41 protein-coding genes and 1 tRNA gene (2 of these 42 running past the window's edge) are annotated in these 57,671 nt (G+C 64.2%); 31 read left to right on the forward strand and 11 right to left on the reverse strand.

Annotated elements, in window-relative coordinates; genetic code table 11:
• Positions 1-554, forward strand: partial view of a response regulator transcription factor gene (locus IHE49_RS15175; RefSeq protein WP_192159411.1) — the 3' portion only. The gene continues 163 nt to the left of window position 1, outside the view; only the last 554 of its 717 coding nucleotides appear in the window; its start codon lies beyond the left edge, outside the window; the stop codon is at positions 552-554.
• Positions 555-613: 59 nt separating this feature from the next.
• Here IHE49_RS15175 and IHE49_RS15180 read toward each other — a convergent pair whose 3' ends face one another.
• Positions 614-2,449, reverse strand: coding sequence for an ATP-binding protein (locus IHE49_RS15180; RefSeq protein ID WP_192159413.1), 1,836 nt, complete (start codon positions 2,447-2,449; stop codon positions 614-616).
• 315 nt (positions 2,450-2,764) lie between these two features.
• On the opposite strand from IHE49_RS15180, the gene IHE49_RS15185 reads away from it, so the two are divergent.
• Positions 2,765-5,947, forward strand: coding sequence for a protease pro-enzyme activation domain-containing protein (locus IHE49_RS15185; protein WP_192159415.1), 3,183 nt, complete (start codon positions 2,765-2,767; stop codon positions 5,945-5,947).
• A gap of 638 nt (positions 5,948-6,585) precedes the next feature.
• On the opposite strand, the gene IHE49_RS15190 is transcribed toward IHE49_RS15185, so the two are convergent.
• Complete coding sequence (locus IHE49_RS15190; RefSeq protein WP_192159417.1) at positions 6,586-7,374, reverse strand: TatD family hydrolase; 789 nt, start codon at positions 7,372-7,374, stop codon at positions 6,586-6,588.
• Between the two features lie 199 nt (positions 7,375-7,573).
• Between IHE49_RS15190 and gspE the strand changes: the two genes are divergently transcribed.
• The 14 genes from gspE (at position 7,574) to IHE49_RS15260 (ending at position 24,601) form a co-directional block, all read left to right on the forward strand.
• A complete protein-coding gene (gspE, locus tag IHE49_RS15195; protein WP_192159419.1) occupies positions 7,574-9,307 on the forward strand; it encodes a type II secretion system ATPase GspE in 1,734 nt (577 codons plus the stop codon).
• Between the two features lie 228 nt (positions 9,308-9,535).
• Positions 9,536-10,753 carry a type II secretion system inner membrane protein GspF gene (gspF, locus tag IHE49_RS15200; protein ID WP_192159422.1) on the forward strand — a complete coding sequence of 406 codons (1,218 nt, stop codon included), beginning with the start codon at positions 9,536-9,538 and terminating at the stop codon, positions 10,751-10,753.
• 42 nt (positions 10,754-10,795) lie between these two features.
• Positions 10,796-11,221 (forward strand): type II secretion system major pseudopilin GspG, encoded by a 426-nt coding sequence (gene gspG, locus IHE49_RS15205; protein ID WP_192159515.1) that lies wholly within the window; start codon positions 10,796-10,798, stop codon positions 11,219-11,221.
• Between the two features lie 9 nt (positions 11,222-11,230).
• Positions 11,231-11,743, forward strand: a complete 513-nt coding sequence (locus IHE49_RS15210; protein WP_192159424.1) for a GspH/FimT family pseudopilin — start codon at positions 11,231-11,233, stop codon at positions 11,741-11,743.
• Between the two features lie 5 nt (positions 11,744-11,748).
• Positions 11,749-12,153 (forward strand): type II secretion system protein, encoded by a 405-nt coding sequence (locus tag IHE49_RS15215; protein ID WP_192159426.1) that lies wholly within the window; start codon positions 11,749-11,751, stop codon positions 12,151-12,153.
• Entirely contained in the window at positions 12,150-12,818 is a 669-nt protein-coding gene (locus tag IHE49_RS15220; protein ID WP_192159428.1) for a prepilin-type N-terminal cleavage/methylation domain-containing protein, read from the forward strand. Before IHE49_RS15215 ends, IHE49_RS15220 begins: the two co-directional genes overlap by 4 nt.
• Positions 12,815-13,675 carry a type II secretion system protein GspK gene (locus IHE49_RS15225; RefSeq protein WP_192159433.1) on the forward strand — a complete coding sequence of 287 codons (861 nt, stop codon included), beginning with the start codon at positions 12,815-12,817 and terminating at the stop codon, positions 13,673-13,675. Before IHE49_RS15220 ends, IHE49_RS15225 begins: the two co-directional genes overlap by 4 nt.
• A 49-nt stretch (positions 13,676-13,724) precedes the next feature.
• A complete protein-coding gene (locus IHE49_RS15230) occupies positions 13,725-14,873 on the forward strand; it encodes a PilN domain-containing protein (protein ID WP_343227587.1) in 1,149 nt (382 codons plus the stop codon).
• Entirely contained in the window at positions 14,870-15,517 is a 648-nt protein-coding gene (gene gspM, locus IHE49_RS15235; RefSeq protein WP_192159435.1) for a type II secretion system protein GspM, read from the forward strand. The genes IHE49_RS15230 and gspM overlap by 4 nt, the downstream gene beginning before the upstream one ends.
• Positions 15,514-16,203 carry a general secretion pathway protein GspN gene (locus IHE49_RS15240; protein ID WP_192159437.1) on the forward strand — a complete coding sequence of 230 codons (690 nt, stop codon included), beginning with the start codon at positions 15,514-15,516 and terminating at the stop codon, positions 16,201-16,203. The genes gspM and IHE49_RS15240 overlap by 4 nt, the downstream gene beginning before the upstream one ends.
• Positions 16,204-16,253: 50 nt before the next feature.
• Positions 16,254-18,644 carry a type II secretion system secretin GspD gene (gene gspD / locus IHE49_RS15245; RefSeq protein ID WP_225578482.1) on the forward strand — a complete coding sequence of 797 codons (2,391 nt, stop codon included), beginning with the start codon at positions 16,254-16,256 and terminating at the stop codon, positions 18,642-18,644.
• A 118-nt stretch (positions 18,645-18,762) separates the two neighbouring features.
• Positions 18,763-19,257: a hypothetical protein gene (locus IHE49_RS15250; protein ID WP_192159439.1), complete on the forward strand. Its 495-nt coding sequence runs from the start codon at positions 18,763-18,765 to the stop codon at positions 19,255-19,257.
• 61 nt (positions 19,258-19,318) lie between these two features.
• Positions 19,319-21,829 carry an ATP-dependent helicase HrpB gene (hrpB, locus tag IHE49_RS15255; protein WP_192159441.1) on the forward strand — a complete coding sequence of 837 codons (2,511 nt, stop codon included), beginning with the start codon at positions 19,319-19,321 and terminating at the stop codon, positions 21,827-21,829.
• Between the two features lie 132 nt (positions 21,830-21,961).
• Entirely contained in the window at positions 21,962-24,601 is a 2,640-nt protein-coding gene (locus tag IHE49_RS15260; protein WP_192159443.1) for an EAL domain-containing protein, read from the forward strand.
• Positions 24,602-24,715: 114 nt separating this feature from the next.
• Here the strand turns inward: IHE49_RS15260 and IHE49_RS15265 are convergent, their stop codons facing one another.
• Entirely contained in the window at positions 24,716-25,648 is a 933-nt protein-coding gene (locus IHE49_RS15265; protein WP_192159445.1) for a DUF2167 domain-containing protein, read from the reverse strand.
• Positions 25,649-26,444: 796 nt separating this feature from the next.
• On the opposite strand from IHE49_RS15265, the gene IHE49_RS15270 reads away from it, so the two are divergent.
• The 3 genes from IHE49_RS15270 (at position 26,445) to IHE49_RS15280 (ending at position 31,529) form a co-directional block, all read left to right on the forward strand.
• The gene (locus tag IHE49_RS15270) at positions 26,445-28,832 is read left to right on the forward strand and encodes a protease pro-enzyme activation domain-containing protein (protein ID WP_192159446.1); all 2,388 of its coding nucleotides are present in this window, start codon (positions 26,445-26,447) and stop codon (positions 28,830-28,832) included.
• Between the two features lie 193 nt (positions 28,833-29,025).
• Positions 29,026-30,075 carry a hypothetical protein gene (locus IHE49_RS15275; protein ID WP_192159447.1) on the forward strand — a complete coding sequence of 350 codons (1,050 nt, stop codon included), beginning with the start codon at positions 29,026-29,028 and terminating at the stop codon, positions 30,073-30,075.
• A gap of 191 nt (positions 30,076-30,266) precedes the next feature.
• Positions 30,267-31,529 carry a TIGR03862 family flavoprotein gene (locus IHE49_RS15280; RefSeq protein ID WP_192159449.1) on the forward strand — a complete coding sequence of 421 codons (1,263 nt, stop codon included), beginning with the start codon at positions 30,267-30,269 and terminating at the stop codon, positions 31,527-31,529.
• Positions 31,530-31,552: 23 nt separating this feature from the next.
• Here IHE49_RS15280 and IHE49_RS15285 read toward each other — a convergent pair whose 3' ends face one another.
• The 3 genes from IHE49_RS15285 to IHE49_RS15295 are packed head-to-tail and all read right to left on the reverse strand — an operon-like array spanning position 31,553 to position 35,226.
• A complete protein-coding gene (locus IHE49_RS15285) occupies positions 31,553-33,361 on the reverse strand; it encodes a tetratricopeptide repeat-containing sulfotransferase family protein (RefSeq protein WP_192159451.1) in 1,809 nt (602 codons plus the stop codon).
• Between the two features lie 27 nt (positions 33,362-33,388).
• Complete coding sequence (gene dbpA / locus IHE49_RS15290) at positions 33,389-34,780, reverse strand: ATP-dependent RNA helicase DbpA (RefSeq protein WP_192159453.1); 1,392 nt, start codon at positions 34,778-34,780, stop codon at positions 33,389-33,391.
• 35 nt (positions 34,781-34,815) lie between these two features.
• Entirely contained in the window at positions 34,816-35,226 is a 411-nt protein-coding gene (locus IHE49_RS15295) for an OsmC family protein (RefSeq protein ID WP_192159455.1), read from the reverse strand.
• Between the two features lie 117 nt (positions 35,227-35,343).
• On the opposite strand from IHE49_RS15295, the gene folB reads away from it, so the two are divergent.
• The 9 genes from folB to IHE49_RS15340 all read left to right on the forward strand — a co-directional run bounded on the left by folB (position 35,344) and on the right by IHE49_RS15340 (position 45,596).
• Complete coding sequence (gene folB, locus IHE49_RS15300; protein WP_192159458.1) at positions 35,344-35,703, forward strand: dihydroneopterin aldolase; 360 nt, start codon at positions 35,344-35,346, stop codon at positions 35,701-35,703.
• Between the two features lie 2 nt (positions 35,704-35,705).
• Positions 35,706-36,188, forward strand: a complete 483-nt coding sequence (gene folK / locus IHE49_RS15305) for a 2-amino-4-hydroxy-6-hydroxymethyldihydropteridine diphosphokinase (RefSeq protein WP_192159460.1) — start codon at positions 35,706-35,708, stop codon at positions 36,186-36,188.
• Between the two features lie 86 nt (positions 36,189-36,274).
• Positions 36,275-36,724 carry a hypothetical protein gene (locus tag IHE49_RS15310; RefSeq protein ID WP_192159463.1) on the forward strand — a complete coding sequence of 150 codons (450 nt, stop codon included), beginning with the start codon at positions 36,275-36,277 and terminating at the stop codon, positions 36,722-36,724.
• Positions 36,609-37,955 carry a site-specific integrase gene (locus tag IHE49_RS15315; RefSeq protein ID WP_192159465.1) on the forward strand — a complete coding sequence of 449 codons (1,347 nt, stop codon included), beginning with the start codon at positions 36,609-36,611 and terminating at the stop codon, positions 37,953-37,955. Before IHE49_RS15310 ends, IHE49_RS15315 begins: the two co-directional genes overlap by 116 nt.
• Positions 37,956-37,997: 42 nt before the next feature.
• Complete coding sequence (locus IHE49_RS15320; protein ID WP_192159467.1) at positions 37,998-40,007, forward strand: hypothetical protein; 2,010 nt, start codon at positions 37,998-38,000, stop codon at positions 40,005-40,007.
• A 1,320-nt stretch (positions 40,008-41,327) separates the two neighbouring features.
• On the forward strand, positions 41,328-42,104 hold the full coding sequence (locus IHE49_RS15325; protein ID WP_192159469.1) for a hypothetical protein: 777 nt from the start codon (positions 41,328-41,330) through the stop codon (positions 42,102-42,104).
• Positions 42,101-42,604, forward strand: coding sequence for a hypothetical protein (locus IHE49_RS15330; RefSeq protein WP_192159471.1), 504 nt, complete (start codon positions 42,101-42,103; stop codon positions 42,602-42,604). The genes IHE49_RS15325 and IHE49_RS15330 overlap by 4 nt, the downstream gene beginning before the upstream one ends.
• Positions 42,605-43,317: 713 nt before the next feature.
• Entirely contained in the window at positions 43,318-44,652 is a 1,335-nt protein-coding gene (locus tag IHE49_RS15335) for a hypothetical protein (RefSeq protein ID WP_192159473.1), read from the forward strand.
• A 656-nt stretch (positions 44,653-45,308) separates the two neighbouring features.
• On the forward strand, positions 45,309-45,596 hold the full coding sequence (locus tag IHE49_RS15340) for a LysR substrate-binding domain-containing protein (RefSeq protein WP_225578483.1): 288 nt from the start codon (positions 45,309-45,311) through the stop codon (positions 45,594-45,596).
• A 210-nt stretch (positions 45,597-45,806) separates the two neighbouring features.
• Here the strand turns inward: IHE49_RS15340 and IHE49_RS15345 are convergent, their stop codons facing one another.
• On the reverse strand, positions 45,807-46,145 hold the full coding sequence (locus IHE49_RS15345) for a hypothetical protein (RefSeq protein WP_192159475.1): 339 nt from the start codon (positions 46,143-46,145) through the stop codon (positions 45,807-45,809).
• Positions 46,146-46,272: 127 nt separating this feature from the next.
• Here IHE49_RS15345 and IHE49_RS15350 point away from each other — a divergent pair, with 127 nt between their 5' ends.
• The 3 genes from IHE49_RS15350 to IHE49_RS15360 all read left to right on the forward strand — a co-directional run bounded on the left by IHE49_RS15350 (position 46,273) and on the right by IHE49_RS15360 (position 47,503).
• The gene (locus tag IHE49_RS15350; RefSeq protein WP_192159477.1) at positions 46,273-46,593 is read left to right on the forward strand and encodes a helix-turn-helix transcriptional regulator; all 321 of its coding nucleotides are present in this window, start codon (positions 46,273-46,275) and stop codon (positions 46,591-46,593) included.
• A 406-nt stretch (positions 46,594-46,999) separates the two neighbouring features.
• Positions 47,000-47,098 (forward strand) — tRNA-Ile (locus tag IHE49_RS15355).
• 15 nt (positions 47,099-47,113) lie between these two features.
• Positions 47,114-47,503, forward strand: coding sequence for a hypothetical protein (locus IHE49_RS15360; RefSeq protein ID WP_192159479.1), 390 nt, complete (start codon positions 47,114-47,116; stop codon positions 47,501-47,503).
• An 87-nt stretch (positions 47,504-47,590) separates the two neighbouring features.
• On the opposite strand, the gene IHE49_RS15365 is transcribed toward IHE49_RS15360, so the two are convergent.
• The 4 genes in view from IHE49_RS15365 to IHE49_RS15385 are tightly spaced (at most 9 nt apart) and all read right to left on the reverse strand, a layout consistent with a single transcriptional unit that may run on beyond the window.
• Entirely contained in the window at positions 47,591-49,576 is a 1,986-nt protein-coding gene (locus tag IHE49_RS15365) for a hypothetical protein (protein ID WP_192159481.1), read from the reverse strand.
• Between the two features lie 9 nt (positions 49,577-49,585).
• Positions 49,586-54,571, reverse strand: a complete 4,986-nt coding sequence (locus IHE49_RS15375; RefSeq protein ID WP_225578484.1) for an N-6 DNA methylase — start codon at positions 54,569-54,571, stop codon at positions 49,586-49,588.
• A gap of 4 nt (positions 54,572-54,575) precedes the next feature.
• A complete protein-coding gene (locus tag IHE49_RS15380; protein ID WP_192159483.1) occupies positions 54,576-57,422 on the reverse strand; it encodes a helicase-related protein in 2,847 nt (948 codons plus the stop codon).
• Positions 57,422-57,671, reverse strand: the 3' end of a protein-coding gene (locus tag IHE49_RS15385; protein ID WP_192159485.1) for an alpha/beta fold hydrolase. The gene runs 6,074 nt beyond the window's last position; only the last 250 of its 6,324 coding nucleotides appear in the window; its start codon lies off the right edge, out of view; the stop codon is at positions 57,422-57,424. The genes IHE49_RS15380 and IHE49_RS15385 overlap by 1 nt, the downstream gene beginning before the upstream one ends.

Raw genomic sequence — 57,671 nt, forward strand, 5'->3', positions numbered from 1 at the left:
TCATAGGGAAAATGCTGCCCGACATTGTCCTTTTGGACATCGGCTTGCCAGACGGCGATGGTTTCGAGGTGGCGCGCGGCTTGCGTGCGCGAAGCCCGGGGATGGGGATAGTGATGTTGACGGGACGGTCCGAAAGCGTCGACCGCATCCGGGGGCTGACCGAGGGTGCCGATGCCTACCTCGCCAAGCCCGTCGAGATTGATGTCCTGGTGGCGACGCTGCATAGCGTCGCGCGGAGACTGAAGCCGCATGCTCCGGATATCGCTGGTATGTGGCACCTGAGCTCGGATAATTGGATCCTGGTTTCCCCGCTGGGGGGGAGGGTGACCCTTACCAAGACCGAGCGACTGCTGCTGGAGGAGTTCATGCGGCATCTCAACCAGGTCGTATCAAGGGAGATACTGATTGGGGTGCTGGCCGACGATGTGCTGGCGTTCGACCCCCACCGCTTGGATTCCATGATTCACCGCTTGAGACGAAAGGTATTGGCGACGCTGGGTATCCCGTTGCCACTGGATGCAGTACACGGTGCCGGCTATCTCCTCGCGGCATGAGCGAGGGGTTGCCCCATCATCCGACGCGTGGCAACGCGCAGTGTGACGGGCGATGGGCGTCAGTTGCGCAATGTCTTCGCCGCGCTTGAAGCATGCCGCCCGAGCGATGCTGCGATGCTGGCGACGAGGGCGTCCGGCGAGAATGGTTTCGGCAGACGCTTGATGTTGGGCTCTTCGTCCCGTGCAGGCAGCCCATCGGTATCGAGATGGGCGGAGATGAGGATGGCGGGTATCTCATGAAACCGGTCGCGCAGCTTGCGCAGCACCTGGGTTCCGTCCGCGCCGGGCATGTGATGGTCGCATACGATGACATCAGGGGCGCGCTGCATGCGTTGCGCGAGATATTCGGCATTCGCGCCATCGCAGGCCTCCGTGACCTCGTAGCCCTTTTTCTTGAGTGCCTTGGCAAGAACGGCTCGCAGCTCCTGGTCGTCATCGACAAGAAAGACGTGGTGGCGCCTTTCTGTCACACCGGACGACCAGGCGGCATTAGGTGACGGTGTCATGGGGAACTCGATGCGAAAGGTAGAGCCCTTGTCGGGTGCACTGTCCACACTTATCTCACCGCCTGCGCGCTGGATCAGGCCGTAAACGACACTGAGCCCCAGCCCTGTGCCGCTGCCCACCGGCTTGGTGGTGAAGAAGGGTTCGAAGATTTTTTCCTTTATATGTTCCGGGATGCCGGTTCCGGTGTCCTGGACGGACAAGGTGGCGTGGGTTTGCCCGGGTTCGAGGGTGAGCGTGCAGACGCCACCCGATGGCATGGCGTCGCGGGCATTGGACATGAGGTTGATGATGGCGAGCTCGAACTGGCTGCGATCGAAGCGGATGGGTGTCTCCCGATCCGGGATGTGTGCGTGAAAGCGGATGGAGGGAGGCAGAATCTGACGTATCAGCGGTTGGAGTTCGCGCAATGCCACCGCCATGTCGAAGGTTTCCAGCTGGGTAACGTCGCGCCGGCTGAAATTGAGCAATTTCCGGCAGACGGAAGCTCCCCGGCGTGCAGCCAGCTCGATACCTTCCATGGCGTCTTCGATGGAGTGAACCTCTTCCCTCAGTCCGGCATCTTTTTCGGTCAACTCGGCCAATCGATCCCGTTCCGTGGAAAATCCGAGGATGATGCCGAAGACGTTGTTTATGTCATGGGCTATGCCGCTGGCGAGCTTGCCGATGGCATCCATTTTCTGAGCATGCAGCAGCTGTTCGTGGGTGCGTTCACGCTCGGCTATTTCCCTGCTCAACAACTGCCGCTGGTGGTTCGATTCCACCAGGCTGTCGCGCAGTGCATGGATGCTTCGATCCAGGATGATCGCTATCAGCAGATAACTCAGCAGCGTTTGCAACGGCAGATGGCCGTATGTATCTATAAGAACGCTGGGAGGCATGAGCGCGTGGCCGATGCTTATAGGGGCCGCGCTGACCGTCAGGATCGCGACCTCGGAAGCATAGGCGATCCACAAGGCCTTGCGCCCAAGCATCATGCCGCTGAGGGCCAGCAGCATGATCATGGTCAGATTGTCGTTGATGATCAGATAGCCGAACGCTATGTAGGCAAGAGCCGCCGAACCCAGCATGACCTCTAGAAAGAGCGCTACGGCTGCCCGGAACTTTCCTTTGCGGATAAGGTAAATGCCCGTCCATGCCGACAAGGTCATGGCCAGATCGGTTCCCATGTCTATGGCGATGGCCGCATGCATGCCTAAGCGGGCCTTGCCGTAGAAGTGCTCCACCATGTAGGGCCAATGGAGCGAAATCAGGTAGATCTTGTTCAGTGGCGTGCGCAGCCCTTCGAACAGCAGCAGCCATTGCATGAAGACGGCATTGCGGAGGTCGACGGGATCATCGATGGGAACCCGTCTAACCCATGACAGGAGTCGCAAAAGCATGCGATTCATGCGGCGCGCACCGCCCTGCTCGGCGGAACAAGGGGGCCGCGTCTTGTCTCGCTAGAGCGTTGCGGCATCACGTGCATCGTGCGAAGGCGGGCGCGGTGAGAATTCAGTGAGTTTAAGGCCATAACGTCGTGTGTGACTAACAAAAAACACGACGCTAACCTGCGGCGGCTCGACAAAGGCGCCTGGTGCATGCCGCCAAAGCCTGTCGGAGTGCATTCGCCGGAATTTGGGGGCCGGCGCAGTCATCAACGATGCAACATCGTTTGGGGGAACACCTCTATGTCAATCGATAGATACCGGCCATGGCTTGCGGGCATGGCCGTGGTGCTTGCGGGTAGCTTGGGGCAAGGTGCTCATGCCGCCACAAACACCCAGTTGAATGGAGCAACGTCGGCGAAGCCGTTGCTGGACGCATCGAAGATCAACGCCAGTCAGCTGACGACGCTGAAGGGCACCGTATCGTTGCGTGCCATTACCAGCACGGATCTGGGCCCGATGGCCCAGACGAAGGTGATCCCGTCGATGACGCTATTGCTCAAGCGTGGCGCGGAGCAGCAGAAGCATTTCGATGCGTACCTGGCTTCACTGAACGTTCCGTCTTCGCCGAACTTCCACAAATGGCTGACAGCCAAGCAAGTGGGCGAACAATTCGGACCGAGCGACCAGGACGTGGCGACGGTGGAGAAGTGGCTGGAGTCGCAGGGCCTGAGCGTGAAACTGGTGACGCCGGACAAGATGATGATCCGGTTTTCGGGTCCGGTGACGGCGCTGCAGCGTGCGTTCTCGACGTCGATCCATCAGTACATGGGCGATGACGGCAGGGTGCGTTTCGCCAATGCGACGGAGCAGAAGCTGCCGGCGGCGCTAACGCCGGTGGTGGCAGGTGTGGCATCGATGACGAACTTCTTCCCGACGCCGCAGGTGAAAAATATCCACGCTGTGAAGCGGGACAGCAAGGGTCATTGGGTGACGGTGGACGGGAAGTCGTCGGACTTCAACTTCCAGTTCAATGGTCAAGTGGACTATGACGTGGTGCCGGCGGATTTCGACACGATCTACAACGTGAATTCACTGTGGGCCCAGGATACGCCGGTCCGCGGTAGCGGCCAGACGGTGGCTGTGCTGGAGCGAACGGACGTGCAGGACGCGGATGTGGCGACGTTCCGCCAAACGTTCCTGCCAGCGGATGCGCAGGGCGTGTTCGCACAAGTGCATCCTGCGTTGTACGTGGGTGACACCAGCTGTGCGGATCCGGGAACGAACGGAGACGAGGATGAAGCGGCCCTGGATGCGGAGTGGGCCGGCGCGGCTGCACCGGATGCCAACGTGGTGCTGGCGTCATGCGCGGATACCGGCAGCGACTTCGGCCCGTTCCTGGCAGCGCAGAACCTGATATTCCAATCCACGCCGCCCGCGATCTTGAGCCTGAGCTACGGCGAGTGCGAGCTGATCAGTGCGGCTGTGGGCGACAAGGATGAAGTTCAGCGCCTATGGTCGACCGCGGCGGCGGAAGGCGTGACGGTGTTCGTGTCTTCAGGAGATGCGGGCTCGGCGGGTTGCGACCAGAACCAGCCGGCAGCGAGCTTCGGCATCGCGGTGAACGGCATGGGCAGCACGCCGTACAACGTGTCGGTGGGTGGCACGGACTTCGACGATCTGGGCAATCAGTCCAAGTATTGGGCTCCGGGCAACGGAAATATGGGCGCGAGCGCGATGAGCTACATCCCGGAGCAGCCGTGGAACAGCTCGTGCGCTAGCAGCAAGTTGTATCCGCTGCTGGGTTATTCGGATCCGATCACGGCATGCAACACGAGTCCCGGGAACAATCTCCTGAACACGGCGGCCGGCAGCGGCGGTCCGAGCTATTCGTGGCCCCAGCCGAGCTGGCAGATGGGCGTGGCGGGCATGCCGCAAACGCAGACGCGCATGGTTCCGGACGTTTCGCTGTTCGCCGCGAGCGGCATCTACGGGCATGCGCTGATCTTTTGCATGTCGGATGAGTCGGAAGGTGGCACAGCCTGCAATTACCTGAATCCCACGGATGCGGTCTACAACAGCGCGGGCGGCACGTCTTTCGCCGCACCGGCGATGGCGGGCATCCAGGCGCTGATCAATCAGAAGTCGGGAGTGAGTCAAGGCAATATGGCACCGGTGCTGTATGACCTGGGGCGGAAGCAGTATGGCAGTGTGGGGTCGCCGACGGGCACGTGCGGCAATGACGGCTCGGGTGTGAACTGCGTGTTCCACGACATCACAGTGGGTGACATCGATGTGCCGTGCTATGCGGAAACAGCCGATTGCTACTCCACGGGGAACGACAGCTACGGCGCGCTGAGCAACGGCGGGGCAATGACGTTGGCGCCGGCGTGGAAGGCGGGCTACGGTTACGACTACGCGACGGGCCTGGGCTCGGTTAACGTGGAACACCTCGTCAATGCTGTCGCCACGCTCGATGCGCGTGGGCAGGCCGTGCCGACCTGGAACTTCATGGGGCTGGACGACAGCGGCAATACGGATGGGTTCAGCGGCCGCAGCAACATCGTCCTGATCGATAGCGCCAATGGCAACTCGACCATCCTGGCGATGAACGGTGGCACCGTCGTCGTCAGCGTCGCCAGCGGCAGTCCGGTTTTTACTCCAGGCGACCAGTTGGGGGGGGTGCCGTTGGATATTGGCAGGCTCGCAATGGCAGGCCAGCCCGTGCTTGAGACTGACAACGCCACGACGAATACGGCCACCCTCGAAATTTATGGAGGGACAGGCTGGCAAACGTTCAAATTCCCGCATCCGGCCGGTTGGACCCTGGTGGGCTCAGGGGTGGTGGACGCGACGAACGTGTCAAAGGAGATCTGGCGCAACAACAGCACTGGCCAGCTGGGCTTCTGGCAGGCGAGCTGCGGCGGGTTCTACATCCTTGGTCATAAGCATGCCTTTTGTGGCAGGACCATCGATCCGACGATCGATGCGGCGCCTGGTTATACGCCACGCTTGGCGGACCTTAACGGCGATGGTTACATCGATATCGTGTGGACCGGCCCGAACAACGACATCTACTACTGGATCAACGACGGCCAGGGCAACTTCACGAAGACCTATGGCGGCACCTATGCCGCCGGTTGGGAGCTGGAAGGTGCAGGCCAAATCGCGGGAAGCGGCAAGACGGATCTGATTTGGTTCAACCCGTCGACGAGCCAGTTGGGCTGGTGGGTCATGAATGGCGTACAGGTGCAGGATCGCGAGACGCGCAACGTAACGAACGGTTACACGATTGCGTCGATCGAGGATTTCGACGGAGACGGCCTGGCGGACATCCTGTGGACCAACGGCCAGGGTGATGCCTATGTATGGCAGGGTACGGGAGGCGCGTTTGTGCCGCAGCACCTGGCGGACGGCCTTGGCAATGTGTACACGGTCCCGGCGGGCTATGTCGTGCAGAAGAGCCGACTGCAGGGTGTGAAGGCAATGCCGGCGCAAACGACGGGTCCAACCATTCTGTAAGTTCGGGAACAGGGAAAGGCCAGGGACGGCCGCTTGGTTTCGATGGATGCAAATGAAGCCGGGCGTTACTAGTCAAAGATCCCCTCGAGGAACCCGGTATTGTCGAGCGCATTGATGTCCTTTGTAGGAAGGATGCCAATCGCAGCAAGCTATTTCGCGGCGAAGTCGGCAGATACCCTTGGGTCGATCTGGTTCCTCTCGCCGCCCGGCGACCGGATGGCGACCCCGTCCCCATGGCTGGTCATGAGGACAGGTTCATGCATTGGCCGTTCCGCTCGAATCAAGAGGGCGCCTGCGCCGGGCCGATCGCCCCCTTTCCGCGGTGCAACTGCGCCACGTCTATTGCCCGCTCCTGTCCGGTATGGACAGGAGTAGGCGCTCCATCGACAGCAGGAGGATCCCTCGTCTTGCTGAAAACGACTGGCAACGCGGCTTGTCCGTGTTCAGCCGCGAGCGCATATCGATGATTTGGCTGGAGCGATGAACATAGATCTTGCCGGCTTGTCCATGGCATGTCTGCAGTGGCCGTGCCGACCATTCATCCTTCGTGACCGCAAGACAGCCGGGCATTGAACTCCGGTCCAGCGACATCGCCAGTGCGTCGCACTTGGCGTCCACGCCCCGGTCACGGGATTTCCCTAGTCCAGCCCGAAGAACGCCATTGCCGTCGCCGTGCTGCACGCTGCGGTGGCCTCAACTGCCTCGCCACGGTCGTGGGCGATTTCCTTGCAGATGTGCATCAGGTACATCGGCTCGTTGCGGCGGTGGCTGGGCTGCGGGCGCACGGTGCGCGGCAGCAGGTAGGGTGCGTCGGTTTCTATCATCAGGCGGTCGGCGGGAATCTCGCGCACCAGTTCGCGCAGATGGGTGCCGCGCCGCTCGTCGCAGATCCATCCGGTGATGCCGATGTGGCAGTCCAACGCAAGGTAGTCGTGCAATGCCTCGCGGCCGTCGGTGAAGCAGTGCACCACGGCGGCCGGCACGCGGTCGCGCCAGCGCCTGAGCAGGACGATGAAATCCTCGTGCGCATCGCGCTGGTGCAGGAACAAGGGCTTGCCCAGCTCCGCCGCGATCGCCAGCTGGCGTTCGAACACGTGCAGTTGCACGCCGCGCGGCGAGTAGTTGCGGTTGTAGTCCAGGCCGGTCTCGCCCACCGCGCGCACCGCAGGATCCTGCGCCAGTTCGCGCAGGCGCGCATCGGTGGCGTCGTCGTAGTCGATCGCGTGGTGCGGGTGCACGCCGGCCGTGGCCCACAGCCGGCCGGGATGCGCGTGCGCCAGTGCCAAAGCGTGCTCGCTACCTTCGCGCGAAGCGCCGGTGACGATCATCCTTTCCACGCCATGTTCTTGCGCACGCTGCAGCACGGCATCGAAGTCGTGATGGAAGGATTCGTGGCCGAGATTGGCGCCGATGTCGACGAGCTGCATGGGGAACCCGGTGAAAAGCGCCATTGTCACAGACTGGCGCGGGGCGGCAAGAGCAGCGGATCGGCGCGGACTTGTGGCGCCGCGCTCGCCAGTCGCTCCGTCGATGTGTTACCTATGTGCGTTCGCCGTGCGGCTTCGGGGGAGGGGCACGGTCGAAAGGCATTTACTTGGCAGTCGCGATTCGCGGGCGGGGTGACGTATGTCGGCAGTAGTGCAGCCGGCGCGGGATGAGGAAGCGGCAACGGTGGACGGGCGCGAGGCGGCGGTGTGTGCGCTGCTGGTGGCGCGCGGCCGCCTGAAGGACGGCGATCTGGTGCGGGCCCGACGGCTGCACGAGGAGGCCACCGAAGGCACGCTCACCGCATTGCTGGCGCGTCTGGGTCTGGTCAACGAGCGCGAGCTGGCCGAAGCATGGAGCGAATTGCTCGCCGTGCCGCTCTTGTCCGCCCGTGATGCGCCCGAGCTGGCACCGCCCGATCTCGAACTCTCGTTGCGCTTCCTCAAGCAGCAGCACGTGGTGCCGGTGAGCGACGGCGAGCACGGGCTGGCGCTGGTGATGGCCGATCCCGCCGACCCGTATCCGCTGCAGGCGGTACGGCTGGCGGCGGCCAGGCCGGTGGCGCTGCGCATCGGTCTGCGTTCGGAGATCGACGACCTGATCGAGCGTTATTACGGCAGCGGCCGTTCGGCGATGGGCACCATCGTGGAGAACATCGACGGCGGCACGTCGGAAGTGGACGACGTAGAGCACCTGCGCGACCTCGCCAGCGAAGCGCCGGTGATCCGCCTGGTCAACCTGATCCTGCAACGCGCCGTTGAACAACGTGCCTCCGACGTGCACATCGAGCCGTTCGAGAATCGACTCAAGGTGCGTTACCGCATCGACGGCGTGTTGCACGAGGTGGAGGCGCCGCCGTCCAGCTCGACCGCGGCAGTGATTTCGCGCGTGAAGATCATGGCCAAGCTCAACATCGCCGAGCGCCGCCTGCCGCAGGATGGCCGCATCCAGTTGCGGGTGCAGGGCAAGGAGCTGGACCTGCGCGTATCCACCGTACCGACCAGCTTCGGCGAGTCGGTGGTGATGCGCATCCTCGACCGCGAGTCGGTGGTGTTCGACTTCTCAACATTGGGCTTCACCGACAGCTTCCAGTCGCGCTTCGTCGAGGTGCTCGAGCGCCCGCACGGCATCCTGCTGGTCACCGGCCCCACCGGCTCGGGCAAGACCACCACGCTGTACACCGCGCTGTCGAAGATCAACACGCCGGACGTGAAGATCATCACCGTCGAGGATCCGGTCGAATACCAGATCGAGGGCATCAACCAGATCCAGGCCAAGCCGCAGATCGGGCTGGATTTCGCCGCGGCGCTGCGCTCCATCGTGCGCCAGGATCCGGACGTCATCATGATCGGCGAGATGCGCGACCTGGAAACCTGCCGCATCGCGATCCAGTCGGCGCTCACCGGCCATCTCGTGCTCTCCACTTTGCACACCAACAGCGCGTCCGGCGGCATCACGCGCCTGCTGGACATGGGCGTCGAGGATTACCTGCTCGGTTCCACCGTCAACGGCATCCTCGCCCAGCGCCTGGTGCGCAGGCTCGACCCGGAAACGGCGATTCCCTACGAGCCTTCGCCCGAGGTGATCCGCCAGTTCGAGCTGGAGAAATACGCTGGCGGCAAGCCGATCCGCCTGTGGCGGGCCGGCTCCAGTGCGGCCAATCCCAGCGGCTATCGCGGCCGGCAGGCGATCATGGAATTCCTGGTGATGAGCGAGCCGCTGCGTCGCCTGGTAATGCAGAAGGCCGACGCCGGCGAGATCGAGAAGCAGGCGCGCGCCGAAGGCATGCGCACCATGTACGAGGACGGCATCGCCAAATCCCTCGCCGGTGTCACCACGCTGGAGGAGGTGCTGCGTGTCACGCAGGAGGGCTGATGCGCTTGCTCCCTTGTCACGGGGGATGACTCCTTCCCTCCTCTGGAGAGAGGGCTGGGGTGAGGGGCGGGTGCTTGCCATGAAGCAAGTCCAGGGCGTGCTTCGAAGCAGGCGTGCCGCAAGATTGGCCCCTCACCCCAACCCTCTCCCCCGAGGGGAAAGGGTGCAAACGTGCCGTGCGGGTTCGCTGCCGTTCGAGCGTGCCGGTGCTGGGGAGCGGCGGACTCCATGAGCCAGTTCCAGTACAAGGCCATCAGCGAAGCCGGCGAATTGCTGCAAGGGCAGATGGAGGCCGGCAGCGTCGACGAAGTGGTGGCGCGGTTGCAGGACCAGGGCCATACACCGCTGGAGGCACAGGCGGCCGATGCGATGGGTGGCGGGTCCGGTCTTGCGGCGCTGTTCAAGCGCGGCCCGTTCAACGGCGACCAGCTCGCGCAGTTCACGCACCAGCTGGCGACCTTGCTTGGCGCGGGCCAGCCGCTGGATCGCGCACTGGGCATCCTGCTCGACCTGCCCGAGGGCGAGCGCGCGCAGAAGCTGATCGAACGGGTGCGCGACCGCGTGCGCGGCGGCATGCCGCTGTCGCAGGCGCTGGACGAGGAACACGGCGTGTTCCCCAAGCTCTACATCGCGCTGGTGCGCGCAGGCGAGGCAGGCGGCTCGCTGGAAGATACGCTGCGTCGGCTGGCCGACTATCTCGAGCGCTCGCAGGCCCTGCGCGGCAGCATCATCAATTCGTTGATCTACCCGGCCTTCCTGCTGGTGGGCGTGCTGGGCTCGTTGGTGTTGCTGCTGGCCTACGTGGTGCCGCAGTTCGTGCCGATCTTCGAAGACATGCAGGTGCCGCTGCCGTGGATCACCAAGGCGGTACTGGCGTTGGGGCAGACCTTGCAGTCGTGGTGGTGGCTGATCGCCCTGCTGCTGGCCGGCGGCGTGTCCTACCTGCGCGTACGCCTGCGCGACCCGGCCGCGCGACTGGCCTGGGATGCGCGCCTGCTGCGCATGCGTGTGGCCGGCCCGCTGCTGCTGAAGGTGCAGACCGCGCGCATCGCACGCACGCTGGGCACGCTGCTGAAGAACGGCGTGCCGATGCTGGGCGCGCTCGCCATAGCGCGGCAGGTCGCCGCCAACCGCGCGCTGGACGCGGCGCTCGCACAAGCACACGAGCAGGTGAAGGAAGGCTCAGGCCTGGGTTTCGCGCTGGGGCAGGCCAAGGTATTCCCGCGGCTCGCCCTGCAGATGGTGCAGGTGGGCGAGGAAGCCGGCGAACTCGACACCATGCTGCTCAAGGTGGCCGATACCTTCGAGCTGGAAAGCCGCCGCTCCATCGACCGCCTGCTCGCCGCGCTGGTGCCCGCGCTCACCGTGGTGATGACCGTATTGGTGGGCCTGATCATGGCGGCGATCCTGCTGCCGCTGCTCAGCCTCACCAGCAATATCCAATAGCCATCGCACATCGTTCCGGAGTTCGACATGACGAGGTCTTGCATGCAGTACAAACGCATCCGCTCCATCCGCCGCGCCGCCGGCTTCACCCTGCTCGAAATGCTCGCGGTGATCGTGCTGATCGGCGTGGTCGGTGCCGTGGTGGTGACCCAGGTCGGCAAGAACATGGACAAGGGCAAGTACGGTGCGGGCAAGGCGCAACTGGTGACGCTCGGCCAGAAGGTCGAAAACTACGCGCTGGACAACGGCGCACCGCCGCAGCAACTGGAAGACCTGGTCGCCAAGCCCGCGAATGCGCCGAACTGGCAAGGTCCCTATGCGAAAGAATCCGAACTGAAGGATCCGTGGGGCCACGCCTTCGGCTACAAGGCGCCCGGCGAACACGGCAACTTCGACCTGATCTTCTACGGCCGCGACGGCAAGCCCGGCGGCGACGGCTACGACAAGGACGTGGGCAACTGGCAGTAGGCCCGTCGCATGCGTCGCGCAGTGCGTCACGATCCGTCGTCCGTCTCCCTGCATCCCGGGAGAAGGGCGCGTCGTGGCCAGTACGGCTTCACCCTGCTGGAAATGCTGGTGGTGATCCTGCTGATCGGCATCGCGGCGGCGGCGGTGTCGGTGTCGGTGACGCAGGGGCTGGCCAGCGCACGCATCAATGCAGCCAGCGGCGAGATCGCCGCCGCGCTGCGCGCCACCCGTGCGCAGGCCATCGTGCAGGGCAAGCAGCAGTATTTCGACGTGGACCTTCGCAACGACACATACAGCGATGCGAAGCGCAAGGACGTGCGCCTGCCAGCGGGCCTCAAGCTCTCCATCACCAGCGCACTGGAAGATCGCCCGAACGACTACACCGGACGCATCCGTTTCTTCCCCGACGGCAGTTCCACCGGCGGCCACATCATCCTGACCAGCGGTCGTCGACAGTGGCGCATCAACGTGTCGTGGCTCACCGGGCAGGTTGCGGTGGTGGACCAGGTGGCGCAACGGTGAAACACATGTCCCGCCAGCGCGGCTTCAGCCTGCTCGAAGTCATCGCCGCGATGCTGCTGCTGGCGATTACCTTCGCGGCGCTGATGAAGGTGGCGGGAGGCGCGATCCGGCTTTCACACAACGCGGCTGCGCATGACGAAGCGGCGCTGCATGCGCGCAGCCTGCTCGATAGCGCCTTCGTCACCGAGCCGCTGGCGCCGGGCAGCAGCAACGGCAGTTTCGACGACCACTATCGATGGACGCTGGACGTGACGCCGTGGCAGGCGCCTGGCGCGTCGCCCGGAGGCAGCCTGCAGCTGTATCGGCTGGACCTGACGGTGCAATGGGGCAGTACCGCGCATCCGCAGGTCGCGCATTTCGCCACCTTGCGCCTCGGCAGGCCGCAGGCGCCGTCGGGTGGCGGCCCATGAAACGGCAGCGCGGCTTTACCCTGCTGGAGGTGCTGGGTGCGTTGGCCCTGCTGGCCTTGCTGCTGGTGGCGGTGTACGGCGGTGTGCGCAGTGCGGTCCATGCCGTGCATTCCGGCGGCGCGGCGATCGGCCGCGTCGACGAGATCGGTTCGGCGCAGCGCTTCCTGCGCAGCGAACTGTCGCAGGCGCTGGCGCAACCCATAGCCCACACCGACAGCGGCCGGCCGATCTATTTCAGCGGCAGCGAACACGAGATGCGTTACGTCGCGCCGTTGCCCGGCTACCTGGGCAAGCTGGGGCCGCAGTTGCAGGTGTTGCGGCTGGTGGATGGCAGCAAGGGCGAACAACGGCTGGAGCTGCAACTGTCGTTGCTGCCGCCGGACGGCCAGCCGCCCAAGCCGCTGGGCGAACCGCAGGTGCTGCTCGACCACATCGTGAAAGGCGGCTTCGATTACCGCGGGCGCGACGTACAGAACCAGCTGATGCCGTGGGGCAGCGACTGGGCCGACGGTACGCGCATGCCGCAACTGGTGCGCATCCGCCTGCAGACGTGGGGCGGCTATGACTGGCCCGAGTTGAGCGTGCCGCTGCGTGTGGATGCCGCTGCCGCAGGCGGCCACGTCGGCTTGCTGCCGGGCAGCATCCCCTTCGGAGGCGCGCGATGAAGCAGCCGGCCGGTCAACGCGGCGTGGCCCTGCTGCTGGTGCTGTGGGCCTGCACCCTGCTGGCGATCCTGCTGGGTGGCTATGCCGTGCTCGCACACACCGAGGCGTTGCAGACGCGCTACCAGTTTGCGGAGGCGCGCGCGCACTATGCCGCCGAGGCAGGGGTGATGCGCGCGCTGGTCGCCTTGCAGGACCCCGATCTCAAGCGGCGCTGGGTGGCCGATGGTCGCGCCTATCCGTTTCCGTTCGATGACGCCACGGTGCAGGTGTCGATGATCGACGAAGGCGGCAAGGTCGATCTCAATGCCGCCTCGCCCGAGGTGCTGCAGGGGCTGTTCCGCGCCGCCGGTCTGGATGCGGCGGCTGCCGGCAAGCTCGCCGCCAACGTGGTGGACTGGCGCAGTTTCGTCGCCGAGGCGGGTCAGGCGGACAGCGCGCGTGCCGCCTATGCCGCCGCCGGGCGCGACTATGGTCCGCGCCACGGTCCGTTCGCCACGCTGCAGGAATTGCAGCTGGTGCTGGGCATGACGCCGGAGCTCTACCAGCACCTGGAACCGGCGATCACGATCTGGTCCGGACGCGCCATCCCCGATCCGACCACCGCGCCTCCCCTGGTGCTGGCCGCGATTCCCGGGGTGGATCCGCAGCAGGTGCAGGCCCTGTTGGCCGCACGGCAGCAAAACGGCGGTAGCGGCACCTCGCCCATCGGCGGCGGGATCACGCATAGTATTCGTTCGCAGGCCGAGCTGGCCGACGGCACGCGCGCGGTGATCCGCGCCACGATCCGTCTGCAGCAGAGCAGGATGGGATCGCAGCCGTATACGGTGCTGCGCTGGCAGGAGGGTGACGGGGAATGAATACTGCAACGACATCGCTGCGGTTATGGGAGCCATGAGAAGGTTCCCTATGGAGCGCTTGCGCCATGGCTGGCGCGCTTCGCCCTTGCCGGGCTTTTTCGCGTGGTGGGGCGGCGAGCTCGTCCCGTTGCTGCCGGCGCGCTGGCGCGACGCGCTGGCCGGTGGCACCGGTTGGCACCTGCTGCAACAGGCCGATGGCGACTGGCGCTTGCGCCGGGCCGGCCACGCCGAGCCGTTGGCGCGCTGGAGCGACGCCCTCGATGCCACCGCGCAACAGGCCGCCTTGGCCGACGCATGGCGAGGCACCGACCCCGAGGATCGCCGGCTTGCCCTGCTGCTGCCTGCCGACGCGGTGCTGCGCCGTGTGCTGCAACTGCCGCTGGCCGCGCGCGGCAAGCTGCACCAAGTCGCCGGTTACGAAATGGACCGGCAGACACCGTTCCACGCGACGCAGGTGTATTACGCGGTGCGTGAGCTCGCGCAGCCTGCCGCCGCCGGTCGTTGCGCGGTGGAGCTGCTGGTGATCCGCCGCGATACGCTCGATCCGCTGCTGGCCCGGCTCAAGACGCTGGGCATCGCCGTGGATGCGGTGGATCTGCCCCAGGGCGCCGGCCGCCTGGGCATCGATTTGCTGCCGCCGGAGCATGCTTCGCACCGCACCCGTCCGCGCCTGCGCCTGAACATCGCGCTGGCCGCCGCCGCCGTCGTGCTGTTGCTGCTGGCGATGGGCAGTTGGCTGCACAACCGCGAGGATGCGTTGGCACAGATGCAGGCGCAGGTCGATACGTTGCGCGGCGGCGCGCAGCAGGTGGCCGCGCTGCGCAAGCAACTGCAGGATGACGCCGGCGCGGCGGGCTTCCTGGCGCAGCGCAAGGCGCAGCGCCCCACCGTGCTCGGCGTGCTGCTCGACCTCACCAACCGCCTGCCGTCTACCGCATGGATGGAGCGCTTCAGCCTCGACGACAGCGGGCAGATGGGCTTCCAGGGCCAGAGCCCGCAGGCGGCGAAGCTGCTCGACGCGCTCAAGGGCTCGACCCTGCTCGACAACGCGAATTTCCAAGGCAGCATCCAATCCGATCCCGCCACCGGCAAGGAGCGTTTCTACATGGTGGCGCAGCTGCACAAGCCCACGCCGGAGCGGGCTGCTGGCGGGAAGGGCGATGCCTCCCAGCCGGCCGACAGCGGGAGCACGCCATGAAGGCGCTGAAGCTCACTCCGCGCGACAGCCGCATCGCAGCCGTCGGCCTGCTGCTGCTGGCCTTGTTGCTGGCTTACTTCCTGCTGCTGCACTGGTGGTTCGTGGCACCGTTGCGCGACATCGATGCACAGATGGACGACCTGCGCGACACGCAGAGCCGCTACGCCGCCGCCATCGCCGAAAAACCGTTGCTGGAAAAAAGCCTGGCCGCGCTGGGCGCGGGCCAGGCTGCCAGCGACGCCTATCTGCCCGACGACGATCCGAACACCGCCGCCGCCGATCTGATGCAGCGCGTGGTGGATGCCGTGGCCGGGCATACCGAAGGCGGCAGCTGCAAGGTGACGCAGAAGATGCCGGTGACCAATCCGCAGTCCGCGCCGGATGAGCCGTACCGCAAGGCCGCGGCCAGCATCAACCTGAGTTGCGACATCCAGCCCCTGGTGGCCGTGCTGCAATCGCTGGAGCAGGGCACACCCTACCTGTTCGTGGACAACCTCAACATCTACCGCAACCCGATTGCCGTGCAAGGCAACGGGTTGCCGCTGGAAGTGCAGTTCACCGTCTCCGGCTACGTGCGTCCTGGCAACGGCGGTGCGACCGCGCCGTCGTCGCCCGCGGCAGGGCAGCCTGGAGAGTCGCCATGAATGCTGCCAGCCAACGCCGGCTGACGGCCGTACTCGCGACGCTCGTGCTGTTGCTGGGCGTGCTGTGGTTGACGCTGCTGTTCGGCTTCGGTCGCGGCGTGCGCTGGGACGCACCGCGCGCCGCGCCTCCTCCTTCCGCGGCCGGCCCGCACACCGGCCTGCCGGCACCGGTGCCGCTGGCGGTGTTTGCGCCGGTGTGGCAGCAGTCGCTGTTCAGCCCGGATCGCAAGCCTGAAGTGCATGCCGCCAGCGGCGGCAGCAGCCTGGGTGACCTCCAGCTCACCGGCATCATCCTCACTCCGCAGCTGCGCATGGCGCTGCTGCACGACAACAACGGCAACCGGGAGCTGCGCCTGCGCGAAGGGCAGTCGCTGCCCGACGGCAGCGTCAGCGTGATCGAGGTGAAGCAGCGCTCGGTGATCCTCGATTCCCCGCAAGGCCGCACCGAACTGAAGCTGCCGCCGGGCGCGACGATCGATGTCGCGAAGCCGGTCGCCGGCGCTCCGCCACCACCACCGCCCTCGCCACCGCCGGGTGTCGAGATGATGACGCCGGTGCCGCATCTGCCCGGCCAGATGCCGCCCCAAGCCAACCCGCAACAGCTCGAACGCCTGCGCCAGCTCAGGGCTGCCGTACTCCAGCACCGCGCGGCCAATCAGGCCGCGAATCCCGAAGGAGCTCACTGATGTACCGCCAGTCCACTTCCATGCGTTTGCGGCAGCGCCTCCGGATCAACATGTCGCATGTCGCCGTGCTGGCCGTGTTCGCAGCGCTGTCCGGTTGCGCCAGCCAGCCGCCCAAGCTCGACGACTCTTCGCTGCAACGCGAGGCGATGGCCGGCACGCATGCGCCGGTGCCAGCGCCGCTGCCGCTCGACAACGACCAGGACACCACCACGAACTCCACGGCGCTGCCGCAGATCAGTCGCGGCAGCGGCCAGTTCGTGCATGCCACGGGGCTGGCTACGCCGCGCCCGTCGCCTGCCGGCCCGAACGGCGTCACCTTCAACTTCGAAAACCAGCCGGTGCAGGCGGTGGTGAAGGCGATCCTGGGCGACCTGCTCAAGAAGAACTACACCATCGTGCCCGGCGTGCAGGGCAACATCTCCTTCTCCACTTCCGAACCGGTGGACGCCAACCAGGCGCTGCCGATCCTGGAGACCCTGCTGTCGTGGACGAACAACGCACTGGTCGAGCGCGGTGGCAGCTACGTAGTGTTGCCGGAGAAGGACGCGGTGGGCGGCAACCTGGTGCCCAGCCTCGGCGCAACGGCACCGGCCGGCGGCTTGCAGGCGCGTCTGTTTCCGCTGCACTACATCGCCGCCGGCGAGATGGAGAAGCTGATCAAGCCGTTCGCGCGGCCCGACGCGGTGCTGCTGGTCGATTCCGCGCGCAACGTGATCGTGATGTCGGGCACGCCGGATGACCTGGCCAATTACCAGCGCACCGTGAGCACCTTCGACGTGGACTGGCTGCGCGGCATGTCGGTGGGCGTGTTCAACCTGCAGAACGCCGACGTGGATCAACTGATGCCCAAGCTGGACGAGATGTTCGGTTCCAAGGGCGACACGCCGCTGGCCGGCATGGTGCGTTTCATCCCGATCAAGCGCACCAACGCGCTGGTGGTGATCAGCACGCAGCCGACCTACGTGGACGAGGTGGGCGATTGGATCGCGCGCATCGACCAGGGCGGCGGCAACCAGCCGCAGCTCTTCGTGTACAACGTGCGCAACATGAAAGCTTCGGACCTGGCCAAGTATCTGGGGCAGCTCTACGGCAGCAGTTCGGGTGGCGGTTCCGGTGGCGGCGAAGTCGGACCTGGCCTCACCTCCGGTACCTTGGGCAGCAGCGACAACGCACGCGGCTCGGCCAGCGGCATGGGGAGCACCGCAGGCAGCTTCGGCAGCAGCAATACCGCGATGGGCGGCCAGAGTGGACTGAACAGCGGCGGTCTCGGCAACACCGGTGGCGGTTTCGGCAGCACGGGCAGCGCAGGCGGTTTCGGCGGCAGCGGCGCCGGCAACGGCATGACTGGCGGCGCCGCATCCTCCGGCAGCTTCGGCACCGCCAACGCCGGCAACCAGGACCAGCAGTACACCTCGCAGGACGGCAGCATCCACATCGGTTCGGTGGATTCCAACAATCAGCTGCTGGTGCGCGCGCGGCCCTCGCAGTGGAGCGAGATCGAGACCGCGATCAAGCGGCTGGACAACGTGCCGCTGCAGGTGCAGATCGAGACCAGGATCCTCGAGGTCGACCTCACCGGCCAGTTCCAGTTCGGCGTGCAGTGGTACCTGCAGGGTCTGGCCAACAGCACGCCCACCGGCACCGGCTTCAACGACAACGGTGCCACCAGCATCTATCCGGGTGCGCATCGCCAGATCGCCCTGGGCCAGGGCACCAATGCGTACGGTGGCCAGCCGTTCTTCTATTCCTTCCTCAGCAGCAACGGCAAGTTCCAGGTGGCGCTCAGCGCGCTGGAGCAGAGCGGTAACACCAAGACGCTGTCGGCACCGTCGCTGGTGGTACTCAACAACCAGGTGGCGCACATCCAGGTGGGCAACCAGATTCCGGTCAACCAGACCTCCATCGTCGCGGGCCTGACCACCGGCACGGGCAGCACCACCACCGCCAGCAACGTCACCTACCTGCCCACCGGCGTGATCCTCAACGTGCAACCGCGGGTCAATCCGGGCGGACTCGTCTACCTCAACATCGACCAGCAGGTCAGCTCCACCCAGGGCGCCGCGAACTCGCAGGGCAACTACACCATCGCGCAGCGCGAGATCGGTACCCAGGTGGCCGTGCAGAGCGGCCAGACCGTGCTGCTCGGCGGCCTGATCCAGGACGAGCAGGACAACACCGACACCGGCATCCCGGGGCTCAACCGCATCCCGGTGCTGGGGCGCCTGTTCGGCAGCACCAGTCACACCCGCAACCGCACTGAACTGATCGTGCTGATCACCCCGCGGGTGATCCGCGACAGCGAGGAGGCGCGCCAAATCACCGACGACTACCAGCAAGGCTTCGAATCGTTGAGGCCGCTGTATGCCACGCCGGCAACGAGGGCGGCGACGACTCCGCCGGGACCGGCGGCTTCAACGCAGACGGTGCCGTTGCAGCATTGATGCGGCACCTTCAAGGAGACGATCGTGATGTGCACCTGCCGCTTGTCGTTGTTATCTGTCGTCTCCCTGTCGATTGCGGCACGTTTACAATCTGTTGACTCATTTAACAGGAGGGAGAGTGCGTAAATTACTTATAGTTTGCAGTTTGCTTGCTATGAATGGATGTGCCTCTATTTTGCAAAGACCAGCAACCGGCCCGTTATATTCGGATGCTGTTCATACGCTTGGGCCAGCGGGCACGGCGTGGATCACTTTTCTTCGGCCTGTACCCGGCATTGTCTATGCGGGAGAGCCGGCTCAAATTGAAGTAGACGGGACGTCTAAGGGATCGGTAGCGTATCTAGGATTTATGAACCTGGATGTGGCCGGCGGAAAACACGAGCTTACGGTTGCTTTCAATGGCAGTTGCAAGGTTGATGTTGAGCTGAAAGAGGGGCAGCACTACTACTTTGAAATCGATGTTCGTTCCTCAGCAGCGTCTGCCACCTTGGTGGGAGGCTATATCGGTTCCGCATTGGAATCAGCCGGAAAACCATGTGGTGGTGCGTTTAGCGTCAACCCAGTTCCGGAAGCCGTCGCACTCAGCAAACTATCAAATTTGAGGCAGTCGTAACCGTCGCGTAGATTTTGGTAAGGGCCACGAGCACTGATGCAAGCCGATATTATCGCCTTGCATGAATTCGACCCCATCCAGCTTCCCTATCACGCCACTGCTCTCAGACATCCGCGCGTCGCTTGCCGCGACGCCGCGGCTGGTACTGGAAGCGCCGCCAGGCGCGGGCAAGACCACCCAGGTACCGCTGGCACTGCTTGACGCGCCGTGGCTGGACGGCCGGAAGATCGTGATGCTGGAGCCCCGCCGCATCGCCGCGCGCGCCGCCGCGCAGTTCATGGCGCGGCAGTTGAACGAGGAGGTGGGGCAGACCGTCGGCTATCGCATCCGCTTCGAGTCGAAGACCAGTGCGGCCACGCGCATCGAGGTCGTCACCGAAGGCATTCTCACGCGGCTGATCCAGGATGATCCCGAGCTTGCGGGTATTGCAGCGATCCTGTTCGACGAATTCCACGAACGCCATCTCGCGGGCGACCTGGGCGCTGCCTTGGCGTTGGACGTGCAGGCCACGCTGAGGCCCGACCTCCGGCTGGTGGTGATGTCCGCCACGCTGGACGGCGAGCGTATCGCGCGCTGGCTGGAGGCGCCGCGACTCAGCAGTCCCGGTCGCAGTTTTCCGGTGCGCATCGAGCATCCCCCGGCGCGCACGCAGGAAAGCCTGGAACATCACCTCGCGCGCGTGGCGAAGCAGGCGTTGTCGGAGAACGACGGCGACGTGCTGGCCTTTTTGCCGGGGCGGCGCGAAATCGCCCGGGTGCAGGCGTTGCTGGAAGAAACTCTTTCCCGTCGGGAGGGGGAAGAAAACCTCGAAGTCGTGCCGCTGCACGGCGAGTTGTCGCTGGCCGAGCAGCAGTGGGCGCTGTCGCCCGCCGAAGCGGGCATGCGGCGCGTCGTGCTGGCCACCAACGTGGCCGAGTCCAGCGTCACCTTGCCCGGTATTCGCGCGGTGATCGACAGTGGCCTTGCGCGCGAGCCGCGCTTCGATCCGAATTCCGGCTTCACGCGGCTGGAGACGGTGGGCATTTCGCAGGCTTCCGCCGACCAGCGCGCAGGTCGCGCAGGGCGTGTCGCGGAAGGCGCCGCCTATCGTCTGTGGCCGCAAAGCAAACGGCTGGATCCCGCGCGCACGGCGGAGATCGCGCAAGCGGAACTCTCCGGCCTTGCGCTGGAACTCGCCGCATGGGGCAGCACCGCATTGCCATGGCTGGATGCGCCGCCCGTCGGCGCGTTGGCGCAGGCGCGCGAATTGCTGGCGGATCTTGGTGCGCTGGATGACGACGGCCGCATCGCCGCGCTGGGTCGGCGCATGCTGACACTGGGTGCCACCCCGCGTCTGGGCGCGGCCGCGCTGCGCGCGCCGGACACGTTGCGTGCACTGGTCGCCGACCTGCTTGCGCTGATGGAGGCGCGTTCGCCGCTGCGCGGCGAACAGGCGCGCAGCGACGACTTCCGCCTGCGCGTGGCTGCACTGCATGCGTGGCGCGACCGTCGTGGCCATGGCGCGGACGCCGGCGCGCTGGCTGCCATCGAACAGGCTGCCAAGGGCTGGCGCAGGCGTCTGGACGTACGTACGCCTGCCAGCGGCACGCCCGACAGCCATGCCGTGGGCGACCTGCTGCTGCATGCTTTCCCCGACCGCATCGCGCGCCGCGACGAGGCCAATCCGTTGCGCTACACCTTGTCCAACGGCCGTGGCGCACGCCTGCATGACAACACCGCCTTGCTGGGCGAGCCGTGGCTGGTGGCGCTCGACCTGCGCTTCGATGCGCGCGACAGCCTGATCCTCGCTGCCGCGCCGTTCGATCCGCGCGTGCTGGAGCGCGACTATCCGCAGCGCTTCGTGCGCGAACGCACGCTGCGCTGGAACGAGACCCGTGGTGCGGCGGAAGCGTTCGAGGAATACCGCTACGCCGCCATCGTGCTGGAACGCCGCAGCGTACCAGTGCAGCCGGAAGACGCCTTGCCCGCCATGCTTGCCGCGATCCGCGGCAAGGGACTGGACGCGCTGCCGTGGAGCGAACACGCACGACGCCTGCGACTGCGCGTGCAGGCCTTGCGCGAATGGATGCCGGAGCTGGGCCTGCCCGACGTTTCCGACAAGTGGCTGCTCGCAACGCTGGACGACTGGCTGGCACCGTATCTCGGTGGCAAGCGCAGGCTGGATGCGCTGGAGGCGGAGGAGCTTTCGCAGGCGCTGTCGTCCCTGCTCGACCATGCGCAACGGCAGGCGCTGGATGCCCACGCACCCGATGCGCTGCTGGTGCCCAGCGGCCAGACGCGCCGACTGGAATACGCGCCCGATGCGCCGCCGGTGCTGGCGGTGAAGCTGCAGGAGCTGTTCGGCCTCGCCGACACCCCGCGTGTGGGCGGTGGCCGCGTGGCCGTGACGCTGCACCTACAGTCTCCCGCCGGCCGACCGATACAGGTCACGCAAGATTTGCGCAGCTTCTGGGAGCGCACCTACCCGGAGGTAAGGAAGGAGCTGAAGGGTCGTTACCCGAGGCATCCGTGGCCGGACGATCCCTGGACGGCAACGCCGACGCATCGGGCCAAACCGCGCGAGCGGAACTAGCGACCCGCGGCATGGCGCAAGGCCAGGACGGCCATGCATGTCCCGCCGTTTTCAACACGGCGGTGCAGTGGCGCAGGCATCGGCAGGAAAACGGATTTGTCCACGCAGGGGAAACGCGACAACGCGGACGCGATGCTTGCTGACAAAGCCGGCAACGCCGGACCGGAGCGGCGGCCTTCGCCGCACTGGCGAACCCCGGCACGCCTGTGGAGCCTGCTGGCCTTGCTGCTGGGTCTGGCGCTTTCGCTGCTGGTGCAGAACCAGCAATGGCGGCGCGAGCAGGCGGAGCAGTGGTCGGTGCGCACCGAGCTCGCCAATAAAGTCTATTCGGGCATGCAGGGCCAGTTGCAGTTGCTGGAAACCCTGATGCGCGCCACGCAGTCGCTGTACCTTGCTTCCGATTTGGTGACACCCGACGAGTTTGCGGATTTCTACTTCAACATGCGTCCGGGCGAACGTTTCCCGGCCCTGCTGGCATTGGCCTATGCACCACGCACGCAGCGGGCGGACGGTGCGCACTACATCATCCAGCTGACCGAGCCGAAGAAAGGCAATGCGATCCTGATCGGACTGGACGAAGCCGGCCAGAAGGAAAACCTCGCCGGCTTGCTGCAGGCGCGCGACAGCGATCAAGTGACCATGTCGGCACCGTTCCGCCTGGTGCAACCGGGCAAAGGGACCGGCAGCGACATGGGCGTCACCCTGAGCCTGCCGGTATTCAGTCCCGGCGCCATGCCACGGACCATCGAAGAACGGCGCGCGCGCGAACAGGGCACGGTGTCGGCTTCGTTTCGCCTGAGCACCCTGATCGAAGGCACTCTGCCCGAAGGCCTGACCGGCGTACTGCGCCTGCGGGTAAGTGATGTCACCCGGTCGACCCCGCAGCTGGTGTACGACTCTGCACCAGGCAGCGCGACACCCGATGCCGCCGGCCCTCGCTACGGGCGCACGCTGGTGCATGGCGGTCGCAAATGGGACGTGGCGATGTACCCGTTGGCGGCCCGCGTCGACGCCTGGCACTGGGCCACCCTGCAGGCCGGCACGTTGGCCAGCCTGCTGTTGGCCATGCTGGTGTACGCCATCGTGGGCACGCGCCATCGCGCGCTGGAACTGGGCTGGCGCATGAGTCGCCGCTACCGCGAAAGCGAAGAACGTTTCCGCGCGCTCAACGAACGGCTGCCCGCGCTGGTGCTGCTGGCGAGCAGCGACGACGGTCGCATCGTCTACGCCAACCAGGCCGCACGTTCCCGGTTCGGCGCGGGCGTCACCGGGCATCGGCTTGCCGAATTGTTCAAGGACGCGCAACCGGAGGCGCTGGCCGGCGGCGGCGCTGCCGGCGAGCAGGTGGAGGCCGGGCTGATCGACGAAACCGGTGCGCCGTTCTGGGCCAACGTGGCGATCACGCACGTTGCCACTAACGGCAGCGACAAGTTGCTGATGGTGGCCGGCGACATCAGCGAGCAGCGGCGGCTCACCGAGCGGTTGAGCTACCAGGCCAGCCATGACGCGCTGACCGAGCTGTACAACCGCCACGAATTCGAGCACCGCCTGCGCGCCGCGCTGGCCGCTGCCGGGCCGGACATGCAGGCGGTGCTGCTGTACGTAGATCTGGACCAGTTCAAGCTCATCAACGACACCTCCGGCCATCTCGCCGGCGACCAGCTGCTGGTGCAGCTGTCCGCGGTGATGCGTCGCCAGCTGCGCGACAACGACGTGCTGGCGCGCCTGGGTGGCGACGAGTTCGGCATTCTCGCCTTCGGCATGGTCAACCAGTCGACCGCCGAGCAGATGGCGGAGCGTTTGCGACGCAGCATCGACGGGTATGTGTTCACATGGGAGCAACGCAGCTACCTGGTCAGCGCCAGTATCGGTGGCGTGCTGGTCGACTGCCCCAAGGTGCAGGTCAAGGATCTGCTCTCGCAGGCCGATGCCGCCTGTTATCTCGCCAAGGAACGTGGCCGCAACCGCGTGCATTTTCATTCGGAAGGCGATGGCGAGGCGCAGCGCCGGCGGGGCGAAATGGAATGGGCGCAACGCCTGCAATGGGCGGTGGATGAGGGTCTGCTGCTGCTCGCCTACCAGGAGATCAAGCCGGCGAAGCCATCGGCGGACGACGGCGTTTGCGTGGAGTTGCTGCTGCGCTACCGCGACGAAAACGGCGCGCTGCTGCCGCCCGGGGTGTTCCTGCCCGCGGCCGAGCGCTACGGCTTGATGCCGACCATCGACCGCTGGGTGGTGCAGGTCGCGCTGGCCAATTTCGGCCGCCTGCATCCGATCGGTGCGGAGCTGCGCATGGTCTCGATCAATCTCTCCGGCGCCAGCATCGAGGATGCCGCGCTGGCCGATCAGATCGTCGACTGGCTGGGCTTCTACCAAGTGGACCCGAAACGGGTGTGCTTCGAGATCACCGAGACCGTAGCGGTGCGCAATCTCGCCGCGGTGGTGCGCTGCATGGGGCGCCTGCGCGCCGTGGGCTGTCGCATCGCACTGGACGATTTCGGTGCGGGCATGTCCTCCTTCACGTATCTGAAGAACCTGCCTGCCGATGCGATCAAGATCGACGGCAGTTTCGTGCGCGATATGCTCACCGACCCGGTGAGCCGCCTGATGGTGCGCGCCGTCACCGATATCGCCCACCAGCTCGGCCTCACCGTGGTGGCCGAATGGGTCACCGACGAGGCCACCGTGCAGGCGCTGGCGGAGCTGGGCATCAATGCGTTGCAGGGGTATGCCGTGCATCGGCCCGAGTTGACGCTGTTTCACCGTGCTTGATGGCGGATTGCACGCGGCGCAATCGCCGCGCCGTTTCGGGCATGGATCACCCGCTGGCCGCGCACGTCGCGCGGCGGCATGGATACCGCCGCGTGCCGTGTCGTCTACCCTCGATCACTGCTTGCGCTTGAACAGCTTGCGGATCGCGGCGGCCACGGCGGCGACGCCGACGATGACGAACTTCTTCAGCGCCAGCAGCATGATGCCGAGCTTGGCGAACAGACCGGCCTTGGCGGCGATGCCGCCGGCGATCAGCGCGGCGATGCCGTAGGCGGCGAGCTTGTCGGTTTTGGCGTCGTAGTCGGCGTAGCGCTGACCCTCGTTGAAATCGGCCATGGCCAGCACGGCCGGCATGTCGGCGCGCACCTTGTCGAGTTCGTCGATGGGAGCCACCGCATTGAGCGACAGGTAGCCGCGCCGACCCAGCACGCGGATTGCGTAGTTCAGCGTATGGCCGTCCGAACTGCCGTCGGGATTCCTGATTGCCAGGTCGCGCGCCCAGTACAGCTTGTGGCTGGCGGCGTCGTAATGCGGCGGCTCGGCCCAGCCGACCAGCTCGATCGAGGGATAGCCTTGCTTCACGCGCGCCTCGTTCTCATCCTGCGTGGCCTTCTGCATGCTCTTGAGCAGGTCGTCGTAGTCGATCTTGCTGGCATCCTGGTCGGACACGTAGCCGTCGTCGACATAGGTGACCACCACGGCCCAGGCGCGGCCGTCCACCACGGTGGCAGGATCGGTGGAGGGCAGGATCATGCCCAGCACCTTTTCGTCCGGCGGGTTGTTCCACAGCTTGGTGAGCACACGTTGGGCGTCGGCGGCTTGCAGGTAGCCGTAGCCCGGCTTCAGCTGCAAGGTGGCCTGCGCCTCGGGAATGGCAACCTCGCCGGACACCGGGTGCAGGCTTTGCAGGAACGCCTCGACCTTGGCATGGGCATCGGCGGCGCCAGGCGCAGAAGTGGATGAGGACGCGGATGGCGCGTCGGTGGCGCATGCAGGTTCAAGGCATACGAACGCGGCCAGCAGGACCAGCAGCAGTTTGCATTTCATCGCGATGTTTTCCCCTGTGTCGTCCATGGAGGCGCAGCCGTCCGGCTGTGCCGTGGCGCCCTCGTACGAGGCGCCTCGCGACTTTTTACAAGATGGGGCGGAGCCGTGCCAGCGTGGTGCGGACACCGATGCGCCGGAGCGCGCGACCGTCGCAAATCGATAACCGATTCGGGGTTCGTCATGAGAGTGGCGGGATAAGCAGGCCGCTTAAAACGCTTGGATCGAGATAAATCTTTGGCCCGATATTCAGGTGCGTCTAATTTCAAGAACTTTCGTAAAGCGAAATATATTGCTTGGCGCGATTGGCCATTTCATTTTGATTCGCTACATGGGAAAGCGTGATTGTGGCGTGATTTCGGCGCGGTTACGCGTCTTTCAAGCGGCACGCGGATGCCGTGGGCTTTCCATGGAGTCGTATGTAATTGCGTGATACCGGTGTCGTCTTATAGAGCAAATCACTCAAAATGAAATGCGTATGAACAATTAATGTGCTGCAGGTGTGGATTCGCGGTTCCTGATATTGACGGGTGCAAATTTGGTTGCGTAGTTTCGACGAGTTCGCTGCGGGGAGCGCGGCGAATGGTTCCGAACGGTAATCGCGGGGGCGATTACCGTCAGGCAAAGCCTAGGGTCGGCCGCGAGAGGGATTCTCTACAGGGGAACGGCCACCGCAAAAGGGCGCCTGGGGAACCGTCTGGCAAGCAATCCGGAGTCGCACGAGTGCGACATGTTCTTTGCCACGGGGCACATGCGGCCGCGTAAGGCCCGCTTGTCCCGAAATCTTGGGGAGTCATCCATGCATCACGTTCGTTTGAAAGCACTTGCTGCCGCCATCGCCTTGGCAGCGGCTTCTTCTTCCGTCTGCGCCACGGGTGCGGTCAGCACAGCGCAGTTTGCTTCCATTCGCCACGCCACCACCCTGCAAGCGGGTGACAAGGTCGTCGGCGCGCTGGACGTCGCGCACCCGATGCGCGTCGCGGTATCGCTGAAACTACGCAACAAGGCGCAGCTGGATGCGTTCGTTGCCAACCCGCACCACCCCAACCTCACGCCTGCGCAGTTCAATGCGATGTACGCGCCGACGCAGGAGCAGGCGCAGCAGGTTGCCGACTACCTGCGCCAGTCCGGCTTCCGCAACATCACCATCGAGCCGAACCGCCAGCTGGTGACCGCCGAGGGTCGTGCTGACACCGCCGCCTCTGCGTTCCGCACCTCGCTGGTGAGCGTGCACACGCACGATGGGCGCAATGCCTACGGCACCGCCAGCGACGTGCAGATCCCGGCCTCGCTGCAAGGGATCGTGAACGAAGTGCTGGGCCTGCAGACCGTGCATACCTTCCACGTGCTGACTCCCGTGCATCCGAACGCGACCGGCGGCACGGCCAGCGCGCATGCGCCGACCGACTTCGCGACGATCTACAACGCTGGCAGCACGGCGACCGGCTCGACGATCAACGTCGGCGTGATCACCTCCGGCAGCATGACCAACATCAAGACCGACTTCAGCTCCTTCCTCAGCCAGCACCCCAGCCTCGGCAGCATCCCGCTGAACGTGGTCACGGTGGACGGCGGCGGCACCAGCACCAGCGGCGACGGCGAGTGGGATCTGGATACCCAGGACATCGCCGGCATGTCCGGTGGCGTGAAAGCTTTCTACCTCTACGACACCTCCAGCCTCGACACCCAGCCGCTGGTGGATGACTTCAACGCGGCGGTCACCGCCAACGTGGTGCGCATCATCAACGTCTCGATCGGCGGTTGCGAAACCGGCATGGAGACCAATGGTGCAGCCACCGGCGACAGCATCTTCGAACAGGCCGACGCTCAGGGTCAGACCTTCTCGATCTCCTCCGGCGACAGCGGCGCAGACGAGTGCGGCAACGGCGGCATCGTGCCGAGCTGGCCGGCGGATTCGGAATACGTGGTGGCCGTGGGCGGCACCGAGCTCTACACCTCAGGCACCACCTGGACCAACGAAACAGTGTGGAACAACCTCAGCGAGAACGAAGGCGCGACCGGCGGCAGCCCCAGCACCTTCGAACCGCAGCCGAGCTGGCAGAGCGGCGTGGGCCAGAACGCGGGCAGCAAGTACCGCGGCCTGCCCGACGTGGCCTTCGACGCCAGCCCGGACAGCGGCGCCAACGTGATCGTGGACGGATCCACCGAGCAGATTGGTGGCACCAGCCTCGCCTCGCCGCTGTTCGTGGGTACCTGGGCGCGCGTGCTGGCGACCAAGTCCTCGCTGGGCTTCGCTGCGCCGCTGATCTATGCCGACGCCGCGTCCCACTACTCGACCGACTTCCACGATGTGACTTCCGGCAACAACAGCGGCGAAACCGCCGCCGTGGGCTGGGACTACACCACCGGCTTCGGCTCGATCAACATCGCCAACTTCGTGGCCAATGTGGCCGGTAGCGGCGGCGGTACCACCGGTGGTACGCCGGTGGCCAGCTTCACCGACACCACGAGCGGCCTGACGGCGACGTTCACCAACACGTCCACCGACACCGGCGGCACGATCAGCACCTACTCGTGGACCTTCGGCGACGGCGGCACCTCGACCGCGGCCAGCCCGAGCCACACCTATACCGCAGCAGGCACCTACACGGTCAGCCTGACGGTGACCGACAACACCGGTGCCACCAGCACCAAGTCGGGTTCGGTGACGGTCACGTCGAGTGGCGGCGGCACGCCGACCCAGGTGCTCGGCAACACCGGCTTCGAAACCGGCACGGCTTCGCCGTGGACGATGAGCTCGGGCACGCTGTGCACCACCACCACCTCGTCGTCCAGCTACTGCGGTAGCGGCGAGAGCGCACATGCCGGTTCGTGGTTCGCCTGGCTGGATGGCTACGGCACCTCGCATACCGACACGGTGTCGCAGAAGGTGGCCATTCCCAGCGGCCACACCACGGCCACGCTGCAGTACTACCTGCACATCGACACCACCAAGAGCTCGGCGGTCGATACCTTCACGGTGCAGGTGCTGAACAGCTCGGGCTCGGTGCTGGCAACGGTGGGTTCGTTCACCAACGCCAACAAGAACACCGGCTATGCGCTGGAATCCGCCAACCTGTCCGCCTACATCGGCCAGACGGTGACCATCAAGTTCACCGGCAAGGAGACCTCGTCTTCCGGCAACACCGACTTCACGCTCGACGATGTCACGTTGAACGTGCAGTAAGCAAGTAAGGATGCCGTGCGGCCGCCTTTAAGGCGGCCGCACGGATGATCCCGTGGGGAGGCGGGATCGGGGGAATGGACTCGCAGCAAGCGTTTTTGTTGTTCGCTGGTGCATTTGCAGTCGGTAGTGCCTCGACTCCTGGATCGTCCAGGGGCGATATCCATTGTTCATTGCAGCTATGGGGAGACATTCGATGCAAACAACGTTGAAACTTGCATTTCTGGCCGGCCTGGTGAGCGCGGCATGCGTTCCCGCGGCCTTCGCGTCGTCGTTCGGCAATCTTTCCGCGCAGGGTTCGAGCGCGCAGGTGGGGCCGATCGAGGCGGTGGCGCGCGCTGCCTGGCGCGAAAGCATGACGCAGATCGCCACGCCGTCGGTAGGTTGCTTCCACGCCCAATATCCAAGCATCGTGTGGAAGCAGGAGTCGTGCGGAGCGGTCCGGGCCGATGTGCACCCCATGCCGCACTACTACCTTTTCGGCGCACCGGAGACTGCAGGCAACGGCAACGACTACACCCTGCAAACCTCCAGCCTGATCAAGAGCGCCGTCGGCACCTTCCCGACGGTGACCGGCGTGACCTCCGAGAAGAGCGTGGGCGTGGCGGCCTACGGCGGTGGCGGCATCCTGGGCGCCAACGAATATTCGGTGCAGCTCAACACGCAGTTCACCTCGACCACCTCGGCATGCAAGAGCCACTCCGGATGCACCGTGTGGCAGCAGTGGGTGTACGCCACCGATTACGCGGAGAACGGCGAGGGTGCGATCTTCATGCAGAACTGGCTGATCGGCTACGGCAGCAGCCGTTGCCCGAGCGGCTTCTCCAGCGACGGCGAGGGCGACTGCTACGGCAACAGCGCAGCGGCCCTGCCGCCGGATATCCCGCCCACCGCCCTGGCCAGCCTGAAGCTGACGGCCACGGCGACCTCGGGCGGCAACGATACGGCCGTCGTCACCTATGACGGCGACGCCTACAGCACCACCCAGAAGGACAGCACCCTGTATATCTCGAAGGTGTGGAACACCGGCGAGTTCAACATAGTGGGCAACGCCGGCGGCTCCGAGGCGGAGTTCAACAGCGGCAGCTCCATCACGGTGAATCTCGCGGTGAGCGACGGTTCCACCAGTGCGCCGTCCTGCGTGGCGGATTCGGGTACGACCGGCGAGAGCAACAACCTGAACCTGGGCAGCTGCACCGCCTCGGGTGGCTCGACGCCGTCCATCAAGTTCACCGAATCGAACTGATACCGCTTCGATCAGTGCGTGACGCAAACGCCGGAGGGAGCGATCCCTCCGGCGTTTTTCTTGCACGCGAAAGCCGGGTTTGCGAGAGGCGGCTTACCGGGTTGCTCCATGTCGGCAGGCAGCGGAAAGATGCAGGACGAAGGCGGTCGCGTGTCGGTCGCCCGAGCGCCCGAACATGCGACCATGCGCGCATGACGCAAGACCTCTTTCCTCGACTGGCCATCATCGGCGGCGGTCCCGCTGGCCTGATGGCGGCGGAAGCCGCGAGCGCAGCCGGCATCAAGATCGACGTGTACGACGCCATGGGTTCGGTGGGAAGGAAATTCCTGCTCGCCGGCAAGGGCGGTCTCAACCTCACCCATGGCGAACCATTCGTGCGTTTCGTCGAACGCTATGGCGAGCGTAGCGAGGAGATCGCGCGCTGGCTGCGCGCGTTCGATGCGAATGCGCTGCGCGACTGGGCGCGCGGGCTCGGCGTGGAAACCTTCGTCGGCAGCTCGGGGCGGGTGTTTCCCGCCGACATGAAGGCGGCGCCGCTGCTGCGCCGCTGGCTGCACCGCCTGCGCGTGTCGGGTGTGAGCTTCCATATGCACCACCGTTGGCTGGGGTGGTGCGCAGACGGCGCGTTGCGCTTCGCCACGCCGGAGGGCGAACGCATCGTCATGGCCGATGCCGCGGTGCTGGCGCTGGGTGGTGCGAGCTGGCCCAGGCTGGGGTCCGATGGCGCGTGGGTGGCACCGCTGTGCGATGCCGGTGTCGATATCGCGCCGCTGCAAAGCGCCAACTGCGGCTTCGAGATCGCTTGGAGCGAGCATCTCCGCACGCGCTTCGCCGGGTCGCCGTTGAAGTCGGTGGCGGCGCGCTGGGTGGATCGTCATGGCGTGGCGCAATCCCGGCAAGGCGAATGCGTGCTCAGCGAATACGGCATCGAAGGCAGCCTGGTCTATGCCATCGGCGCGGAACTGCGCGAGCGCATCAGGCGCGACGGCGAAGCAGTGCTGCATCTCGATCTCGCCCCTGGCATCGCGCAGGCTGCCCTGGCCGAGCGACTCGCGACACCGCGCGGCAAGCACAGCCTGGGCGACTGGTTGCGCCGTCGCGCGCATCTGGATGCGGCGAAATGCGGCCTGGTGTTCGAGTCGGCCGACAAGTCCGTGCTCGCCGATCCGGCTGCGCTTGCCGCACTCGTCAAGGCGTTGCCGCTGACGCTGCGGGCGCCGCGTCCATTGGCGGAGGCGATCAGCACGGCCGGCGGCATTCGCCTTGAAGCACTCGACGAATCGCTGATGCTGCGCATCCGCCCAGGTATCTTCTGCGCGGGCGAAATGCTGGATTGGGAGGCGCCTACCGGTGGCTACCTGCTCACTGCGTGCTTTGCCAGCGGTGCATGGGCGGGACGCGCTGTCGCGCATTGGCTGGCTGATGTCCGGCCACCACCCCACGCACGGGATTGAGGCGGCTGGCTTGTCGCCGCCGGTTAGCGGTAATCCCGCACGATATCCAGCAGAGGCTTGAGGTGCGTCTCGAAATGCTTCCAGCGGGCCACTGACGATCGATAGATCGGCTTGCGCACCTGGGCGATGCTGGCGGTTCGCACCACGCGTTGGTTGCGGTGGAAATCGAGGCAGCGTTCGTCCCAGGGCAGGCCGAGGTAGTCGAGCAGGCGCCGTGCGTGGCCCGCGGTATCGGCCACCATGTCCTCGTAGCGCAAATCCAGCACGGTTCCCGCTGGCAGCACGCGATGCCAGTGGCGCATCAGTTCGATGTAGCGCACGTAATAGCGGCCCAGGCTGCCGAGGTCGTAGCTGAAATCGAGGTTGCCTTCCTCGAACAGGCGCGCGTAGCAGGAGAAGCACGAGTCCATAGGATCGCGCATGGCATGGATGATCTTCGCGTGCGGCAGCATCCGGTGGATCATGCCCACGTGCAGAAAGTTGGCCGGCAGCTTGTCCGTGATGTGCGTCGCCTGCGGGGCATGCCGCCACGCGCGTTCCTCGTAGGCTGCGCCCAGTTGCTGCAAGGCTTCGACGGAGAGCGTGACGGCGATTTCCGGATACGCGGCGACGGACGCGTTGCTGGCCGTGTCCAGCGAGTGCACCACGTCGTGCAGGTCGGTCAGCTCGCCGGCTCCATGAATGCCCGGATGGCTGGCCAGGATCTGCTCGATCAAGGTCGTGCCCGAACGCGGCATGCCGACGATGAAGACCGGTGTCCTGCCGGTGCAGCGCGACGGCGGCCGATGCTCGAAAAGGCCGGCGTGGAAGACGGACTTCAACTGCGCGACCAGTGCCGCTTCGCGCGCCTCGTCGTGCGGAAACCGCATGCGCTGCAGGCGATTGCCTTCCGCGTAGGCCGCGAAGGCGTCGTCATGGCGGCCGGCGTCCTCGCGCATCTTGCCGAGGGCGAACCAGTAATTGACGCGTCCCGCCTGCGGCAGGGAGGGCAGTTGGTGCTGCTGGTCCTCGAGCGCACGCAGCTGCGGGTCATCCGCGGCGTACGTCCTGAACGGCGCGAGGTTGCAGAGGGACTGCAGGAAATCCGGCTTGATCGCGACCGCGGCTTCGAAGCTCGCGCAGGCCTCTTCCACGCGCCCCTGCTTCTTCAGGCACAGGCCCAGGTTGTTGAGCGCCATCAGGTAGTCGGGCCTGATCGCCAGTGCGCAGCGGTAGCTTTGCTCCGCCTCGGGCAGCCGCTGCTGGTCGCGCAGGATGTTGCCGAGATTGAAGTGCGGCTCGGCGAAGCGGTCGTTGATGGCGAGCGCCTGCCGGTAGCTGGACTCCGCCTCGCCGCGTCGGCCCTGGTCGCGCAGGACGTTGCCCAGGTTGTTGTGCGCTTCGGCGTAGTCCGGCTTGATCGACAATGCGCAGCGATAGCAGGTTTCGGCGTCAGCCAGGCGCGCCAGCTCCCGGTACACGATGCCGAGGCTGTTGTGCGTGTTCGCATCGTCCGGACGCGCCGCCAGCACCTGCAGGAAGTGCGCTTCGGCTTCGCCTGGTTGATGGATCGCCATCAGGGTATGGCCGAGCCGGGCGCGCGCCTCGATGAAATCCGGCTTGATCGCCAGCGCCTGCCTGAAGCCGTCCGCGGCCTCGGCCAGCCGCCCCTGGGCGCCGAGCACGTTGCCCAGCAGGTAATGCGCTTCAAGATGGTCTGGCTTGAGTGCGATGGCTTGCCGACAGCTGTGCGCAGCGTCGGCCAGGGAGCCCGACCTCATCTGCGATTTGCCCGAGGCGACCTGGGCGTCGGCATCATGCAGCGGCAGCGGCGTCTTCGTGTCGTGGGGCATGATGGCTGCACGAGTCCAGTCGCGGGCTCAATGGAGCGGGCGCACGCGGAAGTTGCGCCCCTTGATGCGCCCGGCGCGCAGCCTTTCCAGTGCCTTGTTCGCCAGTGCGCGGCCGATCGCCACGTAGGCACGGGTGGCAAACACGTCGATCTTGCCGATGTCTTTGCCGTCGAGTCCGGCGTCGCCGGTGAGTGCGCCGAGGATGTCGCCCGGGCGGAGCTTGTCCTGCCGCCCGGCGTCGATCACCAGGGTCTTCATTGGCGCCAGATTGAGCTGCTTGCCGCGCGGCGGCGACACGCGCAGCGGATGCCACGGTAGCGGGCGACCGAGCTGCTCCTCGATGTTCGTCGCCTTGGGCCGTTCGCGCGGCGCGACCAGGGTAATGGCAAGGCCATTCTCGCCCGCGCGCCCGGTACGGCCGACGCGGTGCGTGTGCGTGTCGGGGTCGTGCGCGATGTCGTAGCTGACCACCAGTGGCAGCGCCGCGATGTCCAGGCCGCGCGCCGCCACGTCGGTGGCGACCAGGACGCAGCAGCTGCGGTTGGCGAACTGCACCAACACTTCATCGCGGTCGCGCTGCTCCATGTCGCCGTGCAGGGCGAGTGCGGAGAAGCCGCGGCGATCCAGTTCCTGCGCCACGGCATCCACGTCCTTGCGCATGTTGCAGAACACCAGCGCGTGCTGTGCCTGCTCCGTGCTGAGTGTGCCCTTGGCCAGCAACTGCGCCAGCGCATCCAGTTTCTGCGCCGGATCCACTTCGTGGAAACGCTGCTCGATGGTGGTTTCCTCGTGCGGAGCTTCCACCGTCACTTCCACCGGATTGTTCTGCACACGTCCGCTCACGGCGCGGATTTCGTCGGCATAAGTGGCCGAGAACAGCAGGGTCTGATGGTGCTTTGCGATGCGTCCCACGATATCGTCGATGGCTTCGCTGAAACCCATGTCCAGCATGCGGTCGGCTTCGTCCAGCACCAGCACCTGGATGCCGCCGCCATGCAGGCTGCCGCGCTTCAGGTGTTCCTGCACGCGGCCGGGCGTGCCGACCACGATGTGCGGATCGTGCGCGAGCGAAGCGAGCTGCGGTCCCAGCGGCATGCCGCCGCACAGGGTCAGCAGCTTCACGTTGGGAATGTTGGCGGCGAGCTTGCGGATCGCCTTGCTGACCTGGTCGGCGAGTTCGCGCGTGGGACACAGCACCAGTGCCTGCAGGCGGACGGTTTCCACCTGCAGGGCCTGCAGCAGGGCCAGCCCGAACGCCGCGGTCTTGCCGCTGCCGGTCCGCGCCTGAGCGATCACGTCGCGGCCATCCAGCATGGGCGGCAAGCTCTGTGCCTGCACCGGCGTCATGGTGGCGTAGCCCAGCGTTTCGAGGCTGGCGAGCAGGGCGGGTTTGAGCGGCAGCGTGGAGAAGGCGGTCATGCGCCATGATCGCATGCCGTTGCCGCTACGCGTCTTTATTCCAGCGTGGAGTCAATGAAGATCTCGCCGCTCAGCACTTTGTGAATGGGACAGGCGTTGGCGATCTGCAGCAGGCGTTCGCGTTGTTCTTCGCTCAATTCGCCATGCAGGGTGATGCGGCGGCCGATGCGGTTGCTGCCGGGTGGCGGTGTGCCGTCGGGGTTGAAATCCAGCGCCACATCGACGCCTTCCAGCGGCCAGCCCTTGCGTTCGGCATACATCTTCAGCGTGATCGAGGTGCAGGCGCCGAGGCTGGAAAGCAGTAGGCGGTGCGGATCGGGGCCGGTGTCGCCGCCGTGCTGGTTGGCCGGTTCGTCGGCCAGCCAGGTGTGGCCGCGGTCGTCGCCGAGGCGCACGGCGTAGGGCGTGGCGGCGATGGTGGCGGTGACGGCGGGGGGTGTGTTCATCGGCAGGCTCCGTTTCGGTGGATGGTGGTGTATCACGGTTGCCCGCAACCGGCACGACTTGCATCCGCGCGCGTGGTCGCGGATCGTGTACGGCCCAGGTTCCAGCCACGCATTCCCATGGACATCGTTTTCATCGAAGACCTGCGCATCGACGCCGTGATCGGCATCTACGACTGGGAACGCCGCGTGCGCCAGACGCTGGCGTTCGACATCGAGATGGCGTTCGACAATACCGTGCCCGCCGCCAGCGACGACATCGTGCACACGCTGAACTACAAGGACGTGTCCAAGCGGCTGGTCGACTACGTGGGCGCATCGAGCTTCGGTCTGGTGGAAACGCTGGCCGAGCGCTGCGCGGAGATCATCCGCGAGGAGTTCGGCGTGCGCTGGGTAAGGCTGAAACTCTCCAAGCCAGGTGCGGTACGTGGCGCGAAGGCGGTTGGCGTGCGCATCGAGCGCGGCACGAAGCCGGATTGAGCATGGAGCGCGTTTATCTCAGCCTGGGTTCCAACCTCGAACCGCGGCGCTACCTCAACGCTGCCCTGGACGAATTGCGCACGCGCTTCGGCGCCATCGCCGTGTCGCCGGCCTATCGCAACAAGTCGGTGGGCTTTGACGGGGCGGACTTCGTGAACCTCGCGGTAGGTCTGGACACCGATCTCGAACCCGAGGCGCTGAACGACTGGCTGCACGCGCTGGAGGACAGGCACGGCCGCCGGCGCGACGTGCCGCGCTATTCCGACCGCACGCTGGATGTCGATATCGTGCTGTACGGCGAGCGCGTGATCGACGGTGCCGGCCACTTGCAGGTGCCGCGCAAGGAACTCAGGCACGCCTTCGTACTGAAGCCGCTGGTCGACATCGCGCCGCAGGTGCGGCATCCGGTGAATGGGCAGGCGCTGGCCGAACTGTGGGCGGCGTTTCCGCAGGAACGCGAGCCGCTTTCGCTGGAACCGCTCTGACCCGGGTGCCGATCGGGTCCCTTGCACTGTCGCCGCAATGGGCGAGGTGCTAGAACATCGCCACCACAGGCATGGGGGATAGGGGCATGGCCGGCAAGTTCGCGCGCAGTTGGGCGTTGATGAAGGCGAGTGCGGGAGTGTTGCGCTCGGACAAATCGTTGTTGCTGTTCCCGCTGCTGTCGGGGCTGTGCAGCATCGTCGTGGCGGCGAGCTTCCTGGTTCCGGTGATGCTGGCGCTGGTCGGCCACCATGGCGGCGACCTCGATGGCCGCCGTTTCGCGCCGGGCTACTACGTAATGCTGTTCGCGTTCTATCTGGCGCAGTACTTCGTGTTTATGCATGGCCTCAGAAGTATATCGCGACAGATTCGTCAGATTTTTATATTTGCTAGGCTCGCCAAAACTACATGGCTAGTCTTTTATGAGTTATCTGGTAATGACGCCAGATCGCAGCCTGCTGACTCGTGCAGGCTACGGGGCCGTAGCCCACATCCCGTTCTTGATGTGCGTCGACGGTTCTTATCCGGCGCTGGCTAATAGGTATGTGCGCGCACGTGCCCTGTGTGAGTGGTGGCTTCGGCTGGGAACGAGTGGTGAGAAGGTTGCGCCAACGCGCAAGTTTCAGACGGCCAAAAGTTGCATCTCGTTGGTGCGCCGCCTTAAGGCTTTTTTAGAATGGGTGGAGAGCAGTGGTCAGAACCTCGCCGTCATCGAGTACGACCAGCTTTTGACATGGCAGACTGGTTTGCTCGATGGCTCGCTGAGCGCGAGCGGGGCGCCGTTGAGTCACTCCACTATCAATTTGTATGTCAGCGAAGCGTGCTACTACCTCACTTGGCTCTCGCTTGTGCCACGCGATGCTGCGGGAAGGCCGGTTCGTGGTCCTTTCGACATCGTCACGCGAGATGTCAACGTGCGAACCCATCATGGTCGCAGCACACGGTCTCAGACGGAGCGCATCGAAATCCGCTTGGGGAACCTTCAGCCGATTCCCCCACATTCTATCGATCTGCCGTCTTCACCAGACGTAGCACGATGGATGCGCGCATTTCGCGCACGCGCTCCTGTGAAGGCGTTGATGGCTGAGGCCATCTTGGACTCGGGTCTCCGGATCTCCGAAGTCAACCACATGGAGGTGGGGACGCTCCCAGCACGCACTGAGTGGAAGCCGGTCGACGGTCGCGTATTCTTCTTCATAAATAAGGGCGTCAAAGGACGCAAAGTGACCCCAGACTCGCCCATCGCGGTGCGGGGTCGTTATGTCAGTCTGAGTCTACAGGTAGCGCAAAAGATCGATGACTACCGCCACTTCACTCGCGAAACGCAGTTACGTCGTTGGATACGTAGCGGCGCTGACAAAGCCGAGCGGGCTCGACGTGCGGGTGCCAGGCCTGTGCGCCTATGGCTAAGTGAGCATTCGCACCAACCGTTCGCCAACCAGCAGTTGTTCCACGCGTGGACGACGCTCGCCGCATGTCCCAAGGGGTGGCATCCTCACTCCGGCCGGGCGTGGTACGCGGTGGAGGCGCTCGTGGCCTATGCCCGTCTGGCGCAGGCCTCGCGGCAGGGCCAAGCGACAGATTTAACGTGGCTGGAAGGAGTGATGCGCAATCAGGTCGATCTCTTGATTCGGCCAACGCTCGGTCATCTGAGTGTGGATACCACGCATCGCTATATCCGGGCCGCGCTGTTCCGCCTAACAGAATTGATAGGAGCGCCGACGTTGCGTTGGCAGGACCTGATGGACGGGGATGACGAGGAGGTGTGATTGGAAAAAAAGGCGCCAGTCGTCATGCGGCCGATGACGCGCATGGTGGCCCCCAAGCAAGGCCAGCCCGTCGATTTCTCTGAATTGTGGGTGGGGGCATCAGCGCAACGGACTGGTCGTGGCGGGCAGTTCTGGAACGGCGGCTTTGCCGGTCGGCCCGTGCTCGCGGATCAACTATGGCCGGCTATCAAACTGGGAGCTGTGAGTCGGGGTTATAGCGCGCTCCACATATGTCTTGGTGGATTGCGCGAGTTCTGGCGATTTCTAGACGGCTACGAGCAGCGCTTTGGCGCCGTGCAGAGCCTTGCCGATATCGATGAGGTTAAGGGATTGCTGTGGCTACATCCGCCGGACGATGGCGATTGGAAAGCACCCACGTTGAGCTACTACTCACAATGTCGATTCATTCTGCAACAGGCCCTTGCGTTGACTTCAGGCAAGGACCGGCTTTTTGTGTGGCCGCCTTATCCTGATCGAAACTACACCGTAGGTAAGGATGTACCCGATCAGGCTCAGTCGCGCGCCGCGCTTACCTTACTCAAGCGCGAGGCTCAGGCGATCTACGCGCGGTGGCGTCGCGCGGATGCTCTTGCCGCAGAGGGACGTAACTTGATGCAGTTGCCGCGGAAGCGCCGCAACAGTTTCGGTACGGTCACGGAAGCAGACGTGCACGCTACGTATCGTGCGGTGATCGTGCAAACCGGTGATCCTCTCCCTACGATCAGCGGCATACGCGTGGCGCTGGGTCTTCGGCCACATCACAATCTTCCTTTTTTTTGGGCGTGTTTGGGACTCACACTGATGGATATCCAGTTGGGGCTTTACCCTTCGATGGATGATCTGCAGTGCCTCAGCCAGTTGTTCATGGCACGCAGTGGCTGGAACCCGTCGACCGTTGCGGCTTTGAACATCAGTAACCCTAATTGGGCTGTTTCCCACGGGGATCCGGCGCATGACCTGTGGATGATCGAGAGCTGGAAGGAGCGCTCACGGGATTGGCAGCAGACAATCTGCCGCGGGCGCATGACCACAGCACCGCTGCAGATTGTCCGCGCCCTGCTGGGGCGCACCGAGGCGTTACGATCCCTGCTGTCGATCGACGCTTCCCGCGCGAAGGATTGCACAAATGTCGAGCGTGCCTTGTGCTCGCCCTGGCTTGCGGCCGGGCAGAAGAACTGTACGGGGCTGGTCGTGGCACTCGGTACGGACGAGACACGGCCGTCGGTGTATTGGCGTCGTTGCGTGCGACAGCATAACGAGGAAGCGCGCGCGATGAATGCAGCAATAGATCGCGACAACGCGATCATCGCGGCCAATAACGCAACGAGACCGGAAGCGTCGCCTCGGACATTACTGGTGCGCCGCACGCTCATTCCCGAGTCAATGACACCGTCGGACTGGCGCGACATCTACGCGAACTTCGTATTCGTCGAATCCCGCTATTCATGGGTCATGGTGCAGTGGGCGCTTGGACATAAACACCTGACGTCGACCCGTCACTACCTTCGCAGCAAGCTGTGGCGTCGATTCTCCGAAAAAAAATTGCTGGACGTGCAAGTCACGATGTTCGACGAACTGCGTCATGGTCGCTTGGATCTTGTGGTGGTGCGCGCTCGGGTGGAACTGGGCGTGGATCCCAGTGACGATGATCGTGCTCGGCTCGATGCGCACCGCCAAGTGATCCATGCGCGTGAATTGACTTCCTCCGGTTATCAATGTCAGCGCCCGTTTCATCCGCCGCAAGAGATCGATCCAGGGAACCCAAGCGATGGCACGATGCGGTGCCGACGCGGCGAGCGCTGCCCGGGCTGCCCACAGGCTTATGCGGTCGATAGCTTCGCGATGGTCAAACGCTTAGTTGAACTGGAGCGGATTCGTTGTCAAGTGAGCATGGTGATCTGGATCGAATCACAACTGGCCGGGGATCTGGATATGCTCCAGCACGATCTGCGTCAGTGGCCCGAGGAAGAGGTGGCGCGGCATCGACGGTATTGGGAAGCGGAATTTGAGAGTGGGCGCCGCGTACTCGATCCTTGGTCAGGGCACAACTAGGAAGGTGTCATGGTAAGGAAAGTCGCTCAATTGCCCGCTCCCCAGGTAGCAAATCGTCAGCGCGTGTTGCTCTCGCTGGATATTCGGGAGATTCAGTCCATGGAGCGGGGCGACTTACTGGCTTTCCAGGCGGCACTGGGCTTCGGCGCGACGTGGGGCGTGTGGGAAGCGCCCAAGGCGTGGTGCGCGCCGGGTCAGGATGCTCAGCGGTGGATACGATGCCGGACCCTGGATGCTCCTGCAGGGGACCGCATTTGGACGGAGGTGTTGCGACTATGCCTGCTGCTCGCGCTGACACGCAGTGTGCGGGTCTACTGCCTCCCGGCGAGCATCTGTCACTTGGGTCGCGTTGCCCTCGCAATCAGTAACCTGCTCGCCACGAAGCCAGGTCCGGCCACGCGCTGGTGGAGTCGCGCCACGACGGAAGAGCTGCGTGCCCCCAGCGCGGCACACCGTCAGGTGTGCGCCATCCTCGCGACATTTTATCGGCGAGGCCTCCTCCCGGATGAACCAGCGCCTCCGTGTCAGGACGATGGTGCTTTGGAGCGCGATCGGCATGAAGTAGAAATGGCCGAGGTCACCCCGGATAGCAGCAAACAATGGCAGCCTCTCCCGGACGCATTCACTGCCGCATGTGGTCAGCGCGCGCTCTGGCTGGTCCAGCATCTTGGAGCGTCGTTGCTCGACTGTCTGGATGCTTGCCTCGACACTACTCTGTCGCCGCCGAGTGCGTGGAACGCGCGCCTGCAGACCGCGGGACATCGCACGCCTAAAAGTGAAGCCGCTCTGCTTCTAGAGATGCGCGCTACCCTGATCCGTGGTTGGGTTTGGCGTACCCCGGAGGGCCACGTCGTGACCGATCTGCCGTTCCCACTGCATTTCAAGCGACGGGTGGCGGCACCTCAAGGCAAACATCCGGCACAACCGCAGACCGAACCATTCGCTTGGCCTCCTCATACATGGGGTGATCTGTGGAATCTTATCCAAACCTTGCAATCAAGCCACGCTTGGCTTCTGTTTCTGGCCTCGGGCCCTCGTCAGTCCACAGTGCTTAGTTACACCATCCAATGCCTAGCGCCCTCGCCCCATGGGTTTCGTCTGGATGGCACGCTCTTTAAGACACCCATGACGCGAGGTGGGCGTCCGAGGGATTGGCCGCTGCCTCCCCTACTCGTGCGGGCGGTCCAGCAGCAGATACGACTCGCAAGCTTGGTGAAACGGTTGGCTCGTCCTTACGATCCCGGGAGCTTGGGCGAGCACCTATGGGTGCTCACGCGTGGTCGCTTGCAAGGCGTGGGCCTTGGGGGAGCGATCGTCAATATGAACCCACCGCTGCAGCGTTTGGTCGAAGTGCTTGGCCTAGAGCATCTGTTGGCACCTGACAATCCTACTCTGCACACCCATCGTTTCCGCAAGACGTTGGCGCGCATCTTGGCCTTGGCCCTGACGAGCGCCCAGATGGTGCTGATGGACTGCTTCGGTCACGAGGATCCAGATATGACCTTCGGCTACATGGTGAGCGACAAATCAATCGTTGCCGACGCTCTACGTGTGCAGCGAGAGTTAGTCATTCTCTTGGCCAGGGAGGCAATCCAGCAGGCGGATGCGTTAGGTGGTCCGATGGGCAAGGTGGTGTGCGATGCCAAACATCGATTTTTACGCCTGAAAAACCGTGGCGTACTCACGCCCGAAGATGAGTTCGAACTCGCTGATCAGCTCACTCTCGGGGGGCGGGATTGGGTATACGTGATGGAAGGTGTGATTTGTACGCTATCTGCTTTTGATGCAGGGCCCTGCGGTGCGCATAAGGGCGTTCGGCGCGATCCGCTTCACTGTCAGGCGGGGTGTCCCCATCAACTGATCTTGGCCCATCACAAGAACCACGCCAACGACATGATTGCGTATCTCCTCCCACAGTTGCAGCGCGCTGAGGATGAGGAGGCTGAAAGTCTAGTCGCACAGCTGGTTGCGCAATTGAATAACCATCTGTACCGGTGGTCGGATGTCTTTCAGCGATGGGCTACACATCCGTTGGTGGTGCGTTATGGGAAGCGTGGGTCGTCGCCATGGTGGGCTGAAGAGGTTCAGCCCGTATGAAAGCGAAGACGCCGAGCGAGGCTCTGACGGCCCACGCAAAAGGCCGCACTCAGGCGGTAGTGGCGAAGCTGCAGGCGGCGATGAAGGAGATCAAGATCGAGATCGAGAGCCAGGACGGTATCTATCCACTCAATAGTGGGAGATTGAGTCGTGCGGAAGTGTGCCGCCGAGCGGGCGTCGCGAGCGCGGTACTAGAAGGCAAGGCGCATAAGACCACGACGTTGGTCAATTTGAATCGTTGGCTGACTGAGGTGCGGCAGTGCCTTATTGTTGGGCATAAGGCCGTGCGGCAGACGGTGACACGTCGCGCGGAGGAGGGGAGGACACGCGCGAAGCAGTTTGCAACCCAAACCCACCTGTATCACTTGCAGATGGTATCGCTTGAGCATCGATTGCAGGAGGCACAGGCACGCATCGCGTTGCTTGAGTCGGAAAACGAACAACTGCGCATCGAGGCGAGTGGTGCGCGAGTGGTGCTCTTGGGCGCGAAACGACGTTAGAAGTGAGCGGCGGGGGCCGTATCCATCGGCAATGATGATCCTGCGCACACACCGATAAAGTTCATCACTCGAACCAAGTGATGGTGTGAGCCGCAATACTTCCCCTGCTTCTCCCCACCCATAGGGCTACTTTACCGCGAGGCCCGACGGGATCGGACTGAAGGGCTGGCCGTCAGGAGTGGCGCGCAGCCATCTCCTGCAGCGATCCCGAGGCGACCGCGTGGGCGTGAGCCGCTGGCACGCATCTTGGCCTTGGGCGCCAGGAGATCATCCGTGACCAGGACTTTGAGGGTGATGGCACATCGGTCCAGGCCGCCCTCGGCGTGCGCGCGTTCCCCGGCATCAACGGCCTCGCTTACGCCGGCTTCTGCTGCCAGCGGACCTTGTTCGGTGGCCTGCCGGTCTACCCCAACCTGGCTTTCCGGCTTCAAGGTGGCCCGATCGCGCATCAGGCGCGGCCCCCGCGAGCCACATCTCAGTAGATCCCTCAACCCTGGAGTCCCCAGGGAGTCCGGCACGGCCGGTTCACTGAACGACCGCGCTCCGCTCCGCGAGATCTCGCCGTTCGCATGCCCCCAGGCGCCGCTGCGCACGTGCCGGCGCAATACACCTGCCGCCCGCACCGCGACGGGCAAAGAGTTCGTCACCGTGACCTAACAATCGGCCCTTTCCGCCGCAGTACGCTTCGCCCACTTCACTGAGGGGGAGTGAACATGAAGGCCTTGTGCGCTTTGCTCTTGCTCGCCGGACTTCTCACGGGACGTGCCGCGGTCGCTGACGACCAGGCCTGCAAGATCGATCCCGCAATGAAGAACCTCATCGAGTCGGACTCCATCCAGAACTTCGGATCGGCCTACCAGTCATTCCTCAACACGGGTGATGGTAGGAAATGGGCATCCAGTGACGACGCCAAACTAGGCATCGGCATTCCCATCGATGACATCCCCGTCCAACTCAGCGGCGGAAGTTCGGGGAAGAATTCTGGCTCTTGGACGCACAGCCTCAGCCAGAGTGAACAGGTGAATGTCCAGCAGTCCATCGTTTCCCGCATAAGGAAATCCGTCGCATCGAGTGAGCTCTGGATGGCGTACATGCATTGTTTGGACGACAACGCCCTTGCGAGCATCAGCCTTGTACTGACGCCGGCCGGGGAAGATGTGGCAGAACTCGACCTCAAATTTACGACGCAGGCACCCGGAACGATTCCTATACCCATCATCTTGAACGTCGAAGTCACCGGCGGGCGATTGACCCAGACGAACTGGGTCGGCCAGCCTCTGTCATATGGCTTCGTACAGCAAATCATTCGAGACAAGGGCGAGGAGCTTGTGGTGACCGTAGAAACGTCGCTGCAGTCCAAATCAGCAACGCTCGATGCCATTCCGGTCTACGACTTCGCTGCCATATTGCTTCCGGAGTGTGACCCATGTCCGCCGGCACCGGTGCCGCCGTGGTCCATACCGTTTTCCCCGGGCGGGCCCGCTCCCGTACTGATCCCCCTCCGCGGGTCCGCTGTTACCGGCAACAGCCCTTGGGACGGGAGCACCTGCCAGGGCCGTTTCTACGAAGGGTGGAAATTTCGGCTGGCGCTGGAACACCTGAGCCCTGACGACCGAACCGGCGGTCCGTTGGACGTACGCAACCAGTATCTCCGGTACCGGTGCGCGGCGCTCTACCAGAAGGCCCGCCAATTCGCTCCCCCTGTGTCGTTTGCAGGCGAGTCAGCGGGGCTATTTTTGCAACAGCAGGCTAACTACCAGGCCGACATCACGGCCAACCTCAGTCGAATCAAGACGCAGATGACCGCGTTGCTCAACGAGGCTAAGGTGGACAAGGACACGGCCATGCTCTCCGACCAGCCGGAGCTGATTTCGCCGCTGCAGTTCTATTGCAAGAATCCGCAAATGGCATACCAACCTGCATACGGCCAACCTTTCTCTCCCTCTCAAATGCCCAGCGGACCGAACTGCGCCAGTGTTTCCACGTGGCCCCCGCAAGGCGTCGACGTCGTGACCGAAAGTCAGACCCTGGATGACGCATCACCCTGATTCGATGGTGCGGAGGGATCGAGAGGTGGGGAGTACAGGCCTGTCGAACCGACGGACCTAATGTCCTAAACGCGGGCGCGTGACGGCCAGGCCGCAGCAACTGGCGCGCCGGCGGACATGCCCGTGCCTGCCAGCTCGGCGGGAGGCGCGTCAACGGCGCCGGCGTGGCGCAGGCCGAGGCCACGGCCCGGCGGCCGCCGCCATCGCTGGCGACCCTGTAAGGGTGCACACCGCCACCGCGACTGGGCCCCGTCCAGCTGGACGGCTTCCAGAGCACTGACCTAGCCCAAGGTAACCAGGACACGGGTAGCATTTCGCCAGGCCGAGGACTTAAGGACGCACGCGTGGCGCAACTCATTGCTTAGCCGTGGTACCACGGCACCTTCACAATGCCCCCGGAGGGTGAGCAGTGGTATAGGGCTGCAGGGAGTTTCCTGGTCGCTAGGGCCTGGCCGAGCGACCAAGCGGTGCAACCTCGCCTTTCGAGCCCAGCGCCTGTTTTTCGCGGAACTTTGGCAGGCGTACGCGCGCGACATCATCCGGACATCACTCACCGGGATTCGCCATGATGCCATCTGCCTCGCACCGTGCTGACACCGCAGCTATCGCCAAGGACACCCCCCATCTCGTCGAACTGGAGACGGGCCCACGGAGGGTTGCACACGTGGGAATTCGAGAAGGACGATCACGCGCTCAACATGCGCGTGGAGGGGCGACTGACTTTCAACAGCATCGAACGCATCCGCGTCGCTGTACTCGCAGGATTCGGCGCCGCTTACCTTCCGGAAGACATGGTCAGCCAGCACATTGCCGCGGGACGATTGCAGCAGGTGCCGGACGACTGGTGCCCGCTCTTTCCCGGCTACCACTTGTACTACCCGAGCAGGCGGCAGCCATCTCCCGCCTTTGCGTTGCTCGTCGAGGCGCTTCGCTACAGGAAATGAATCTGCGAATTGATGGCGAATGTCTGCCCCGGAACCCGCCCTTTCACGACGCCGATGGAAGCTCCTAGCTGCGGGGATTGGCTGCACTGTGCCAGTACCAGCGGAGGGTTCAGCGCTCGCCGGAATCGGTGTTCAGTCTGACCAGTATCCGCAGCATATCGCGCGCAACACCGGCAACGGCTGTCGCAGCGCCGTGCCGCGTTCCGTGGCCTACTTCTTTCGTCGTCCCGCATTGAACTCCTCAACATGGCCTTCAATGAACGCTGCCATGTCACCTCTATATCGAAGCGCTTCAAGCGGAAGAGGTACCCCAAGCGTCCGAGCGATGTCCGTGGCGTAAACGATCTGCGCTTGGGTCGGTGGCTTCAGATCTGGATCTAAGCACTCGACCAGGCACGCCGCAAAGGACTCAGCAAGACGATGTGAGAGATCGAATGTCCGCCCTGCGTTGGAGGCACGAACATGCTGCACTCCCCACGCCTCGTGGATGTAGTCGCTGGTTGGTATGAGAATAGTCCACTCATCATCAAGCAGCAGTTGAAGTGACATGACTGACCCTACATAGACGAGCGACTGCCCAAGAGGATTTCGCTTGATCAAATGCTACGAAATTCGTAGTATCGAAGGCAAGGCAAAGTTACGAATCTCGTAGCGTCAACGCTACTTGGTTCACCCAATGCCCCCGAGAGCAGATCAAAAGGCTGTCTTCTGCGCACGCCTGAAGCAGGCAAGAGAAGCCGCAGGACTATCACAGAAGGAACTAGGCATTCTTGCCGGGGTTGACCAGTTTGTGGCCAGCACACGCATCAATCGGTATGAAAAAGGGGTTCACGAAGCCGACGTCCAAACGGCTTCACGACTAGCAGACTCCTTGAAAATTCCGCTGGCGTATCTGTATGCCAAAGATGACAGACTGGCACGAATGATTCTTGGCTTCTCGCACCTTACTCGTGACGAGCAGGATGCTTTACTGAAGAAGATCGAGGGACGTCGATAATTGAAATGGCGCAGAACGCCTGCTTGTTGACGGAAGACGCTTGCTATGGTCGAGCAACTTTGTTCCTATTCCGACTGGCGCACTATCGCTCCAGCGCATCATTGCCCACGATGTGGGGGAACGCAGCTACGATCACGAGACTCTCCGATGGGCCAGGAAGTCGAGTGCGCCGGCGGTTGTGGCTATCGGGTTGTGCTTACCGATTTCACCCACGAAGACTTTGATCAGTGGATGCGGCGCGTGCGCTCGCAGCGACGTACGTAATGCTCAAGGATTCCGTCCGCACTCATTCCATAAACGTACACCTATGTCGCTGCGTGATCTGATAGATTAACGACATGATGTGCCATCTCTTTCACCACGAGCGAATATCGACGCGCATGCTGAAGCATGCTCGCGAGTGTTCGCCCCCGTGGCCGAGAGGTTAGGCATCCGGCTTATACCCGGACAAAGGCAGTGGCCAGATAAGCCACCCACGCAGGTTCAAGTCCTGCCGGGGGCACCATCCTAGGGTGCCCATATGAACTCTGAAAATTCCGAGCGATTACAGTCGAGCTTCCCTCCGTTGTATCGATTGCGAAAGTTTGATCCGCTTCGCCACGAAACCCACACGGTATTCGCAATTTGGGGATTTGAGTGCGGCGATGGCTGGATGGACTTGATCTATCGTCTTAGCCAAGCCATCACCGCACACATCGAATCCACCGGGTTGGATGTCGTTGCGACGCAGGTGAAAGAGAAGTTCGGCACGCTGCGGTTCTATGTCGATGGTGGGGACGAGGAGGTTTTTCGGCTCATCGATGCCGCCGAACACGAGTCGGCAACAATCTGTGAGCTTTGCGGCGCACCTGGCATCCTTGTCACGAAGGGGTGGCACTCGACGCGCTGTGACTCCTGCGACGCACGATGAGCGCTTCATCGCATTGCTCGATGAGCATTTCCGCGATGACAGGAGGCGCGCGCGGAGCTCGACGCCCTCTTACACTCTATCTGGGCATCATTCAAAACCAGAAAGCAGGGGTTGCAGCTCCCGCCGGAAAAGCAGCTTCTCTTCGATACTTGGTTCCAGCTCAAGCACCACACTTCGCTCCCCTTGGAGCGCTGGCGGAGGCGCAGAGGTCGTCGTGACGATGAACTGGAACGGCACTCGGCCGTCCTTACCAAGCTGCTCAGCAGCCTCGGCTGCGGCAAGGAAGAACTCCCGGTACAAGAGTTCGCTCATGTCCGCTTCTCGCGGACAGTCATGAACCAGAAAGCCCGGATGGTTGCTGGCGTCCGACATCGCGGAGTCGAGCAGGCAGGCAATGTCTCCGAGGAGCACCTCCAGCACCTGGTACGCCTCGCCGCCGCGCGCAACTTCGAAGGGGCGAACCTCGTGTTCAGGGACGAAGCGCGCGTATCCTGTGGCCCCTAGTATTCTGGTCGACACAGCTGCCGTCAAAGCTTTGAGGGCATCGACTCTCGACGACTGCTGCGATCTTCGCCTGACCTCGGTCGTCCGAAGTGAACACAGCGCCGTTTCGTGCTCCTGCAGTTGATTTCGGGCCTCGACTAGTTCGGTCGTGTCGTCGCCCTGTGCCCTTCGTGTGTGCTGCTCCTGAAGTTCGTCCCAGGACTTTTTCAAGAACGTCCGTGCGCTCTCGCTGGTGGCGATGCTGACACGCAGACGGCGAAGCGCAGCCTTCTGTTCGGTGATGGCCTTCTCTTGGGCCAATACCGCTGTTGCAAGCTTCTCGAAATCGAGCTTCCGATCCTCGTAGCGTCTGTTCAGTTCAGGGTTGCTCGCCTTGGCGTGTCTACCGTCCTGGAACCAGGTGATGCTGACCGCGCTCTTGCGTTCTTGGATGTAATGACAAGCATTGAACTCGATATCGCCAAGATCGCATCTGCCCCCTTCAAGCCCCTGTAGCCTTTCCCGAAGCTTGGTGAGGCGTTCATAGTCTGCATGATTCGTATCCACCAGGGACTTCGCGATACCGACCTCGAGGTCGGCCCGGTCGCGGGCCTTGATCAACTCAAGCAGACGCACCTGTTCTTCTGCCAAAACATCCTCCGCCCGCGCCACCTCCTGCTCCCATCGGTTCTCGTCCCGCTCAGCAGCCTGCAGGGCGGCTTGAACACGTGACTCGACGGATTCGCCAACCGTGGTCGTGAACACGGGCTCGTCTTCTCCGGCTCGTACCCGCAGGCGAAGCTGACGGTCGGCATGAGCCAACGCAAAGGCCGGCGCTCTTTCGAGCTCTGGGATGCGCTCCTTATGCTGTTCGACCTGCTTCTGTTCGGCCTCGATGTCACGCAGAAGCCGATCCAACTCCTGGTCCACCAGACCCAGCACTGAGCCGACCAGCAGCGGCGGATCTCGCCGTGGCCTCTTGAAGCCCAGACCTTCGCCTTCACGCCAGTGGTAGAAGCCGTCGAATCTGGTTCGCTGCTCCCTAATGCACCAGGCCAGTAGATGGCGCCACTCGAGCGGCTGATTTGTTCCAGGCAGGGAGCGGGCTGCAAGCCGGCCAATCGAGAACTGCTCCAGAGCGCGACCGTAGCCGTCGAAGTCGTTCGTCGCGGTACCGTTGAGCAACGGGTCCAGCTCATCGCATTGAGAGGCCATGGAGTGGCTGTACAAGCCGTACGGTCGGAAAACCAGCCAAACGGCACCATCTACGTGGACTTTCGCCGCGACACCACCTTTGGGAAAGCTGCCAGCAGCCTTGCTTCGCAGACTGGTGATAGCCGGCGCATCGTCACCTAGCACATACCTCAGCAGCAGGCAGAGCGAGGTCTTACCGACGCCATGACCTGCGCTCGCCAATCCCGTGGCGTCGTTCGAGGCAGACTCTTTGGCCCAGACGATATTCAGCCCAGTATGCAGATCAATGGTACGCGTGAGCACCAGCGGTTCACGGGATTCAACCAGCCATATCGTTTCAACCCAAAGCCTGGGTTGCGCGCGAACCGGATTACTCACCTTGAGCCAGGTTGACATCGCGTCCTCTTACTGTGTGCCGGTAGCCTTGGGATTTGTGGGCACTGCGCCGCTCTTCTCGGCCTCCAACGCCTTGCGCCGACTCTCGGCCAGCCACAGAAGCCGAGCAGCGTCGGGCTGTTCTGGTAGCTGGATGACATCGGCAGGCGGCGCGCCAACGCCTCGCGCGAAGAAGGCCTCGCTACCCTGTGTTGAACGCACAAGCACATCTGCGCTGACTAGGCGTTGCACAATGGGCAGGATTCGGCTCAGGAGGGGCGTTACGTCTGCAATCCCGAGTGAACCTCGCAGGGCGTCGAAGCGCGGGCCGTCAACGGAATCAAAGTAGTGCGCTGCCGCTGCCAACGCAGCTACTGCTGACTGGATGTCCACCAGCGAACTGCGCTCCGTTCGCTCGGCGACCAATGCCGTCACCAGACCAGCCAGCCTGCCTTCTTCGGCGTTACGGATCATTCCGTGCTCGGAGTATGAAACAGGGGCCGGTTGTGCAGCAGACGACATGCTGGCCTGCTGGTCCCATGCCTCCAATACCAACCTGCGCGTCCGGTATTCACCGTAGGCCCGGATCTCACCCTCCTTCAGCACCCGGAAGGTCTCGCTGGGGTACTCGGCACCCATCACGTCCTTGGGATCGAGGATGTAACGCAGCTCGTCGCGGGTGAGGCCGTATAGGCGGGCATAGTAGGCGTCGAGCTCGGCGCGCAGTTGAGCGCGGCGCTCAGGGTTCCACGCGAAGGGCTGGCCCTGTTCGGCAGCGGGGCGCGGGTCGTAGGCGGCGAGGTCCTCACCCCAAGCTTGCAGGTCGTGCGCGGTGTAGGTGAGTTCGAGGACACGAGGTGCGATGAAAGAGAGGTCGGTGGCGCTGTAGCGGTCAGGAGCTAGCACAGGGAGCTGCTTGAAGATGAAGTAGTTCAAGTGCGTACCGCCGACCTTGTGCCTAGCCACGAAGTCGCAAACCATCGAGCACAGGTTGCCCAGCAATGCCGCGAACGGACCGCTAGCTGCGCCTGCCCGGAAGAGCATCAAGGGAAGGCTATTTCCCACCCCTACTCGTGGCACCACCGACGCAATCACCGTACGCTCGTTGGTCGCGTTCGTAATGTCCCGCCAGCCCATCAAATACCGTGGGCTACGGCGGTCCATCCAGAGGTCCAGCAACGTGCGCAGCGCTTCCGCCAACGTACTAGTACGCAGGGCCTCAGCCAAGGGCGCCAGCTCGTCGTCTGTCAATCGCGCGCCCATGTTCTGGGCGGCCCACTTCGGAAATTCGGCGAGAGCCTTCTTGGTCGTCTGTCCCTGGCCGCGCAGCACGTCGTTCAGACGCAGGAATCCAGCTTTTAGCTGCACCTCTGCAGGCGCGATGTGCGGCTGGGCCTGGCTCGGTGTCCAGCTGTCGGCGGCAGGGGCCGCACCTGCCGCGCGATGAAACAGTTCGCCGGCCACCCACTGGGCCAATGCCAGCAGTAGGTCCGCCAGTGCGGCGTCCTGAGCGGTCGCATCCTCTGCCTCTCGCGTGGCATGCATTGCCAACCAAGCTCGCGCTACGCGGGTAGGTACTCGGGCGATGCGGGCCAGTACCTCACGCTCGTCCACCCAGTAGCGTGGGCGCACGGTGAAGGCGGGGGCACACTTTTGCGTATCGCTGACATCGGCCGTTGCCACCTGGCCTGCCGCGCCACTGCCGGCGTCCACGTAAGTGGCCCAGCGGTGGTCGAACTGGTGAATCAACTTTGCTTCGTACAGCGGGAGGCGCAGAGGCTGCCCCACCGAGGCAGGGGCATCTGCGAACAGGCCGCTATCGTTGGACATGTGAAACATCGCCTGGAAGCGGATGCCCCACGGGTTCACCTCGGGTCGCAGCAGCTCGCCATCTTCATCGGCCTGGACCTCGGCGATGAGCACGGGCGCGGCGCGATAGAGCTTCTTGGTCAGCTCGGCGTCGCGCTCGCTGCGGAACACTGGGCAGGTGCGGGTGTTCGGGTTGATGAGCTGGAACTCTTCGGGCCGTAAGCTGAACCTGCGTCGTTGGTCATACAGGTAGTCAACCTGACGCGCGAAATTGACAAGTTGCGCTGGTACGTCGACTCCATGCGTGCCAGCGGTAGTCAGCAAGGCGAACTTCATCGCGTGGTGAACAGCCGGGAACACGAACTCCTCGTTTTCGAATGAGTAGAGTGCAATCAACCGGCGATGCTGAGACACGGCCTCGAAGTAAGCCTTGGTGGATTCGTCCGTAGCGATACCAGTGGGCACGATGAAGCCAGCCCGACCGCTGGGTGCCGTGGCCTGCAGGAAGGTCTCGGCAAACAGCGCGTAGGTGTTGACATCTCCCACGCCGGTGAGCGAGTAGCGTCGGCTGTCGTGCGCATAGAGGCTGGCGGCCTCGGCGCCGCGGCGCGCGGCAATGAAGCCGGCATACAGCGCCATCTCGGCCCTATTTGGTGAAGTGAAACCTTCGCTGCGTTCCAAGTCGGGGTTTACGCGGTGAAGCAGCACGCCCTCACTTAGCCATTCGATGCGCTGGGCGCGCTCGGCCTTGTTCTTGGCCATGGCCACCAGCGGGCTGCGGGTAGCAAAGAACTCTTCCTCCTGCAGCTTGATGCGCTCCCATGGCGGGTTGCCCAGCATCACGCTGAAGCCACCGGCCGCAGCCACCTGCGGGAAGGCCAGCCACCAGTGGAAGGCGCTGTGCTGCCGGCAAAGGGCCTGCACTGCTTCCTCCACCTCGGCCTTGGGCGCCTGACCGCTTAGCACACCCCACAGGTAGCCTGAAAGCGGTATGGTCGCGCCAGCCCCGGCCAGCTTGGGTGCCAGGAAGGCGGCCAGGTAGGTGTCGGCCAGACGAGCGAAACTGCTGCGCTGCGCCTGGGCCTGCGCCATGGTCCAAGCTTGCCGCTTGGCGGCGAGGTGTTCCGGCGTGTCGTCGTTCAGGGTCTCAACGCTGATGGCCTGCGTCGCCAAGCCTGGCTGCGTCAACAGGTCACCGCCAGCAATCTGGCGCCAGCTCTTCAGATCAGCCTTGTTCTGCTTCTTCAGCGCACTGGCCACGGCCTTGTCGTCACCCGAAAGCGCGGTGTAGGCCTCGTCGGGGATGCCGTCGTCCAGCACTTTGGGGTCCAACACGCCTAGCAGCGCGTCGCCCACGCGCAGGTGGTGGTCCACGAAGCTCAGCGGCCGATCAGGTGAATAGGCCTCCAGCCACAACGCCGTCTTCGCCAGCTGAATGGCCATCGGGTTCTTGTCGACACCGAAGATGCAGCGGCCCACCACGTCGCGCAGCGCGTGACGGTAGTCGGCTGGTGTCGGGGCTCCACCCTCTCGCTCGGCCGCGGCGCGGTGCAACGCTACCTCGTCGGCCAGGCGTCGGGCGGCCGAGAGCAGGAAGTGGCCGCTGCCGCATGCGGGGTCGCACACGGTCAGTGCTAGCAGCGCCTGCACCGGCTGCTCCGGGTTGGCCTTCACCGCCTGCGCGATAACCGGCTCAAGCGCACTCTTGATGAGTTCCTGCACCAGGCTGTCAGGCGTGTAGTAGCTGCCCGTCAGCTTGCGCGTATTGCCCTTGGTGCTGGCATCGCTCTCGTCATCGCCGACGAAGGCCAGCCGCGCCGTGGCGGGCGACGCCAGGCCCTGCAGGTCCGGTACCAGCTCCAGCAGGCTCTCATACACGCTGCCCAGCTCTTCGGGGCCCATGTCGCGGTAGTTGACGCGAGAGAGGCCGCCGTCGGCACGGAACCAGCCGAGCTGGAACACGGCGGCTAGCAGGTGGCGATTGTCGAGTTGGGCGGTGTCGAGGCACGGGCACTGGTCAGCATCAAACAGACCACCCAGCGCGGGCAGACCCAAAGAGGGTTCACCGACACCCAAGGCACCGAATGTGATGGTCAGCGCTTGCCACAGGTCGGCATGGCGATCGTGCTGGCTGCGGCGCACGGCGCGCTCGCGCAGCCACGTGAGCGAGTAGCCAAACAGGTAGCGGGCCTTGGCCTCGTCGCTGGCGTCTGGGGCGAAGACCAGGCGTTCGCCCGTGCCCCGGTCGAGGCGGTCTTCCACCGTGGCCAGGAAGATGAGGCGATAAACCAAGCGCAGCAGCTCTTCGAAGAAGGCCTGGCGATCGTAGCCGTCCTGGGCACTCTGCAGTGCGGCGCGCAGGGCGCCGTTGGCCGGGTGCGAGAGGAAGCCCGTGCCCAGTGCTCGCAGCGCCTCGGCCACCTGATAGCGCAGCTTGCCACGCACCGTGACGCCGGCCTGCTGCCCTGCAGCGCGCCAACGCTCCCAGGGGCAGTCGTTGGGTGGCGCGTCGGCGGCGCCGAAGCGAGAGGTATGGGCCAACAACCAGAAGGCGCTGAAGTCGGCCAGCAGCTCTTCGGTGAACAGCACCTCGAGGTCGATCTCGATATAGGCCGGACGCGTGAGGCTGGCGTTGTCGCGCAGAATGCGCAGCGTCAAGCCATTGCTGACGATGGCCCAGAGCGACGCGTCGATGGCGTTCAGCACCTCCTGCGCCAGCATGAAGGGACTGCGGCGGCGGGTTTTGCCGGTATCGGGGTTAGTCTCGCCGAAGCGCTCCATGGCGCTGTCTAAGGGCTGGTCGAAGCCGGCGAAGACCAGCGGCACGCGGCCGCCGCTGCCGGCATGGCCTACAGCATAGTGGTGCCCGGCGCGTTCAATGGCTGGACAGGGCGCGGCGTCATGGAAGTGGAGCACATCGCGCAGCAGTGGCAGCAGCCATTCGCGCACTGTGACCTCGTGCGCACGCACGTCTTGCCGCTGACGGAGGGCTTGGAAGTCCTTCCAGAGATTCAGGGCAATTTTGAAGTCTCGGGCAATTTCGTCGCGCAGCTTCAGGCCCTTGGCAATGCGGTACTGGGCTTCGGTCTGCTCGGTGGCCTTCGGATCGGCCAGCAGGGTCAGGCGCGTCAGTTCTTCGGCGGGGAGCAGGCCGCCTTCGATACGGATGGCGCGGTAGACGAGCTGGTGGAGAGGCTTTTTGGCCATGGTGTCAGACTCCCACGGCGGTAGAGGCAGCGCCGCTATCCGGCAACAGCACATACAGGCCCATTACATCGACAGGCAGGCTGGCCGTGACCTGGTAGCTGCCTCGGCCTTCGGCAGCTTCACGCACGCGGCGGTGGTCGGCCAGCAGCACCTGGGCGCGGGCCTTGGCCATGGCCTCCAGCTGAGGTTGCCAGCCGGGCAAGGCTTCGAGGGCCGTCTGCAACTGACGATCACGCAGTGACGCGGGCATGTTGCGGGTGGCTTCGGCGCCCAACAATTGGCGGGTCATGTCGGGGGCGAGCTCGGCAAAGGGTTCAGAGCCACTGGCTGCCACGGCAACAGCTTCCTCGCACATCAGCAGACGCGTCTGGCTGCCATGGGTGGCGGTGAGCTGGTGGCGGATGCGCAGCAGCAGCACGGTGGTCTTAAGCGACACCTCCTGCACGAATGCGGCGCCGGCACGGGCGACGACCGCATCGTCAGCCGCAAGCGCGCCATCGTCGAGCGCTTGCTCCAGCAGCGTGTCGGCCAGCACCGACACCAGGGGGTGCGTGCGGTGGATAAAGGTGGCACCCTGCGCCGCGGGTTGGTGAAAGTCGATGCGCAAGGTGTGGGCCAGGCCTTCGGCCGCAAGGCGCTCACGCACGGCAGGAGGCAGGTGCTCAGTCAACAGCTTGAAGTGCTGCTTGATGGGTTGCAGCGGCGCCCCGAGCTGGGCTGTGGCACGGCTGACGAAGCGCTCGACTTCGGCGTCGTCACCGAGCACTGCGGCGGACTTGCGCCATTCCGGGAGCACATCTTCGGGCTTGAGGCGCCGCTGGGCAAATATGCTGCGGTTCTGCTTCGCCTTCTCCCTGGCACTCTGCCAAGCAAGGTCGATTTCCTTCGCTGGCTCGCCGAAAAGGTCCAGCTGTGACTGAGCATTGAGCGCACCCTTGCGCAGCAGCACGGCGTTCATCAGCGCCTGGGTGAGCTTGCCCTCATTGTCGGGCATGGGCACCAGCACGCCCAGCTCCTTGCGAATACTCTCGGCTTTGCGCAGGATGACCTGCAGGACGGCACCATCAACGGGGTTGTCCTCGCCGTACAGCATGGTGCTACGCACCTCGCGGGCTTTCTGCCCGAAACGGTCCACGCGTCCTTCGCGCTGCTCGTGACGGGTCGGGTTCCAACTGAGGTCGTAATGAACAACGGCGGTGAACAGACTCTGCAGGTTAATACCCTCGGACAGACAGTCCGTGGCTACCAAGACGCGGGACTCGCTCTCGCCCAACTGGTCGACCGCCGCCTCTCTTTCGTCGGGTGTCAGCTCGCCGGTCACGGCCCTGACGGTGACGGACTTGAACTTTTCCTGTAGGGCCGCTGCCAGGTAATGCGCCGTTGCGATGTAGCGGCAGAAGACGACGGGCTGGAAGCCTTCCTTCAGAAGCAGGGCCACGTGTTCCTGCAGCTTGGCGAGCTTGGGGTCTTTCTGTTGGCCGGCGAGTGCGGCAGCGCTGGCCATCAGGGCGTCCAGGCGCTGGCTGTCTTCGGTCTTGGCGCCCGGCTCGAGGTCGTCAGTGGACAGCGCATCGTCGGTGCCATCCAGCACGCGGTCGGTAGCCTGGGACTCGAATTCTTCGAGCGAGGTAACTTCAGTCTGGCCCGCTTCGTCCAGAGCGCCTTGCAGTCGGGTGCGCAGCGCGTTCACCGCAGCGGCCGGGGACGACGAGATACAGCGCAGCAGCGCCAGGGCCGCCCACCAGTTCATGCGCTGCTCGCGCAGCGCTCGCCCTTCGAAGCGCTCGACCAACTCACGGGCATACGCCAGCACGTCGTTGAACAGCTGGCCCCACGCGCCGGTGAGCTTGTAAGTGATTTCGGCCGAGCGCCGCTCGGGGAACATTGAGGTGTCCTGCCATTCTGCGATGTCAGCCCGGCGTCGCTGGACGAAGTGCCGGGACAGGTCTTCGCGCAGGTCACTGCGCTGGCCCGCGGGAAGGTCCTTCAACTGGGTGAAGTCAGCCCGTAGCAGGCCCAGCAGGTTGAAGAAGGCCTCATCGTCCCCGCTGTGAGGTGTCGCGGTGAGCAGCACCAGGTGACGCGCCGCGCCGGCTGCCAGGCCCTTGAGCAGTTGATAGCGCTGCTGGCGGCCCTGGCCAGCCTGGGTGCAGGTGTGTGCCTCGTCGACGATGACGAACTCGGGACAGAAGCGCTGGAAGGCTTCACGCCGGCGCTCCGACTTGATGTAGTCCAGGCTCACCACCGTGTAGGGGTGAGCATGGAACACCGAGGTGCCGGGCGGCAGGTCGCGCTCCAGACGGTCAGCGGTATTCGAGCGAACGACGACAGCCTGGATGTGGAAGCGCTCCGCCAGCTCGCGCTGCCACTGCTCGCAGAGATGCGGTGGGCACAGCACAGCCAGGCGCTGGATTTCACCGCGGTCGAGCAGCTCTCGGGCGATGAGCGCGCCTTCAATCGTCTTGCCGATGCCGACGTCGTCGGCAATAAGGAGTCGCACCGTCGGCTGCTTGAGCGCCATGAGCAGCGGCACGAGCTGATAGGCGCGCGGCTCGACGGCGATGTTGCCGAAGCTGCGGAACGGGCCTGCACCGCTTCGGAGCTTTAGTTGTAGGGCATCGAGCAGCAGTTGGCTGGCCGAATGGTTGCGCGCTTGGGCGGCCGAGGGCCAAGGGAACGTGGCCGGCCGGACCGGCTGGCGTTCCAAGGGTAGGTAAATGAGCGTCTCATCGCGCTCACCTCCGCCTAGGGGGCGCAAGCGCAGGGTTTCCGCGTCGGACTCAGGCAGGACTATCCATTCTCGGCCACGGGCAGAAATCAAGCTGCCTGGCACAAAGTTAATGCTCGTCATCAATGCAGCTTCTCTTTCAGCAGCTGAGTAAGCTGCTTGACTATGTAGTGACTAGGACTGCTCGGCTTCGCGATTGAACTGTGGCCTTCGCCGGGCACCGTGAAGGTCTCACCGGGGCTCGCTGCGGCGTCTGTCAACGGGACCACATCGTCATCAGTACCAATGAAGTTGCAGATGTAGCAGCCGCTCTTCGTGGCGCACCACTTCTTCCAGGCCTCATTGGTCTGGAGGAGTGCACCGGAGCTCTTG

This window comes from Rhodanobacter sp. 7MK24 (assembly GCF_014842995.1).
In the GTDB taxonomy this organism is placed as follows: Bacteria; Pseudomonadota; Gammaproteobacteria; order Xanthomonadales; family Rhodanobacteraceae; genus Rhodanobacter_A.

Coding starts and splice junctions, on each gene's coding strand:
- IHE49_RS15375 (WP_225578484.1), bottom strand. CDS start 54,571: ATGGCCAAAAAGCCTCTCCACCAGCTCGTCTACCGCGCCATCCGTATC.
- IHE49_RS15380 (WP_192159483.1), bottom strand. CDS start 57,422: ATGACGAGCATTAACTTTGTGCCAGGCAGCTTGATTTCTGCCCGTGGC.
- gspE (WP_192159419.1), top strand. CDS start 7,574: ATGTCGGCAGTAGTGCAGCCGGCGCGGGATGAGGAAGCGGCAACGGTG.
- IHE49_RS15190 (WP_192159417.1), bottom strand. CDS start 7,374: ATGCAGCTCGTCGACATCGGCGCCAATCTCGGCCACGAATCCTTCCAT.
- IHE49_RS15215 (WP_192159426.1), top strand. CDS start 11,749: ATGTCCCGCCAGCGCGGCTTCAGCCTGCTCGAAGTCATCGCCGCGATG.
- IHE49_RS15180 (WP_192159413.1), bottom strand. CDS start 2,449: ATGAATCGCATGCTTTTGCGACTCCTGTCATGGGTTAGACGGGTTCCC.
- IHE49_RS15295 (WP_192159455.1), bottom strand. CDS start 35,226: ATGAACACACCCCCCGCCGTCACCGCCACCATCGCCGCCACGCCCTAC.
- IHE49_RS15330 (WP_192159471.1), top strand. CDS start 42,101: ATGAAAGCGAAGACGCCGAGCGAGGCTCTGACGGCCCACGCAAAAGGC.
- IHE49_RS15325 (WP_192159469.1), top strand. CDS start 41,328: ATGAACCCACCGCTGCAGCGTTTGGTCGAAGTGCTTGGCCTAGAGCAT.
- gspD (WP_225578482.1), top strand. CDS start 16,254: ATGTCGCATGTCGCCGTGCTGGCCGTGTTCGCAGCGCTGTCCGGTTGC.
- IHE49_RS15350 (WP_192159477.1), top strand. CDS start 46,273: ATGCCCCCGAGAGCAGATCAAAAGGCTGTCTTCTGCGCACGCCTGAAG.
- gspG (WP_192159515.1), top strand. CDS start 10,796: ATGCAGTACAAACGCATCCGCTCCATCCGCCGCGCCGCCGGCTTCACC.
- IHE49_RS15320 (WP_192159467.1), top strand. CDS start 37,998: ATGGTGGCCCCCAAGCAAGGCCAGCCCGTCGATTTCTCTGAATTGTGG.
- IHE49_RS15210 (WP_192159424.1), top strand. CDS start 11,231: ATGCGTCGCGCAGTGCGTCACGATCCGTCGTCCGTCTCCCTGCATCCC.
- IHE49_RS15315 (WP_192159465.1), top strand. CDS start 36,609: ATGAGTTATCTGGTAATGACGCCAGATCGCAGCCTGCTGACTCGTGCA.
- IHE49_RS15185 (WP_192159415.1), top strand. CDS start 2,765: ATGGCCGTGGTGCTTGCGGGTAGCTTGGGGCAAGGTGCTCATGCCGCC.
- IHE49_RS15220 (WP_192159428.1), top strand. CDS start 12,150: ATGAAACGGCAGCGCGGCTTTACCCTGCTGGAGGTGCTGGGTGCGTTG.
- IHE49_RS15265 (WP_192159445.1), bottom strand. CDS start 25,648: ATGAAATGCAAACTGCTGCTGGTCCTGCTGGCCGCGTTCGTATGCCTT.
- folK (WP_192159460.1), top strand. CDS start 35,706: ATGGAGCGCGTTTATCTCAGCCTGGGTTCCAACCTCGAACCGCGGCGC.
- IHE49_RS15310 (WP_192159463.1), top strand. CDS start 36,275: ATGGCCGGCAAGTTCGCGCGCAGTTGGGCGTTGATGAAGGCGAGTGCG.
- IHE49_RS15230 (WP_343227587.1), top strand. CDS start 13,725: ATGGAGCGCTTGCGCCATGGCTGGCGCGCTTCGCCCTTGCCGGGCTTT.
- IHE49_RS15345 (WP_192159475.1), bottom strand. CDS start 46,145: ATGTCACTTCAACTGCTGCTTGATGATGAGTGGACTATTCTCATACCA.
- gspF (WP_192159422.1), top strand. CDS start 9,536: ATGAGCCAGTTCCAGTACAAGGCCATCAGCGAAGCCGGCGAATTGCTG.
- IHE49_RS15360 (WP_192159479.1), top strand. CDS start 47,114: ATGAACTCTGAAAATTCCGAGCGATTACAGTCGAGCTTCCCTCCGTTG.
- IHE49_RS15270 (WP_192159446.1), top strand. CDS start 26,445: ATGCATCACGTTCGTTTGAAAGCACTTGCTGCCGCCATCGCCTTGGCA.
- folB (WP_192159458.1), top strand. CDS start 35,344: ATGGACATCGTTTTCATCGAAGACCTGCGCATCGACGCCGTGATCGGC.
- gspM (WP_192159435.1), top strand. CDS start 14,870: ATGAAGGCGCTGAAGCTCACTCCGCGCGACAGCCGCATCGCAGCCGTC.
- IHE49_RS15335 (WP_192159473.1), top strand. CDS start 43,318: ATGAAGGCCTTGTGCGCTTTGCTCTTGCTCGCCGGACTTCTCACGGGA.
- IHE49_RS15275 (WP_192159447.1), top strand. CDS start 29,026: ATGCAAACAACGTTGAAACTTGCATTTCTGGCCGGCCTGGTGAGCGCG.
- IHE49_RS15365 (WP_192159481.1), bottom strand. CDS start 49,576: ATGTCAACCTGGCTCAAGGTGAGTAATCCGGTTCGCGCGCAACCCAGG.
- IHE49_RS15280 (WP_192159449.1), top strand. CDS start 30,267: ATGACGCAAGACCTCTTTCCTCGACTGGCCATCATCGGCGGCGGTCCC.
- dbpA (WP_192159453.1), bottom strand. CDS start 34,780: ATGACCGCCTTCTCCACGCTGCCGCTCAAACCCGCCCTGCTCGCCAGC.
- IHE49_RS15240 (WP_192159437.1), top strand. CDS start 15,514: ATGAATGCTGCCAGCCAACGCCGGCTGACGGCCGTACTCGCGACGCTC.
- IHE49_RS15260 (WP_192159443.1), top strand. CDS start 21,962: ATGCTTGCTGACAAAGCCGGCAACGCCGGACCGGAGCGGCGGCCTTCG.
- IHE49_RS15285 (WP_192159451.1), bottom strand. CDS start 33,361: ATGCCCCACGACACGAAGACGCCGCTGCCGCTGCATGATGCCGACGCC.
- hrpB (WP_192159441.1), top strand. CDS start 19,319: ATGAATTCGACCCCATCCAGCTTCCCTATCACGCCACTGCTCTCAGAC.
- IHE49_RS15225 (WP_192159433.1), top strand. CDS start 12,815: ATGAAGCAGCCGGCCGGTCAACGCGGCGTGGCCCTGCTGCTGGTGCTG.